Source organism: Pseudomonas sp. USTB-Z (assembly GCF_019691255.1).
In the GTDB taxonomy this organism is placed as follows: Bacteria; Pseudomonadota; Gammaproteobacteria; order Pseudomonadales; family Pseudomonadaceae; genus Aquipseudomonas; species Aquipseudomonas alloputida.
Genome location: NZ_JAECZP010000005.1, coordinates 1 through 57,671 on the forward strand (window position 1 = coordinate 1; position 57,671 = coordinate 57,671).

The 57,671-nt window shown below is 62.0% G+C and carries 45 protein-coding genes (1 of these 45 running past the window's edge); 26 read left to right on the plus strand and 19 right to left on the minus strand.

Going from position 1 to position 57,671, the window contains the following annotated elements; translation table 11 throughout:
- Positions 1 to 112: 112 nt before the first annotated feature.
- From I8746_RS07520 to tssB, 12 genes are all read right to left on the minus strand, one after another.
- Positions 113 to 1,036, minus strand: a complete 924-nt coding sequence (locus tag I8746_RS07520) for a DUF4123 domain-containing protein (protein ID WP_221100406.1) — start codon at positions 1,034 to 1,036, stop codon at positions 113 to 115.
- Complete coding sequence (locus I8746_RS07525; RefSeq protein ID WP_221100407.1) at positions 1,033 to 3,201, minus strand: type VI secretion system Vgr family protein; 2,169 nt, start codon at positions 3,199 to 3,201, stop codon at positions 1,033 to 1,035. Before I8746_RS07525 ends, I8746_RS07520 begins: the two co-directional genes overlap by 4 nt.
- Before the next feature lie 73 nt (positions 3,202 to 3,274).
- The gene (locus I8746_RS07530) at positions 3,275 to 3,790 is read right to left on the minus strand and encodes an Hcp family type VI secretion system effector (RefSeq protein ID WP_012052029.1); all 516 of its coding nucleotides are present in this window, start codon (positions 3,788 to 3,790) and stop codon (positions 3,275 to 3,277) included.
- A 132-nt stretch (positions 3,791 to 3,922) separates the two neighbouring features.
- Positions 3,923 to 4,792: a type IVB secretion system protein IcmH/DotU gene (gene icmH / locus I8746_RS07535; RefSeq protein ID WP_221100408.1), complete on the minus strand. Its 870-nt coding sequence runs from the start codon at positions 4,790 to 4,792 to the stop codon at positions 3,923 to 3,925.
- A gap of 1 nt (position 4,793) precedes the next feature.
- A complete protein-coding gene (gene tssK, locus I8746_RS07540; protein WP_012052031.1) occupies positions 4,794 to 6,131 on the minus strand; it encodes a type VI secretion system baseplate subunit TssK in 1,338 nt (445 codons plus the stop codon).
- Between the two features lie 55 nt (positions 6,132 to 6,186).
- Positions 6,187 to 6,984: a type VI secretion system lipoprotein TssJ gene (gene tssJ, locus I8746_RS07545; protein WP_221100409.1), complete on the minus strand. Its 798-nt coding sequence runs from the start codon at positions 6,982 to 6,984 to the stop codon at positions 6,187 to 6,189.
- Complete coding sequence (locus I8746_RS07550; protein WP_221100410.1) at positions 6,981 to 7,550, minus strand: FHA domain-containing protein; 570 nt, start codon at positions 7,548 to 7,550, stop codon at positions 6,981 to 6,983. Before I8746_RS07550 ends, tssJ begins: the two co-directional genes overlap by 4 nt.
- A complete protein-coding gene (tssG, locus tag I8746_RS07555; protein WP_221100411.1) occupies positions 7,547 to 8,563 on the minus strand; it encodes a type VI secretion system baseplate subunit TssG in 1,017 nt (338 codons plus the stop codon). The genes I8746_RS07550 and tssG overlap by 4 nt, the downstream gene beginning before the upstream one ends.
- Positions 8,527 to 10,293, minus strand: a complete 1,767-nt coding sequence (gene tssF / locus I8746_RS07560) for a type VI secretion system baseplate subunit TssF (RefSeq protein WP_221100412.1) — start codon at positions 10,291 to 10,293, stop codon at positions 8,527 to 8,529. The genes tssG and tssF overlap by 37 nt, the downstream gene beginning before the upstream one ends.
- Positions 10,294 to 10,296: 3 nt before the next feature.
- A complete protein-coding gene (gene tssE, locus I8746_RS07565; RefSeq protein ID WP_014753480.1) occupies positions 10,297 to 10,707 on the minus strand; it encodes a type VI secretion system baseplate subunit TssE in 411 nt (136 codons plus the stop codon).
- Positions 10,704 to 12,194 (minus strand): type VI secretion system contractile sheath large subunit, encoded by a 1,491-nt coding sequence (gene tssC, locus I8746_RS07570; RefSeq protein ID WP_019436866.1) that lies wholly within the window; start codon positions 12,192 to 12,194, stop codon positions 10,704 to 10,706. The genes tssE and tssC overlap by 4 nt, the downstream gene beginning before the upstream one ends.
- Positions 12,195 to 12,211: 17 nt before the next feature.
- Positions 12,212 to 12,715, minus strand: a complete 504-nt coding sequence (gene tssB, locus I8746_RS07575; protein WP_088512738.1) for a type VI secretion system contractile sheath small subunit — start codon at positions 12,713 to 12,715, stop codon at positions 12,212 to 12,214.
- Between the two features lie 327 nt (positions 12,716 to 13,042).
- Here tssB and vasI point away from each other — a divergent pair, with 327 nt between their 5' ends.
- Genes vasI through tssM form a run of 3 tightly spaced genes read left to right on the plus strand, consistent with a single transcriptional unit; the run spans position 13,043 to position 18,761 of the window.
- On the plus strand, positions 13,043 to 13,693 hold the full coding sequence (vasI, locus tag I8746_RS07580) for a type VI secretion system-associated protein VasI (RefSeq protein ID WP_012052039.1): 651 nt from the start codon (positions 13,043 to 13,045) through the stop codon (positions 13,691 to 13,693).
- Positions 13,681 to 15,144 (plus strand): type VI secretion system protein TssA, encoded by a 1,464-nt coding sequence (gene tssA, locus I8746_RS07585; protein ID WP_221100413.1) that lies wholly within the window; start codon positions 13,681 to 13,683, stop codon positions 15,142 to 15,144. Before vasI ends, tssA begins: the two co-directional genes overlap by 13 nt.
- The gene (gene tssM / locus I8746_RS07590; protein WP_221100414.1) at positions 15,141 to 18,761 is read left to right on the plus strand and encodes a type VI secretion system membrane subunit TssM; all 3,621 of its coding nucleotides are present in this window, start codon (positions 15,141 to 15,143) and stop codon (positions 18,759 to 18,761) included. Before tssA ends, tssM begins: the two co-directional genes overlap by 4 nt.
- Positions 18,762 to 18,838: 77 nt before the next feature.
- Here tssM and I8746_RS07595 read toward each other — a convergent pair whose 3' ends face one another.
- On the minus strand, positions 18,839 to 20,692 hold the full coding sequence (locus I8746_RS07595; RefSeq protein WP_004574230.1) for an ABC transporter ATP-binding protein: 1,854 nt from the start codon (positions 20,690 to 20,692) through the stop codon (positions 18,839 to 18,841).
- On the opposite strand from I8746_RS07595, the gene I8746_RS07600 reads away from it, so the two are divergent.
- The 16 genes from I8746_RS07600 to I8746_RS07675 all read left to right on the plus strand — a co-directional run bounded on the left by I8746_RS07600 (position 20,691) and on the right by I8746_RS07675 (position 40,599).
- Positions 20,691 to 20,846, plus strand: a complete 156-nt coding sequence (locus tag I8746_RS07600; protein WP_195743556.1) for a hypothetical protein — start codon at positions 20,691 to 20,693, stop codon at positions 20,844 to 20,846. The genes I8746_RS07595 and I8746_RS07600 overlap by 2 nt on opposite strands.
- 148 nt (positions 20,847 to 20,994) lie before the next feature.
- On the plus strand, positions 20,995 to 22,485 hold the full coding sequence (locus tag I8746_RS07605; RefSeq protein WP_221100460.1) for a BcsE family c-di-GMP-binding protein: 1,491 nt from the start codon (positions 20,995 to 20,997) through the stop codon (positions 22,483 to 22,485).
- Positions 22,482 to 22,667 (plus strand): cellulose biosynthesis protein BcsF, encoded by a 186-nt coding sequence (gene bcsF, locus I8746_RS07610; RefSeq protein ID WP_088512734.1) that lies wholly within the window; start codon positions 22,482 to 22,484, stop codon positions 22,665 to 22,667. Before I8746_RS07605 ends, bcsF begins: the two co-directional genes overlap by 4 nt.
- Positions 22,660 to 24,273, plus strand: coding sequence for a cellulose biosynthesis protein BcsG (gene bcsG, locus I8746_RS07615; RefSeq protein ID WP_221100415.1), 1,614 nt, complete (start codon positions 22,660 to 22,662; stop codon positions 24,271 to 24,273). The genes bcsF and bcsG overlap by 8 nt, the downstream gene beginning before the upstream one ends.
- Complete coding sequence (bcsR, locus tag I8746_RS07620) at positions 24,270 to 24,488, plus strand: cellulose biosynthesis protein BcsR (protein WP_014859246.1); 219 nt, start codon at positions 24,270 to 24,272, stop codon at positions 24,486 to 24,488. The genes bcsG and bcsR overlap by 4 nt, the downstream gene beginning before the upstream one ends.
- The gene (gene bcsQ / locus I8746_RS07625; protein ID WP_012052046.1) at positions 24,485 to 25,192 is read left to right on the plus strand and encodes a cellulose biosynthesis protein BcsQ; all 708 of its coding nucleotides are present in this window, start codon (positions 24,485 to 24,487) and stop codon (positions 25,190 to 25,192) included. Before bcsR ends, bcsQ begins: the two co-directional genes overlap by 4 nt.
- Complete coding sequence (gene bcsA / locus I8746_RS07630) at positions 25,189 to 27,798, plus strand: UDP-forming cellulose synthase catalytic subunit (RefSeq protein WP_221100416.1); 2,610 nt, start codon at positions 25,189 to 25,191, stop codon at positions 27,796 to 27,798. Before bcsQ ends, bcsA begins: the two co-directional genes overlap by 4 nt.
- Positions 27,795 to 30,083 (plus strand): cellulose biosynthesis cyclic di-GMP-binding regulatory protein BcsB, encoded by a 2,289-nt coding sequence (gene bcsB / locus I8746_RS07635; RefSeq protein WP_014859244.1) that lies wholly within the window; start codon positions 27,795 to 27,797, stop codon positions 30,081 to 30,083. The genes bcsA and bcsB overlap by 4 nt, the downstream gene beginning before the upstream one ends.
- On the plus strand, positions 30,083 to 31,198 hold the full coding sequence (gene bcsZ, locus I8746_RS07640) for a cellulose synthase complex periplasmic endoglucanase BcsZ (protein ID WP_014859243.1): 1,116 nt from the start codon (positions 30,083 to 30,085) through the stop codon (positions 31,196 to 31,198). The genes bcsB and bcsZ overlap by 1 nt, the downstream gene beginning before the upstream one ends.
- Positions 31,186 to 34,704 carry a cellulose synthase complex outer membrane protein BcsC gene (bcsC, locus tag I8746_RS07645; protein WP_088512730.1) on the plus strand — a complete coding sequence of 1,173 codons (3,519 nt, stop codon included), beginning with the start codon at positions 31,186 to 31,188 and terminating at the stop codon, positions 34,702 to 34,704. Before bcsZ ends, bcsC begins: the two co-directional genes overlap by 13 nt.
- A 337-nt stretch (positions 34,705 to 35,041) precedes the next feature.
- Positions 35,042 to 35,908: a 4-hydroxy-tetrahydrodipicolinate synthase gene (dapA, locus tag I8746_RS07650; RefSeq protein WP_012052051.1), complete on the plus strand. Its 867-nt coding sequence runs from the start codon at positions 35,042 to 35,044 to the stop codon at positions 35,906 to 35,908.
- Between the two features lie 185 nt (positions 35,909 to 36,093).
- Positions 36,094 to 37,137 carry an aliphatic amidase gene (locus tag I8746_RS07655; RefSeq protein ID WP_012052052.1) on the plus strand — a complete coding sequence of 348 codons (1,044 nt, stop codon included), beginning with the start codon at positions 36,094 to 36,096 and terminating at the stop codon, positions 37,135 to 37,137.
- Positions 37,138 to 37,192: 55 nt separating this feature from the next.
- Positions 37,193 to 38,314, plus strand: a complete 1,122-nt coding sequence (locus I8746_RS07660; RefSeq protein ID WP_221100417.1) for an AAA family ATPase — start codon at positions 37,193 to 37,195, stop codon at positions 38,312 to 38,314.
- Between the two features lie 21 nt (positions 38,315 to 38,335).
- The gene (locus I8746_RS07665) at positions 38,336 to 39,493 is read left to right on the plus strand and encodes a transporter substrate-binding domain-containing protein (RefSeq protein WP_088512727.1); all 1,158 of its coding nucleotides are present in this window, start codon (positions 38,336 to 38,338) and stop codon (positions 39,491 to 39,493) included.
- Entirely contained in the window at positions 39,490 to 40,074 is a 585-nt protein-coding gene (locus I8746_RS07670) for an ANTAR domain-containing response regulator (protein ID WP_012052055.1), read from the plus strand. Before I8746_RS07665 ends, I8746_RS07670 begins: the two co-directional genes overlap by 4 nt.
- Before the next feature lie 12 nt (positions 40,075 to 40,086).
- Positions 40,087 to 40,599 (plus strand): AmiS/UreI family transporter, encoded by a 513-nt coding sequence (locus I8746_RS07675; RefSeq protein WP_012052056.1) that lies wholly within the window; start codon positions 40,087 to 40,089, stop codon positions 40,597 to 40,599.
- A gap of 46 nt (positions 40,600 to 40,645) precedes the next feature.
- Here I8746_RS07675 and I8746_RS07680 read toward each other — a convergent pair whose 3' ends face one another.
- Together I8746_RS07680 and I8746_RS07685 are read right to left on the minus strand one after the other, a co-directional pair.
- Positions 40,646 to 41,092: a GNAT family N-acetyltransferase gene (locus tag I8746_RS07680; protein WP_012052057.1), complete on the minus strand. Its 447-nt coding sequence runs from the start codon at positions 41,090 to 41,092 to the stop codon at positions 40,646 to 40,648.
- A 72-nt stretch (positions 41,093 to 41,164) separates the two neighbouring features.
- Complete coding sequence (locus I8746_RS07685) at positions 41,165 to 42,931, minus strand: NAD(P)H dependent flavin oxidoreductase family protein (RefSeq protein ID WP_221100418.1); 1,767 nt, start codon at positions 42,929 to 42,931, stop codon at positions 41,165 to 41,167.
- On the opposite strand from I8746_RS07685, the gene I8746_RS07690 reads away from it, so the two are divergent.
- The 4 genes from I8746_RS07690 to I8746_RS07705 all read left to right on the plus strand — a co-directional run bounded on the left by I8746_RS07690 (position 42,932) and on the right by I8746_RS07705 (position 50,151).
- The gene (locus I8746_RS07690) at positions 42,932 to 44,422 is read left to right on the plus strand and encodes a PLP-dependent aminotransferase family protein (RefSeq protein ID WP_003254151.1); all 1,491 of its coding nucleotides are present in this window, start codon (positions 42,932 to 42,934) and stop codon (positions 44,420 to 44,422) included. It abuts the gene before it with no gap.
- Positions 44,423 to 44,670: 248 nt separating this feature from the next.
- Positions 44,671 to 46,296, plus strand: a complete 1,626-nt coding sequence (locus I8746_RS07695) for a methyl-accepting chemotaxis protein (RefSeq protein ID WP_221100419.1) — start codon at positions 44,671 to 44,673, stop codon at positions 46,294 to 46,296.
- 741 nt (positions 46,297 to 47,037) lie between these two features.
- Complete coding sequence (gene mgtA / locus I8746_RS07700; RefSeq protein ID WP_088512721.1) at positions 47,038 to 49,752, plus strand: magnesium-translocating P-type ATPase; 2,715 nt, start codon at positions 47,038 to 47,040, stop codon at positions 49,750 to 49,752.
- 21 nt (positions 49,753 to 49,773) lie between these two features.
- A complete protein-coding gene (locus tag I8746_RS07705) occupies positions 49,774 to 50,151 on the plus strand; it encodes a DUF2493 domain-containing protein (RefSeq protein ID WP_221100420.1) in 378 nt (125 codons plus the stop codon).
- 100 nt (positions 50,152 to 50,251) lie between these two features.
- Here I8746_RS07705 and I8746_RS07710 read toward each other — a convergent pair whose 3' ends face one another.
- Together I8746_RS07710 and I8746_RS07715 are read right to left on the minus strand one after the other, a co-directional pair.
- Entirely contained in the window at positions 50,252 to 51,478 is a 1,227-nt protein-coding gene (locus I8746_RS07710; RefSeq protein ID WP_012052062.1) for an MFS transporter, read from the minus strand.
- Positions 51,479 to 51,770: 292 nt separating this feature from the next.
- A complete protein-coding gene (locus I8746_RS07715; RefSeq protein WP_003254143.1) occupies positions 51,771 to 52,325 on the minus strand; it encodes a GNAT family N-acetyltransferase in 555 nt (184 codons plus the stop codon).
- Between the two features lie 150 nt (positions 52,326 to 52,475).
- Between I8746_RS07715 and I8746_RS07720 the strand changes: the two genes are divergently transcribed.
- Positions 52,476 to 53,330: a helix-turn-helix transcriptional regulator gene (locus I8746_RS07720; protein WP_041168408.1), complete on the plus strand. Its 855-nt coding sequence runs from the start codon at positions 52,476 to 52,478 to the stop codon at positions 53,328 to 53,330.
- A 59-nt stretch (positions 53,331 to 53,389) separates the two neighbouring features.
- On the opposite strand, the gene I8746_RS07725 is transcribed toward I8746_RS07720, so the two are convergent.
- Positions 53,390 to 54,265, minus strand: a complete 876-nt coding sequence (locus I8746_RS07725; RefSeq protein ID WP_012052064.1) for a universal stress protein — start codon at positions 54,263 to 54,265, stop codon at positions 53,390 to 53,392.
- A 290-nt stretch (positions 54,266 to 54,555) separates the two neighbouring features.
- Positions 54,556 to 55,497 carry a LysR family transcriptional regulator gene (locus tag I8746_RS07730; protein ID WP_012052065.1) on the minus strand — a complete coding sequence of 314 codons (942 nt, stop codon included), beginning with the start codon at positions 55,495 to 55,497 and terminating at the stop codon, positions 54,556 to 54,558.
- A 142-nt stretch (positions 55,498 to 55,639) separates the two neighbouring features.
- Between I8746_RS07730 and I8746_RS07735 the strand changes: the two genes are divergently transcribed.
- The gene (locus I8746_RS07735; protein ID WP_221100421.1) at positions 55,640 to 56,782 is read left to right on the plus strand and encodes an iron-containing alcohol dehydrogenase; all 1,143 of its coding nucleotides are present in this window, start codon (positions 55,640 to 55,642) and stop codon (positions 56,780 to 56,782) included.
- Positions 56,783 to 56,821: 39 nt separating this feature from the next.
- A protein-coding gene (locus I8746_RS07740; protein ID WP_221100422.1) for an MFS transporter crosses the window boundary here: on the plus strand, positions 56,822 to 57,671 show its 5' portion. Its footprint extends 494 nt past the window's final position; the window shows 850 of its 1,344 coding nt (coding positions 1-850); the start codon lies at positions 56,822 to 56,824; its stop codon lies beyond the right edge, outside the window.

Here is a 57,671-nt window from a genome sequence, read left to right on the forward strand (position 1 = left end):
ATAGCGGCAGGCGGGGGCGTCGCCGGTGCGGGGTACGATGGCGTAGCGCACCGGCAGGATGGGCACGCGTGCGCTGCAGGCAGGGCCGGAGGTGGCGCTGCTGACGGAGGCGTTAGTCATGGGCAGGCTCCTTGCTTTCGACCAGTGCCTGGAGCTCGCGAAGGCGGGCCTGGGGCGACTCTTCGAGGTTGGTGTAGATTTTTCCCGCCTTGTCATTGCTCATCAGCCACATGTGCCCGGCTATCAGCCGAATGAATTGGCCCGCAACTTCCTCGCTCCGGAAATTGAGGGCTGTCAGTTGAGGCAGGAGTGTTTCTATCCATAGGCGTATGTCCGCCAAGGTATGGTTGGCATAGGGCGGCATGGCCAAGACCTCATGCGCCAATGAGAGGACAAAGTGCTCGTGCATGCCTGCTTGCAGCCGATCAAGTTCAAGCGGCTGGAGGGTCAAAGGCAGTTCTGATCTTGAGCGGGCAGCAATCGGCATGTTTTCGTGTGTTTTCCACTCATGAGCCGGCCCCCAGTTGACTCGCCATGCCAACCGAGACACTGGGCCAAGCCATACCTTGCGATGGTTGTCGTCCAGCGCATTCAGCCAGGCTGCAAGATGGTCCGGTGTGAAATGGTGAGTGGCAACGCTCTGATCAGGGAGTACGACCTGCACCAGGCTGGTGAAGTGGTCTGCCAGCGCTGCCAGGCCAACCTCGGCATCCAGCGCGATAGCTCCACCGATAGGCATCCAGGTCGTGATTGCATGGGCAAGCAGCTCGTGAGCGTCTGCAACGTCCACCAGCAAAGGCCCAAACTCATGACGGTCATCCAGGGCGCTGTTCTTCCATAACCATGCCTTTTGAGTATTCCGGCTGACAGCGTTGATAAGCTCGAGTACCGATGGGGCATAAGCAGGAACCAGTTCACCCTCCTGCGGGATGGGCCGATAGGCCCAGTACTCGATTGCCCTGGTCATGAGCAGCAGAAAGCGGCAGTTATGAGCGAAGTCTTCGCTGCGCGGAGCAGCTGATGACGGTGTAGTCATTGGACTGGCCCTCGGATACAGCGGCAATCGGGCAGGGGGCAGGTACCATCAGGGCGGCGCCCACACAAGCGCTCCAGAGGCTTGCCGGTGTTCGGGGCACTGCTGATGGAAAATGGGCTTGTCGTCCCATTTGCCGACTTGAGCATCTGGCCGGTGATGCGAATCGTCGGGCTGTCCAGGGTGATGCCCGTTTCGTCGATTCGAATGGAGCCACCAGGGCCTTGGATGACCACGGCTTCAGAGGCTCGAAGTTCATAACGGCGTGTACGTCTGCGGATATCCCCACGGGCTTCCAGCTCGGCATGCCCTTCGACCCGTTGCTCGAAGTTGCCACCGATACGGGTGTGGTGATTGGCGGCGATCTGGTCGTGACGGTGATTGCCGATGTTTTCGACACGGTCCTTGGCGATCCTGATCGTGTGGTTTCTGCCGATGTCGAGCGCGGCGTCCTGCCCGATGGTGATGTGCTCGTCATTGCCAACCGTTTCCGTACGGTCGTGGCCGATCAGGATCGATTCGTCGTGATCGACCTGCTCTTTGCGGTCATTGCCGACCTGCGTAGTCTCATCGTGCTTGACCACATTGTTCTGGTCCCTCTGGGCATGAATGAACACTTCCTCCTGGCCCAGTTCGTCCTCGAAGCGCAGCTCGTTGAAGCCATCGCCCTTGTGGGTCTGGCTCTTGATGGTCATGCGGGTCTTGTGACGGGGAAGGTCGTAGGGTGGCAGCTGGTTACCGCAGTAAGTACGGCCGGTGATCATCGGCTGATCGGGGTCGCCGTTGACGTAGTGGATGATCACGTCCTGGCCAATCCGTGGGATGGCCATCGAGCCCCAGCTGCCGCCGGCCCAGCCTTGGGAGACGCGTACCCAGCAGGAACTGAACGCGTTGTCCTGGCTTTCTCTGTCCCAGGGGAAGCTGACCTTGACCCGGCCCCATTCGTCGCAGTAGATCTCTTCACCGGGCGGCCCCACCACGGTGGCCATGTGCGGGCCGTCAACGCGTGGTTTGGGCAACGGGGCTGGGCGCCATTCGGTTCTGCCTGGCACCAGTACCGCCTTTTGCTCGTAACGTGTGCCCTGGTCGGCCCCGGCAGCTTCTTCCTGCAGGCTGGTGAGCTGGCTGCCTTCGTGGCGAACCGTGCTGACCCGCCAATGCACATTCAGGTCTTCGCGCGGGTGGCCTGTCAGGGTGAAGCTCAGGCCTGGTTGCAAGCGCACATCGTCGCCTTGCACTTGGGCAATACGCACGTCATGGCGCAAGCCGGTGATGCGGTTTTCGGTGAACGGCTTGCCAACGGCATCGCGTTTGTAATGGCCGGGGTAGTCGAAGCACTCATAGTCCGTAGACTGGTGCTCAAGATACAGGCCCGAGGCCCTGTGTTCCTGACGATAGGCCGGGTGGGTGAAGGTGTAGTCGCGTTGAACCTGCCGTGCAGTACGCACCTGTTCGCTGTAGCGCAAGCGCCGTAGGCACGGTTGAGGCTGGTCGCCGCCGTGGCTGGAATGGTACAGCACGGTGGCTGGGGCTGACGGTTCACGCTCACGGTAGAAGCCTCCGGCGTCGTCCTCGTGTTTGATGGCACCGTGACTTATCAGACCGAGTGACTGCAGTCTGTCGGTGATGATCAGCTTATGGCGTTTCTCACTGTGCTCGAAGCGGTAGACGAAGCCTTCTTCGGCTGTCAGGCGGGCGATGAAGTCGAGGTCGGTTTCGCCGGCTTGTACGCAGAATTCGCGCACTTGGTGGTCCAGGCTGGCGCGTAGTTCGTACTGGTCGATGCCCTGGCGCTTGAGCATCAGTTCAAGAATTTGCGGCACGGTCTTGTGCTGGAAGATGCGCCAGTTCGAGCGCAGCCTGGCGCGGGCCAGTTGCGGTTCGACCAATACGTGGTAGTAAGTGCGGTAGAAGCCACTCTCGCCCTGGCTGAAGCTGCTGACCAGGCCATGTACGTAGCGTACGGGGCGGCCACCGTCCCAGATGGTGAACAGCACGGGTTTGTCGAGCAGGTGGCCGAAGTCGACATCGTGTTCGAAGCTGACGAGGTCCAGGGTCAACGTGAACGGTTGGCTGAGCGCCTCCTTGAGCTTGAACGACACCACTTCGAACTCAGTGTTGCCCACGAGTGGTTCAAAGCTGTAGCGTAAATCAGATTGGCTAGGCATAAATATCCTTTCCGCCTTCTGAGTATTCGAAAAGCCCAGGCAGAGCGAGCCTGCCTGGGGCGTTTCAGTTAGATCAGGCGATCGGATTGCGCCAGTCGTCAGAACCTTCGGTATTGGCTACATCGTGAGCCCACGTGATCTTTCGATACGCCAGGGATACTTCAATCAGTTGTGTGTAGTTTTCATTGTCTTTGTCGAGTGCATGGGGAAGCACGGTATTGATGCTGACGATGGTGGCGTCTTCTAGCGTGGTCGTGAAAAAGTGCTCTTGCTTGCCTTCCTCCGAGGTGCGATACCAGCTGACTTCGACCGTTGGCAGCATTTCGCCGGTGGCAAGTGCCTGATACATCAGGGGGGTAGCTTTGTTCAGTGAACTGGTGAATATGAAAGGCTTATGCACGCGCTGGCCACTCGGTTGACCGCTCTGGGGGTCAGTGGGCGTAGTCACCTCATGCTTGATTTCCTGAACCAGAATTTGATCTTCATGGCCTTGTTGGAACACGTTGCCGACGGAGTCAGCGGTGAAGGCGCCAGCGGTGATGTTGCCTTGGGTCTGGCCTACGATCTTGATGTAAGCGGGTGTTGGCATGGCAGTTACTCCTGCGTCCATGTGGGTAAAGCACGCGCACCACGGTGGCGTGGCCATCGGAAACGATGGGCTTGTCAGCGAGGCAAAAACCTCGCTAATTCGTTGAATTCAGTGGTGCTGTGTCACGGTTGGCTATTGCTGCAAAATGCCGTTCAGCGACTCCAGCACTTCGGTGGTAATCAGGTGCAGGCGATAGCTGTAGATGCTGTAAGCCACCGCCATGGCGATGGCGGAAATCACCAAGGGGCTCCACCAGGGCCATTGCCGGTTCATGCGGAAGTTGCGTGGGGCCACATTGGTGTAGGGGTCGCAGACTTCTTCGGGGGTAGGGCCGCGCAGTTCGCGGATGATCCCGTGCAGTTGGTGAATCAATGCGTTGAGTGTTTCTTTGCCTTTCGGCGCGAGCGCGTACTTGCCCTTCAGCCCAAGGCACAGGGCGTAGTACATGAACTCCAGTACGTCCTGATAACGCTTGGGCTCCTGCATCAGGCGGGTAATCACCGTGAAGATTTTTTCTCCACCCCAGGTCTCGTCGTGGAAGATGCTGAGCAGCGGCTCCTGGCTCCAGCAGCTGCTCTTGCCCCAGGGGCGCTCCATAACGGCCTCGTCTATGAACAGGCACAGACCGTAGGAGTACGCCAGCAACTGAGCCGGCTCGTAACCGTGCTGGCGCATTTCTTCCTGGATGTTGTCGATCTGGCCGCGCACTTGCTGGTGCACGTCCTGGATGTTTGGCAGCTCGTCCAGCGTACGCAGGCGTATAACCAAGCCGAACAACGGTGATGCGGCATCCAGCATCAGGTTGGCGAAGCCGCCCCGCAGCTGAAATTCCGGGTCAGCGGGGTAGCCTTCGGAAACGGGCTCAGGCTCAGGTTTGTCCGTGGATACTTGAGCATTGGTTGCCGCAGCCCGGGGGGCGGGTACTGGCTGTTCAAGGGTTGAATCAAGCGCGTTGACTGCAGCGTTGTTTTCATCGGTGGGCGTATTGTTGTCTTTTCCCATGTCACTCACTCCTGATCGCCCAGAACTGCAGTTCAAGCCCTGGGAAGTCGCCCGCAATGTGGATGCCGAAGCCATTCGCCTTGCTCATGCACGCCCAGGCCGGGTCACGTCGGTCCAGCTCGAAGTAGCTGAAGCCTGCATGGAAGGGCAGGTCGCGGGGCGCCACGGGTAATGGCAACAAAGGGATGCCCGGCAATTGCAGCGGCACCAGGTCATTCAGTGACTCAAGTGAGGTGATCTTGGCTTTCTGGATGAACATCTGGCGCAACGCCTGTGGTGGCATGCTGGCGCGCACGGCGAGGATGAAGTCGGCTTCGTCGATCAGCCGGCGGTCTTCCAGCGTGGTTGTCATCACACCGAATTGTTCGCTCTCCAGCGGTAGTGAAACAGCGCGTGGCCGCAAGACGGTGCTCAGAGACCGACGCAAGGTGTCTTCCAGTGGTTTGAAAGAGGTGCGCAGCGCGGTGTGGTGATAGGCGGGGTACTCCTGCGGGAGCCTGTTCTGGTCGGTGAAGGTGACGAATTCGCCGCAGGCCTGGCTCATGCACAGGTACAGCTGCTCGGGGTGCGTTTGCGCTTGCCTGGCCAGATGCTGGAAGCATGGCCACCAACGGTTCATTGCCTGCAGCAGGTTGAAGTCGCGAATGTCGGCGATCCCGGACTGGCCCGATGCACCAATCCGCGTGGCGAGGCCGCGCGCCCGCTCGCGCAAGGTATGGGTGATTTCTTCAAGAAACCGCTGCAGCGCTGGCACCGCCCGCACCGAAACGCTGGTGGGGTAGAACGCTTCGTCCAGTTGCAGGCTGCCGTCGGGGCGCCGTTCCAGAATACGTGCCAGGGCCAGGCGGGTGTAGGCGCTGCTGTCTTCGGTCTTGCGTTTGAGCTGCAGGTTGGGCACCGCAAGGTCTACCTGCACCAGGTCACCGTCAGCGGTGTGGGTATCCTTGATTTCCTGTGCCTGGGCGGTATAGCGGAAATTGGCTGCATTGTCGGGCCAACTCACTTCGCGGCCGCCATCGGTACGCAGCGGCAGGCACAGATACACCTCACTGTCTTGGCACGCGTCGTCGCCGATTTCCAGCGGCGGCGGTGGCGGCAGGTCGGCGGGAATGTCGAACACCGTGCCGTCCGGCATCACACCGCGCGCCCGGGTGATGGCGACTTTGCCCAGGCTCAGGTATTCGTCGCTCAACTGAAGTTCGCTGAAGCCGTAGAAGGCTGCGTTGAGGCTGGCGAGGCGCTGGTGCAGGGCTGCTTCGCTGGCCCTGGTCGCCTGCTGGAAATGCTGTGGTTTGACGAACAGGCCTTCGGGCCAGAGAACGGGATTGCGTGAACTCATGGGCGCTCCGTGTCAGCGTGAGTAAGCAGGAAGGGCAAAGGGTGTTGAGGCGCCATCAGTCTTCTTCCTTGAGCACGATGTGCGTGTCGTTGACCAGCACCGACAGCATGATCTGGCGGCCACGCGGCGGAATGCGCAGCACTTGCCGCCAACTGGCGTTTTCATGCCCTCGGTAATCGGCAATCACCGCGACGAAGCGGGTTTCGGCGTGGATAGGCTCGAACGGGATGTACTTGAACTGGCCAGGGCGCAGCAGGTAATCGTCACTGCGGATGTAGGTACTGCGCAGCGCTTTGGCCGGGTCCTGCTCCAGTAGCTGGTACACGGTGTTGCGCAGCAGTGAGTCGTCGCGCAGTTGCAGGATCGTGATGGCAATGGGCGTGGCGACCAGCGCTGAGGCAACGCTTGTGGTGCGCGGCAAGGTCAACGCCACCTGAGGGTCGTCGTAGCTGCCGAGGCCGCTTTCTTCCAGGGGCGAGCGCGCCGGGTCGCTTTCGTCTCCTTCGTCCAGCTCGACGGGGGACATGGCCGGGAATTGCGCGTGTAGGTATTCGAACAGAACCCCGATTTTTTCGGTCAACGCATAGGGGTCGCCAGCACTCAGGGTTACAGCGTAGGGGCTGGGCTCCAGGGCGCTATCCTGTTCGGCTGCGACGTCAAGGCTGTTCGGATTGCCGTTGAGGGTAGGGCTGGCATTGATGCTGAATGCGACCTCGGTCGGGTGATCCTGGGGCGGCCCGATGGGCAACGAGTGGTCCATGGCCACCTGGCTCATTCTGCTCAAAGAGGTACAGCCGGTGGGCACGACCAGCGCAAGCAGCAGGCTGGCGAGCAGAAGTGGATGAGGTTTCATGGGTATGCTCCGGCAATCAGGCGCTGCAGCGGGCTTTCTCGGAGTGCCCCTTCACCGTCTGCTGCGTCCAGCGCTGCCAGAGGGTCATTCCCCATGGCTGCTTTGAAGACCGAGGAGATCTCGACGGCTGGTTGGGGGGCAGAAGGCTGTGCCGGCCAAGCGGGTGCAGGCGCTTCCGCTATCAGGCGGTCGAGCACCCTCGGGTCACGGTTGAACAGTTCCTCCAGCGAGCGTGTGCAGGCCTGATCCTGGGAGTACTGAACCTGTAGGCGATAGGCACCAATGAGAAGCTGGTCACCCTCAACCAGGCGCCTGGGTGGAAGCGGCCCCAGGCTGTTGGCACTGCCATTGACGTAGGTGCGGTGGCAGTGGTCGATCACGCAGAAGCTGCCTTCGATCCAGCGGATTTCGCAGTGGATGGACGCAACGGTCTGATCGCGGTCATTGATCTGCCAGTTTGCTCGCCCGCTGCCGATGGTGCCGCCCTTGCAATCGAACAGGTGCCGAGCAGTAACGCCGTGCTGCAGTTGGTCGAGGTTGGTGATGCTCAAGGTGACTGTGTTCATGAGCGCCCCCGGATGCGTACAACCGGGCTGATCTGGCCATGCCGGTCATCGACGAAGCTGGTCCAGCCCAGGTATGCGCCCTGGCTGCGGTGCAAGCAGAAGGGGGACAACGCGCTCTGCTTAAGGCGCAGTTCCAGGTCGTAGGCCAGCCCGTCACGCAGCAGAAAGTCGATCAGTGCACGCAAACGGCCGAAGTTGATGCCGCTGGGCAGCAAGTCCCGCAGCTGTGTCTGGTCGAGTTCGCTGATCACGATGGTGAACTTGCTGCTGCGAGTGCGCGTGCGGCTGCCAATCATGAACGTGCTGCCCAGCTGGCCATTGGTCCGCCCCAGCCTTGCAAGCTGCCTGGACGGCGTGACGACTGATCGCGTCTCGAACTCGCGGATGCGCACCTGATTGAGGTCGAAGCAGTGCGCAATGATGCCGGCCACAGTGCCCGGCGCACGGCTGCGGCTGGCGATCACGCCGGCAAAACTGAGCAGGCGGCTCCAGGGCAGCGCCGTGTCCCCTCGCAACTGCTTGTCGTTAAGCCCAAGCAGGGCAAACACGTACTGCGAGAACCCGTCACTGGCACCTGGCTGGAAGCGGATGTAATAGCGGTACTTGCGCCAGATACGGTGCAACAGGCTGAGCAGGTAGTGGTTGAAGAAGTCGAAGAAGGCCGGGCGTACACCGATGCCATGCGCATGTTCATACGCCACCTGTTCCAGGTAATAGGTGGGCAATGGCGAATCGGTGCCGTGCAACCCCAGGAACGTGGCAATGATGCGGTAGCGCGCTTCCTCAGCGGGCATTCGCTGGGCTTTGTACACGTCCGATACAGGGAAGGTCAGGCGTGGGTCGCAGGCCAGGCGCACGCGCCGCCGGGTGGCCTTGTCCGGCCAACGGGGTTCCAGGTCATCGCCATGCAGCCCGTGCAACCGCTCCAGCAACTGGAAGAAGTTGTACTGGTGCGCTTCGCAAAGCAGCTTGTCGGCTAGATCAGCGGTTGCTTGCCGGTCTGTATTGGCCATGTGTAGTGCTCGTTATTGGTGGTGTTGATCACTTCCAGCTGGTGGAAGGAATTGATGCTGGCGTACAGGGCGAAAAAATGAGCGAGCACACAGCTGAACAGGTACAAGTCGCCTTCGCAGAGGAAGGCGGTCTGGTCCAGTTTCAGCCGGGTGTGCAGGCCGCGAATGGGTTGCCCCTTGATCAGCCAATCCATGGGCTGCGTATGAATGTCGCGCATACCCTCCAGGCGTTTACGGGTGGTGCGGGCCTGCTGGATGTCGTGCAGGGCCATGAAGTCGTAGGCGCGGATCACCGCTTTCAGCGGCTCTACCGAGAGCAAGGACAGGTAGTTGAGCGACATGTTGGAGATCAATGCCCACTGCAACTGGCCGTCCAGCACCGGGCGACAGGGGCGGGTGGGTGTACAGAGATTGGTGTAGGTGGCCAGAGGCGGCGTAAGTTCGGTCAGAATGTTGATGTCATCAATGCCCAGCGCCAGCGGGAGGTCCCGATTGGTGCAGGTGAGGTCGATGGACGCGGTTTCCAGCTCGCCTATGTAGCTGTTGGCGTCGGCGCGGACGAAGGCGATTCGATGCATGACGCCATTGCCGTGCAGGCACTCTTCCAGCTGGCAGCGGTAATACAGCGCCGTGCGCCCCTGGACGTGCTCGATTTCATGGGCGAATGACTCGAAGGGACGGAAGGTCCGAAGGTGCTCACCGGTGTTCCCGTCAGTCGTCGTTCGGGTGCTGATCACCTGGTCGACACTGAAGATTTCGTAGCCGTGCGGCGCTGTGCCCTTGGGCTTCAGTGGAACCATGGCGTCCTTGCCGGACAGGTCGATGGGCTCGGCGCTGTGCTGGAACAGGTTGACCGCAGGTGCGCAGAACAGGTGGAAATCTGCTTTGCCGACACGCAGCGAGTCGGGTAGCTGGCGCGTGAAGTGAAATTCGAGGTTTACCTGCTGGCTGCCATGAGCTGGCCAGATTTTTTCCAGCCCGGTAACGCTGAAAAAGTGAAAACGTTGAGGGAACGCGAAGTATTCCTGCAGGATGCGGTAGCCATCAAAGACGTTCTGTGGATAAGGCAGCAAGGCGTCGTTGGGGCTGAACCCTGGGAATGCGATGCTGTTTGCCGGCAGCCGACGAACCACGTCATTGATGCTCACGCTGACATGCTTGAGGTATTGGGAAACCCACAGGTAAAGCGTGCGAGCGGTTCGGGCATCGCCGCTGAGGTAAAAGTCGAGGCTGGTACAGCCCAGGCTGTTCAACGGCCGCTCGGCCAGTGATTGAAGGCCGATGCAGATCACGGAACTGTCGGATGTCTGGGTGGCTGCCACCGTGTCGATCTCGAACGGATGAATGTTGACCGCTGTACAGGTGCGGAACTCGCAGGCCACGCCGTCTACCGGTTTCGAGAACAGCCGCGACCCCTTTGGGATGCGCTGTGACTGGCTGAGGGATTGCCTCACCGGGCTGAACTTGATGATCGTCGCGCTGGGCAGCGGCCGCAGGTAGTTCGGCCAGAGCAACTGCAGCATGGGATGGGTCAGCTCTGGCAAGTCGTCTTCCAGCTTCAGCCGTAGCTTGGCGGTCAGGAACGCAAAGGCTTCCATCAGGCGTTCGACATCGGGGTCGCTGGCACCTTTGCCAAGCAACCGCGCGAGTTGTGGGTTGTCCTTGGCAAAGTCGTTCCCCAGTTCGTTCAGGTAACGCAGTTCTTCGCTGAAACGGTCTCTCAGTGACATCGGTCACCTCACGCGCGTGTAGCGGTTGTGCCCATCGACCAGCAGCTCGAGTTGCAGCTGCTCTGCGTGGTTGTTGACCTGTACCAGGCAATCCAGCCTGAAATGCAGCTCCAGCGGGGCAAGGGTATCGGGCACTGCGTTGAGCGTGCGTACCTGTATGCGCGGCTCGAAGCGCTGGAGTGTGCGGCGGATATCCGCGCTCACCTGCACAAGCAAGTCGCCGTTGCTCACGTCATGCCCGTTGAAGTCGCGCAGGCCCAGCTCAGGGCTGCTCTGGGAGCACCCCTGGCGGGCATTCAGTAGCGTTTCGAGGTGGCGCTTGATGGCGGCGAACTTGTGGGAAGCGCTCTCGCGTCGGGAGGCCTCTCGGCAGATGCACTGGTCCACCATCAGGCGATCAAAAAGACCACTCATTGCGTATCGAGCCGCCCGACCAGGGAAATCTCGAAGTTCGCGCCCATGTACTTGAAGTGCGGACGTACGGCGAGCGAAACCTGGTACCAGCCCGGGTCACCCGCAACATCCGAGACCTCAATACGGGCGGCACGCAGCGGCCGGCGGCTGCGAACGTCGGCAGACGGGTTCTCCTGGTCGGCGACGTACTGCTTGATCCATTTGTTCAGCTCGGACTCAAGGTCACGGCGCTCTTTCCAACTGCCGATCTGCTCGCGCTGCAGCACCTTGATGTAGTGGGCGAGCCGGTTGACGATGAACAGGTAGGGCAACTGGGTACCCAGCTTGTAGTTGGTCTGTGCCTGAAGCCCCTCAGGGGTTTTCGGGAAGTGCTTGGGCTTTTGTACCGAGTTGGCGGAGAAGAACGCGGCGTTGTCGCTGTCTTTGCGCATGGTCAGGGCGATGAAGCCCTCTTCGGCCAGTTCGAATTCCTTGCGGTCGGATATCAGCACCTCGGTAGGAATCTTGGCCTGCAACTGGCCCAGGGATTCGTACAGGTGGACCGGCAAGTCTTCGACAGCACCGCCGGATTGGGGGCCGATGATGTTCGGGCACCAGCGGTAGCGGGCGAAGCTGTCGTTGATGCAACTGGCTAACAGAAAAGCAGAATTGCCCCACAGGTAGTTGTCGTGCTGCCCGGCGATGTCTTCGTTGTAGTTGAAGCTCTCGATCGGTTGTTCCTGCGGGTGGTAAGCGGAGCGAAGCATGAAGCGCGGCCCGGTCAGGGCGACGTGGCGGGCGTCTTCGCTTTCACGAAAAGCGCGCCACTTGGCATGCCGAGGGCCGGCGAAGAGGTCTTTTATTTCCTTGAGGTTAGGCAGCTCCTCGAAGCTGTTCAAATTGAAGAATTCGGGGGCAGGAGCAGCAAGAAAAGGGGCATGGGACATGGCGCCAACGGAGGCCATGTAACTTAGCAACTTGATGTCAGGGGAAGAGGGGCCGAAGTTGTAGTTGCCTACCATGGCCGCAACCGGCTCTCCCCCGAATTGGCCATAACCCGCGGTGTAAACATGCTTGTAGATACCGCTGCAGGTAATGTCAGCAGCATTTTCGAAGTCGTCGAGCAGGTCCTCTTTCGTGACATGCAAGACTTCAAGCTTGATGTTCTCCCTGAAGTCCGTGCGGTCGACCAGAAGTTTAAGGCTGCGCCATGATGATTCAAGCTGCTGGAACTCAGGCTGATGCAAAATGGCATCCATCTGTTTGCCGAGCATTCGGTCGATCTCGGCAATCATCTGGTCGGCTCGGTGCTTGTTGATCAGTTGATCTGGATCATTGCTCTTGAGGATTTCGGTGATGAAGGCAGATACGCCCTGCCTGGCAATCTGGTAGCCCTCCTGGGCAGGTACCAGTTTGGTTTCTGCCATGATCTGGTCGAGCAGGGTGGCATTGCTCAATGTGTCGGCCGTTGCGTCTGTGGTGATGGCGGTGCTGCTTGGTTTGGGCATGGGGACGCTCCGTTGTCTCAATCTTTTTCTGGCGCCTCGAGCACCAGGTCCAGTTCTTGGGCGAGCTGCTTACGCGCCTGCTCGTTGTTAAGCAGGTGCTGCAATTGCTTGCGGAAGGCCGGGACGTTGCCCAGCGGGCCTTTCAGGGCGACCAGTGCTTCGCGCAGCGCCAGCAGCTTGTTCAGCTCGGGCACCTGGCGCGCGATCCGGTCCGGCCCGAAATCGTTGATGGACCTGAACTGCAGGTGGACGGCCAGCTCGGTATCCGGGGCGGTGCGAAGCCTGGACGGTACCGTTACGTCCAGGCTTACGTTGGCGTCGTTCAACACGCTGTTGAATGTATGTTTATCGATGCGCATGACCTGACGGTCCTCAAGCGCACGGCTGTCATCCAGGCCGAAGTCGCCCAGCACCAGCATCTTGTGCGGCAGCTCCACCTCGGCCTGCTCATCGCTGGTAGCGGGCACATACTTGATATTGACGCGTTCTTTCAGCGCAACGGATCCCGTATTTTTAGACATCGGTACGCAACTCCCTGTTGGGTTGTAGGATGTTCAGGTGCTAGTTGTGTTTATTGTTGTTCCGATCTTGTAGGAAGATTCTCACATATGTTTAATGGGGTGGGTTTGTTTGTTCGTTTCCTATGAAAACCATGCACGGAATTGTGCTCTTTGGTCGAGCTTTAAGATGTAAAGAAATATTTGTTTGTGTGCATTCGGTACTGTGTAATAGGCTTCTGCTGGATTTGTTTTAATTGGTCGTGCGGGTGCATGGGCATTGCTATTTATTTGTAGGAAAGTTCTTTGCGTCATATAGGCCATTTGTACTATTCAGAGAGTAAATTCAGGATGATTAACCGCTGTGCATATGGCGCTGGCCTCTCGTTGCTGTTTTGTCTGCAGCCGGTGCTGGCAGGCTCCACGCGGGACTGTCCCCGGATCGTGTCCAACGTCGAGCGACTGGCCTGTTTCGATCAGGCTGCTGGCACCCCGGCGTACACGCCAAAACGGCAGTGGTCTGCACCGGAGCAGCAGGCCCCCACGGTGTCACGTGTGATGGCAAATGAAGCTGAACGGGCACCGGATGACCTGACGTTTCGCATCGGGAGCCAGCCTCAGGACGGGGCAGGCGCACCAGCGCTTGTGATTTCGGCGCCCGCCATCGCATCGGGTGATGAACGTGCCTACATGGCAATCAGTTGCATACAGGCCATCTCCCGGCTGCAGCTGATTGCCAGGCGTCCGATCGACGCAAGCTGGGTCAAGGTACGCCTGAGCGGGGAGGGCTGGTCTACCCGTGAGACGCCCTGGCAAGTGATGGAGAACGGCCAAGTGCTCGATGCCGGGCGGGGCCTGCCCGCCATCGAGCAGATCAGGAAGCTGATCGGTGCCCAGCGTATCGAGGTTGTGAGTGATCACGGCGAGGTCGACGGGCTGACCTTCGATGCGCAAGGCCTGGACCCCTTGATCAGCCGGGCGCGAAGCACATGTCGGTGGTAGCGCAGGTATCCGGGGAAGAGGTCACTCGGTTGCTCGCGCCGATTGATCCGGCAGTTCCGGCTGGCCTGTTCGATGTCGAGGACGAAACCTATCAGGCCATTGATCAGGAGATGGTCAAGCTAGGTGGGCTGCAGGAAGCCTCGATCGACTGGGTCTACATCGAAGACGCGTCCCGTCAGTACCTGAGCCAGCAATGCAAGCACTTGCGGATCGTTGCGCACCTGAGTACCGCATGGTTGCGTACCGGCTGCTGGGAGCAGTGGGGATGCACCTTGGCGTTGCTGGCCGGCATGCTCGAGTGCTATTGGGAAGCCGCTCATCCCAAGCCGGGACCGAAAGGCTTCCTGGGCAAGCGCAAGCTGGTTGCCCTGGTGATCGATCGCTTGGCCGAGGCGCTCCCTCGTCTTGATCGTTTTACCTACACCCCGACCCACGCAGCGGCAGCGCAGGCTGCCTTGAAACGCCTGCAGCAACAGGAAACAGTGCAGCTGGACACGGCAGCACTGGGCGAACTTGAGCGCCTGCTAGGCAAGTACTCGGAACTTGCCAACGGTGTTGGCGAGGCTGCTGTGCCCAAAGCGCCGGCTGCAACCGAGAAGCCTGCGCCGTTGGCCGATGTCATCGCCACACCCGTGTCACGCATGTCGATGGGCAATGAGCGTGAGACACGGCGGGCCGTGCTGTCCATGGCCGAGCTCATCAACCAGCAGGACCCTTACGACGCTACCGGCTATCAGTTACGGCGTTTCGGTTTGTGGGCGCACATTCAGGTTGCTCCCCAAGTCAGGCAGGGCAACCGTACGGAATTGATGGCGGTGCCGCTGGATATCACGCGGGTCTATGACGAGGCCATTGCCAGTAAGGCGGTTGACCCCGCCTTGCTGCAGCGTATTGAAAAGAGCCTGACGGCTTGCCCCTTCTGGATTCGTGGCAGCTTTCTGGCTGCGACCGTCGCCACACAGCTGGCGATGTGCGAGGTGGCCGAAGCCATCCGCTGTGCCACCGCCCGGTTTGTACAGCGCATGCCGTCGCTGCAGCAGTTGTGCTTCAGCGATGGGCTGGTATTTGTCGACGATCAGTGCCTGGCCTGGCTTAAGGGCACGCAAGGGCCGTCTGGCCAAGGTGCAACCCCCCAGGAGTTCAGCGGCCTGCGCGAGGAGTTGGTCAGCCAGCTGGAAACCGGTGGCGTAGAACCGCTGCTCCTTCGGCTGCAAGGGCTGCAAGCGGGCTTTCGTGCTCCCCGTGAGCGCTGCCACACCACCGTGATTGCAGCTGATCTGCTGGCCGCGCGGGGTGTGTCCTGGCTGGCCCAGGACCTGTGCGCCAACGTTGCCCGAACCATGCAGCAAACCACCGCCAGTGCGTGGGAGCCCGAGGTGTTTCAGCGGCTTCAGCAGTACGCGGCATCCCCAGTGTTGGCAGTTCAAGACAAGGATCAGGAGCCTCGATGAATCAAATATGGACGCAACTCAAACGTTGGGGCTGGCCGTGGGTAACGCGCATTGGCCTGGCGCTGCCGCTGCTGCTCGGGCTTGGCGCTTTGCTGATGCTGGTCGCTATCTGGTGGCTTGGCCCGCAATGGACGTGGCGGGAGCAGCAGCCGCTGGCAAGTGTGGCTCATCGCAGCGTGGCAAGCCTGGTGCTCGTGCTGGTGCCGCTTCTGTGCTGGCTTGGGGTGCTGCGCACGCGCTTTCGCCGCCTGCAAGCGGAGCGCCGGCAGGCACTGGCCGCCGAACAGGATGTCGCGCTACCGTTCGTGCAGGCGCAAGAGCGGGCCTTGAGCCAGGGGCTTGAGCGGTATCTCGACAATGCCGGTGGGCGACGCGCGTTGTACCGGCTGCCTTGGTACCTGGTGTTGGGCGACGAACAGGCCGGTAAAAGCAGCTTCATCGACCGCACCGATCAGCGCTTTACCCTGACGCGTATCGACCAGGCCCAGGCACGGGGCCGACAGGCTGAAGCACTGGCCTATCCGGTAGGCTGGTGGGTCAGCGACGATGCCGTGATCATCGACCCGCCCGGCGTTTTCATCAGTCAAAAACCACCGGTGGGCTCGGCGGCCAACGACACCACCAATGCCTACTCGCCGCCCGGTATCCAGGCCCGGTTATGGGAGCACCTGTTGGGCTGGCTGCAGCGTAAGCGAAGCCAGCGGGCGCTCAATGGTGTGTTGCTGGTGGTCGACCTGCCGGCGCTGCTGCATGGCAAGCCCGAGCAGCGCGTCGCGCTGGCCCATGGGTTGCGCACACGCCTGTACGAAGTGAGCAGTCAGTTGGGTGCGCGCCTGCCGCTGTACGTGGTCCTGACCAAATTCGATCTGCTGGACGGCTTCGACCAGTTCTACAGCCAGCTTCCGGCCGCCAAGCGTGAAAGCCTGTTGGGGTTCACCTTCAAGCTGGATGCGGTTGACGCGTTCGACGCCTGGCTGGATGAGTATGACGAGCACTACAGGCGGCTTCTCACCCAATTGCATGAGCAGGTCATCGATCGGCTGGATGTACTGGGCAAGACAGCACCGTGCGTGCGCCTGTTCTCACTGCATGCACAGCTGATCGGGTTGCGCCCCATACTGCAGGCATTCTTGCGCGAAACCCTGGCGAGTGACCGGTTCACCACGCCACCCTTGGTGCGTGGTGTGTACTGGTCGTCAGTGGTACAGCAAGGCGACATGCGCAATGCCTTTGTCCGTGAAGCGGCTCAGCCCTACACGACGAAGCTACCCCTGCGTGAAGGTAAGGCACAGGGGAAGGCGTTGGTCTATTTCATCCAGCAAGCATTCAGGCGGGTTATTTATCAGGAAGCCGGGCTGGCGGGCGACAATGTTCGGGTTGCGCGCAGCAAGCGCCACTTGCTGTGGGTGGGCTCTGGTGTAGGCATCCTGGCGTTCAGTATCGCCATTGCCAGCTGGCAGCGTTACGCCGAGATCAATGGCGCCAAGGCTGCCAGTGTGCTCGCCAAAAGCCAGGAGTACAGTGGTCACGAAGTCGATATGCGTCTTGATCCGACCGGGCGCAACCTGCTGGCGCCACTGGACCAGATTCGCGATGCGGTGGCGGTGTTTGGCGACTATCGTGCGGCCTGGCCGGTGGTTGCCGATTTTGGCTTGTATCAAGGGCGCAACATTGGTCCCTTGGTTGATGAGGCGTACCTCAGCTTGTTGTCGAAACGTTTCTTGCCGGCCTTGGCCAGTGGTGTGATCGATGCCATGAACGCTGCACCACCTGGCAGTGAGCAACAAATGGCCGCGCTCAGGGTTTACCGGATGATCGAGGACCGCAACAGCCGCCGGCCAGAATGGGTCGAGGGCTGGATGGCCCGTCAGTGGCAACGGGCCTTTCCTGGCCAGGGTCAGTTGCAGCGTGACCTCATGCAGCACCTGAAGTACGCCTTGGCCTATGCCGATACCGATTTGCCGCAATACCGCCAGCGGGTCAGCGAAGTGCAGCAGGTGTTGCGCAAATTGCCGTTGCCACAGCGGGTCTACGCAGGGCTGAAACAACAATCGTACGAGCAGGTGCACGCCGGGCTGGACCTGCGCCACCAGGTAGGGCCTGCGTTCGATGTGGTGTACCAGCCGTCTTCCGGGTCAAGGCAAGGGGGGGAGGATGTAAGGCTGGCCGGCATGCTCACCGCCAAAGGCTTCAGGGATTACTTCGAGCCGCACAGCCAACGCTTCGCTGAAATGGCGATGGTTGATCAATGGGCATTGGGGGAGCGCAGTCAACTCGACTATTCGGACGTCGACCGCGATGCGTTGACCGAGCGGCTGTATAACCTCTACAGCGCCGATTACATTGACAGCTGGCGGCGCGCCCTGAACGCGTTTACGGTGGCTGACTTCCGTGATCTGGACCATGGTGTCGCGATCCTGGAGGAGTTGACCGGCCCCGCAGCACCGTTGCAACGGCTGCTGGATACGGTCAGGGATAACACCTCGCTTGCGTCTCCAGCAGTTGTTGAATCACCGGGTGAGCTGAGTACGCTGCGGGTAGCAACCGGAAAACCCGAGCAACCGCAAGCGTTGGCCATCCAGCGGGCGTTTGCAGGCCTGGGCGCCATGCTGCAGGCGACAGGAGAAAAGCCGAGCTACTACGATGAAACCCTTGGCGCTGTTGCGGCCGTGCTGGACTACGCCAAGGCCGTACAGGACAGCCCGGACCGCGGCAAGGCCGCGTTGCAAGCCGTGCATCAGCGCTTTGCGATGACAGGGCAGGACCCGATCGGTACCCTGCAACGTGTTGCCACAGGTTTACCGGAGCCTATCAGCCACCAGGTCAGAAAGCTCGCCGACCAGACTGCCCAGGTGCTGAACGTTGAAGCACTGCGCGAACTGGAGCGACGTTGGGATGCTGACGTGTACAGTTTTTTCCAGCAACGCCTGGCAGGCCGCTACCCCTTTGTGGTGAAGGCACCCGATGCTTCTTTGGATGACTTCGAGGCGTTCTTCGGGCCGAAAGGGCGCCTGCAGCAGTTTAATGATCGGTATCTCAAGGTTTTCCTGAAGGACAACCTTGAAGCTTTGCAGTCCGCTCAGCACGGGCAATCCCTGATTCGTGCCGACGTGATCGAGCAGCTCGAGCTGGCGGAGCGCATCCGCGAAACCTTCTTCGATCAGCGTGGCAAGCTGAGTGTGCAGTTCAGCATCGAGCCCTTGGGGCTCAGTGCGAACCAGCGTACCAGCCTGCTGGACCTGGATGGCCAGTTGATTGCCTACACCCATGGCCCAAGCCATATCACGGGTATTGTCTGGCCCAATACCCTGGGGCAGCAGGTCCGTAGCAATCTCACCTTGCTAAGGCAAAATGGCAACAGCAGCAGCCTGGAGTACCGTGGCCCGTGGTCGATGTTCCGCTTGCTCAGCCGCGGCGCGCTCAATGGCCGGACGGCGACCAGCGTGGACCTGAGCTTCCGGACCGGAGATGGCGTGATGCGCTATCGGCTTAACGCTGAAAAAGCCTTCAATCCCATTACCCAGCAACCGTTCAAAGGCTTCCGCTTGCCCCGAGGCTTATTGCAACAGCCAGCCAATGGGGTGCAGGCGGCGCTATCGGATGAGCAGCGACTATGAACATCGTCAGGGGCGCAATGCATTGACTGGGCAGGCTTTCGAAGCTTGGGTATGCGCTGGCTGCCCCCGGCCTCTGCTTACTCCACAGCCTCGGCCACGCCCCGATCCTCACCCAGGAACCCGCCACTCTGGTGCTGCCACAACCGTGCATAGGTACCCTGTTTTGCCAACAGTTCGGCATGGGTGCCTTGCTCGATGATGCGCCCTTCATCCATCACGATCAGCCGGTCCATGGCGGCGATCGTCGACAACCGGTGGGCGATGGCGATAACGGTCTTGCCCTGCATCATCTCATCCAGGCTTTCCTGAATGGCCACTTCCACCTCCGAGTCCAGCGCGCTGGTGGCTTCGTCAAGCAGCAGGATCGGTGCGTTCTTCAGCATCACCCGGGCAATTGCAATGCGCTGGCGTTGGCCGCCAGACAGCTTGATACCGCGTTCACCCACCAGGGTGTCATAACCGCTGTTGCCCTGGCGGTCGCTGAGCTGGCTGATGAAACCGTCGGCCTGGGCATTGGCCGCAGCAGCACGGATCTGTGCCTCGGTAGCATCGGGGCGGCCATAGGCAATGTTGTCGCGAATCGAACGGTGCAACAGCGAGGTGTCCTGAGTGACCATGCCGATGGCGCTGCGCAGGCTGTCTTGCGTGACCTTGGCGACGTTCTGCCCGTCGATGCGTATTTCCCCCTTGTCCACGTCGTAGAAGCGCAGCAGCAGGTTGATCAAGGTGGACTTGCCGGCGCCGGAGCGGCCGACCAGGCCGACTTTTTCGCCCGGACGAATGTGTAGCGTCAGCTCATTGAGCACCTGGCGCTCGCCGTTGTAGTTGAAGCTGACCTTGTCGAAACTCACCGCGCCACCCGTGGTGACCAGCTCTGCAGCACCCGGCGCATCCTGTACCTTGGGGCCGCGGGTGAGGGTGGCCATACCGTCCTGCACGGTGCCGATGTTTTCGAACAGCGAGGTAATTTCCCACATGATCCAGTGCGACATGCCGTTGACGCGCAAGGCCATGGCGGTGATTGCCGCCACGGCCCCGGTGCCGACCTGGCCCTGGTGCCACAGCCACAGTGCATAGCCACCGGCACCAAAGATCAAGCCCACCACCAGCGCCTGGTTGACGATTTCGAACTGGCTCACCAGGCGCATCTGGCGAAAACCGGTCTGCTTGAAGTCTTCCATGGCTGCGCGCGCAAAGTGCGCTTCGCGGTTGGAGTGCGAAAACAGTTTCACCGTGGTGATGTTGGTGTAAGCGTCAGAAACCCGCCCGGTCATCGACGACCGGGCATTGGCCTGCTCCTGCCCGACTTTGCCCAGCCGGGGTACGAAATACAGCATGGCCAAGCCGAACAGCACGACCCAGGCAATGAAGGGCAGCATCAGTTTCAGGGCAAAGCCACCGGCCAGGGCAATGATCGCGATGAAATACACGCCAATCCCCGGCAGGATTTCGATAAGGGTGAACAGCACATCGCGCACTGCCAGTGCCGTCTGCATCACCTTGGTTGTGACCCGGCCAGAAAACTCGTCAGAAAAGAACGACAAGCTCTGGCGCAACATCAGGCGGTGAAAATCCCAACGCAGCCGCAGCGGCAGGTTGATCGCCAGCACCTGGTGCTGAACCATGGTGCGCAGCGCCACCAGCCCGATGCTGACCAGCAGGACGATGCCGATACCCCACAGCACACGGCTTTCCTCGGGGCCAACAGTACCGCCTGCCTGCCAGGACGCGAGCAGGTCGACCACCTGGCCGAGGAACGCGAACAGCCAGGCTTCGTATATCGACACCCCGGCACTGAGCAGTGCCAGCGCCAGAATGTAGCCACGGGCGCCGCGGGTACAAGCCCACATGAAGCGCAACAGGCCAACGGGCGGCGGTGGTACCTCATCGGGTGGGAAGGGGTCGAGCCGACGTTCAAAGATACGCAGCATGCTTGTCTCCGGAAAACGGTTTTTGCTTGGCCAATGCCCTGCCGGCTTGCCTTTGCCGACTTTTGTTTTTAACCCGGAAAAGGTCGGCCTTGGGGTGTTTGTTAACAAACCTTTGCAACTCATTACATTTCAGATTGATTTCATTCTGCCTTGATGCTGTATAATTGACGCAACTTTGTGTTCCGCATCATTTTCGTCGTTTTTTTGACGTGAGTCATAAGGCGTCAGCAGAGGATGTGACACATTCCGCCTTCAAACCGTTTCAATTTACCTTTTGTAGAGCCAGTGTTTTGACTAATGGAATGCAGTTGTTGGCGATTTCCGGCCTGAGCGTCGAGAGCAGCCAGCTTCATCAACAAGGACTGTACTGGTTAGCCTGTGACGCCGCCGAAGACGCCTCCTTGCTATGCCGCCAGGTGGTCGAAGGCATGCCCGATAATGCCAGGGCAGCACTGATCGCCGATGCGCAAGCCATGGATGACGTGCTGGGTGCGCTCGGCGCAACGCGCGGCCCGGCCGAGCTCGCGTTGTATGAGGCCAACTCGCAAGCCACCCGTTATCTGGTTGAAGACCTGCCTCGTCTTGATGCCCGTGGGCGTGTGCTGGTGCTGCTGGCACCGGCACACGCCTGGGCGGATACCGAAGTCGAGCACTGGTGCAATGCGCTGCGCCCGGCGTTGTTGGCTGAAGCGGCGTTGCTGCTGGTCGTCAGTGGGGGGCAGAGCACCGCCTTGGTCGAGCGCCTGCGCGTTTTCAACCAGTGCCTCGACGGCCTGGGGCAGGTGTACCGTGGCAAAGGTGGGGTGCGCTACCTGCAGCATTTCTGGAGCAACCCGCTTGGCAAAACCGCCACCCGGGACATGGAGCTGACTCGGCTGAGCGCGGGCTTTGCCGTTGCTGCCACGCATGAGGCACCCAGCGACACCGGTGGTGACGAGTTGCTGTGCCTGGCCCAGCGCCCGGTACTGGAAGGCGCGCCAGCCTTCTCCGAACACTGGCAGGTCTGCGAAAGCTTTGAGGAACTGGGGGGCAAAGCCAGCCGTGCGGTGTCTGCCACGGTGATCTTTGCCATGGACGGTGGGCAGCGTCTGGATAGCCTGGCGCGCCAGTTGCACCACCTGCGGCAGTCGCGTGGCAACGCCTTGAAGCTGGTGGTGCGCGAAATGGCGCCGACCCTGCGTTACCAAGACGAACAGTTGCTGCTGGCTTGTGGTGCCAGCCAGATCGTGCCGTTCGGTGCCAGCTTGTCACGCTTCCTGACCATGGTGGAGAGCATCCAGGGTTACGTCTGGCGTCGACACCTGCCAACCGACTTCGATGCCTTGCTGGCACGCCTGCGGCCGCTGGCCATCTGCGGGTTGGTAGCGCCACGGGCGTTCGCCGAGGCTGTGCAAAGCATGTGGCACGGGGTGCGCAACGGCGAAATCGTCCACCAGTTGCTGGTGTTGCGTCCGGCGCCCGGCCTGACCCCGCTGCAGGCTTGCTCGCGTACGGTATTCCGCCGTGATGGCGACATTGCCTGCGTGGTTGGCGAGGTGCTGTTCCTGTTCCTGTTCGCTTGCCGCTCGGAAGGGGTCGAGCAGGCGCTTGACCACATCTTCCAGCTGTCATGGAAAGAGCTGTTCATCAGCCAGGAGGTGCTTGCCGGTGTCGACAGCCTGGCCACTCCGGCTTTCCTCGACCGCAACCTACCGCAGCCACCCCGCAGCGACATGGCGGCGCAGTTGCCTGCACAGGCATGGTCGGCACTGGCACCGCGCAAGGTTGGCCTGGCCAAGCGGGGTGGCGCATGAACTTCGTGCAACTGCTGCAGGTGGTCGGCATTACCGCACTCGTCACGCTGGGCCTGGCCTTGTTGCTCGTGCACCTGTGTTCGGCATTACGTGACGGGTTGCGCCGTCGCCTTCCCCCCCGTTACCTGAAACCGCTGGGCGTACGCCGCCGCGCTGCACACCAGGAACCCCAGAATGACTAATACCACCATCACCCTCCCGGTACTGGCCCGCTGGCCTGGACTGGGAGGGTGGAACCTCTATTTTTTTGCAAAGTTTCTGCTGGTCGCACTTGGCATGCTCGACTTCCAGGCGCTGCCGAACCTGTTGTTTGCTGCGTTTCTGCTTATCCCTTTGCCGGGCCAGTGGCTGCGTATTGCCCGGCAACTGCTGGCGGTGCCAATCGGTATCGCGCTTTTCTACCAGGACACCTGGCTGCCACCCTTCAGCCGCTTGCTGGCGCAGCCGGGGGTGCTGGACTTCTCGTGGGACTATCTGCTCGAGCTGCTGGGCCGCTTCATCAACTGGAACCTGCTGGGGGCGCTGGCAATGTTGCTGGTGGGTTACCTGTACCTACGCCATTGGCTGCGCCTGAGCACCCTGAGCCTGCTGGGGTTGGCATGGCTGTCGGTCGGCGGCTTGCCGTTGCTGGGTGCAAGCCAGGCGCCCGGCGTGGCGGCGCGCACCGCAGCCGAACCCGCGCCTGCCACTGCAGTAGCCGACAATGCCACGCTCGACAGCTGGCTTGAGCGCTTCTTCGCCAGTGAGCGCGAGCGGGTGACGGCATTCCCTGCCGTTAATGCCGATGAGCAACCGTTCGACCTGCTGGTAATCAACATCTGCTCGCTGGCCTGGGATGATCTGTCTGCCGTGGGGCTGCGGGACAACCCGCTGTTGTCGCGCATGGACGTGATCTTCGACCAGTTCAACTCGGCGACCTCCTACAGCGGCCCGGCCGCCATCCGTGTGCTGCGTGCCAGCTGCGGACAGTCGTCGCACGCTGGCCTGTACCAACCGGCTCCGGAGCAGTGCCTGTTGTTCCAGAACCTGGCCCGGCTGGGTTTCCAGAGCAACACCTTGCTCAACCACAGCGGCCGGTTCGACAACTTCATCGGCGACATTACCCAGCAGCACATGCCGCAACCCGGCATGCGCAATACCGACTTTCCACGGGCGCTGGTGGGCTTCGACGGTTCGCCGATTGCCAGTGACCTGGATGTCCTGCGCCGTTGGTGGGGGCAACGCAAAGGCACCCCGGACGAGCATGTGTCACTGTTCTACAACAGCATCAGCCTGCATGACGGCAACCGTATCGTCACTGCCGACGGCGGTACCCGCGTGGCCGACTATGCCACCCGCGCCAATCGCCTGTTTGGCGAGCTTGGCACCTTCCTTGACGAACTGGAGCGCAGTGGCCGCCGGGTAGTGGTGGCCATTGTCCCTGAGCATGGGGCCGCGTTGCATGGTGACCGTATGCAGTTGTCTGGCATGCGCGAAATTCCCACGCCGTCGATTACCCATGTGCCGGTCGGCCTGAAGTTCATCGGCATGGGCCAGCCTGCCCGCAACGAGCCGCTGCGGGTCACTGCTGCCACCAGCTACCTGGCGCTGTCCGAGCTGATCTCGCGTGTGTATGCGGGCCTCGGCCAGCAGCAGGTGCTGGATGTGCCCGGCCTGCTGACCGACCTGCCAACCACCGAGCAGGTTGCCGAAACCTCTGGTGCACAGGTGCTGAATTACCAGGGGCGTGCCTACATGCGCCTGCAAGGCCAGCCTGACTGGCAGCCCATCCCCAAGGAGCGCCCATGATCACTGGCAAGTCAGACCCGTCCGACCGTAGCGACGATATTGCCCAGTTGCGTCAGCACCTGGACATGCCAGAGCTGAACTACCAGGACATCTCGATGCTGGTGGGCGTTCAGCAGGCCCTGCAGCGCTGGCCATTGCTGGGTGAAAGCTGCAAGGCCAGCAGCGACGAAGCGCTGTACGCAGCTGTCACCCTGCGCGAGAGGGTCGCGCCATGACCAGCCTGGCATTGCATGGGGTACGCGGAGGCCTGGGGCGCAGCGCCTTGCTGGCTGCATTGGGCTACGCGCTGCAGGGCGTGGGCGAGCGGGTGCTGCTGATTGACCTGTGCCCAAGCAACTTGCTCGGGCTGCACTTCAACCTGCCGCTGGATACGTCCGAGGGCTGGGCGCTGGCCGAGCGGGAAGGGCGGCCGTTCAGTGATGCCGTGTACGAGGTGCTCGATGGCCTGTGCCTGCTGCCGTACGGCAACCTGCCTGGCGGTGCGCAGCACCGTGTGCCCGATGCGCAGTCATGGCGCGCTCGCCAGGTCGAGCTGGCCGAGCATTTCGACTGGCTGTTGTACGACCTGCCGCAACTGCCGGGCGATACCACCGGCAATGGCATCGAGACTGATGTACGGGTACTGGTGGCAGAAGCCGAAATGGCCAGCCACCTGCTGCTCGGGCGACGCCCGCTCGAGCACTTCGACATGCTGCTGGTCAACCGCTACGACCCGGCCAGCCGCTTGCAGAGCGACCTGTTGATGGTGTGGCGTGACCTGTTTCGTGATCGATTGCCGATCCAGGTGGTCCATCGCGACGAAGCCTTCCTCGAAGCGCTGGCGTACAAGGCTCCCCTGGGTCTTTACGCACCGCAGAGCCTGGCCTGCCGGGATGTGCAAAGCCTGGCGGTGCGCTGTCTGACGAGGCGCCAGCCGTGACCCTGACCCCTCTGTCGGCCTATACCTGGTTCACTGTCCGTGGCGCGCGTCTGCCGGTCGCGTGGCTGTTCACCCTCGGCGTGTGGTTGGCCTTCCTGTTTCTGCGCCTGGAGTCACCCGCCTGGCAGGCGCTGCTGGCCGAGCGCCAACGCCTGTACCCGCAGCTGGCGGGCAAGCGCCCAACCCTGGGTGACCCGCTGCGTCTGTTGATCCAGAGCCTGTGGTTGTTGCTGCGGCGCCAACCGCAGGCACGTACAGCAGGGCCTGGCCGCCGCGCGTTGGGCGCGGTGCGCATGCACCTGCGGGCGGCAGGCGGGGTGGCGCGCCACTACCGCGGCCTGCTGATCGATGCATTGCAACAGGTACCCGCGCGCTACCGCGCCAGTGCTTTCAAGCACCAGGCCTCGGCACGCCTGCGCGGCCTGAGCGTGTTTGCCCGGCGGGCGTTCTATAGCGTGCTGACGGTATTCGCCCTCAGCCTCGCCCTGCTGTGCGTGACGGAACCGTTCGGCTATCTGGCGCAACTGATGTTCATCTGCCTGCTGCTGGTCATCGCCCTGCTGGTGCGACACATGCCGGGGCGTTTCCCGACCCTGATGCTGATCGTGCTGTCGACCATCATCTCGTGCCGCTATCTGTGGTGGCGCTACACCTCGACCCTGAACTGGAACGACACCACCGACTTGGTATTCGGGGTGATCCTGTTGGCGGCAGAAACCTATTCGTGGTTCGTGCTGATCCTGGGTTACATCCAGACCAGCTGGCCATTGCAGCGCAAGCCGGCAAACCTCCCGGCCAACGTCAGGCACTGGCCAACCGTCGATTTGCTGATCCCTACCTACAACGAAGACCTGTCAGTGGTGCGCACCACGGTAATGGCCGCGCTGGGCCTGGACTGGCCACGCGAGTGCCTGCGCATCTATATCCTCGATGATGGCCGCCGCGACGCGTTTCGTGCCTTTGCCGACGAAGTCGGGGTAGGGTATATCGTGCGGCCCGACAGCAAGCATGCCAAGGCCGGCAACCTCAACCATGCGCTGGGCGTCACCGACAGCGAGTTGATCGCCATCTTCGATTGCGACCATGTGCCGGTGCGCTCCTTCCTGCAACTGACCGTGGGCTGGTTCCTCAAGGACGCTAAACTGGCGCTGGTGCAGACACCGCACCATTTCTTCTCGCCTGACCCGTTCGAGCGCAATCTCGGCTCGTTCCGCCGCCGCCCCAACGAAGGGGAGCTGTTCTACGGCCTGATCCAGGACGGCAACGATATGTGGAACGCGGCGTTTTTCTGCGGCTCGTGTGCTGTGCTGCGCCGCACTGCGCTGGAAAGCATCGGTGGTTTTGCCGTCGAGACCGTGACCGAAGATGCCCACACCGCCCTGCGCCTGCATCGCCAAGGGTGGACGTCAGCCTACCTGAGCATTCCGCAGGCTGCGGGCCTGGCCACTGAAAGCCTGTCGGCGCACATCGGCCAGCGCATTCGCTGGGCCCGTGGGATGGTGCAGATCTTCCGCACCGACAACCCGCTGTTCGGGCGTGGCCTTAGCCTGTTCCAGCGGGTGTGCTACGCCAACGCGATGCTGCACTTCCTGGCCGGCCTGCCGCGGCTGGTGTTCCTGACGGCGCCACTGGCGTTCCTGTTGCTGCATGCCTACATCATCTACGCACCGGCATTGATGATTCTGCTGTACGTGCTGCCACACATGATCCACGCCAGCCTGACCAACTCGCGCATGCAGGGCAAGTACCGACAAACCTTCTGGGGCGAGGTCTACGAGACCGTACTGGCCTGGTACATCGCCCGCCCGACCACGGTGGCGCTGTTCGCGCCGAAAAAAGGCACGTTCAACGTCACCGCCAAGGGCGGCCTGATGGAGCAGGAACAGTTCGACTGGCGTATCGCCCAGCCTTACCTGTGGCTGGCGGCGCTCAACGTGGTGGGTCTGGGCTTTGCGGTGTGGCGCCTGGTCACTGGCCCAACGGCAGAAATCGGCACGGTGATCGTCAGCTCGCTGTGGGTGATCTACAACCTGCTGATCATCGGTGCCGCAGTTGCGGTGGCCGCCGAAGTGCGCCAGGTGCGCCGCGCCCATCGGGTGCAGATGCGCTTGCCGGCGGGGCTGATGCTGGCCAGCGGTCATGCCTACCCCTGCACCCTGGTCGACTACTCCGACGGCGGTATCGGCCTGCAGGTACAGCCCGGTCTGGAGTTGAAACCGGGGGAGCAGGTACGCCTGCTGCTCAACCGCGGCCAGCGCGAGTTCGCCTTCCAGGCGTGCGTCACCCGTACCGTCGGGCAACACGTGGGCCTGGTGTTCCGCGACCTCGCCCTGCAGCAGCGTATCGACCTGGTCCACTGCACCTTTGCCCGCGCCGATGCCTGGCTTGGCTGGAACGAGCAGCACGAGGTCGAGCGCCCGCTGCGCAGCCTGATCGATGTGTTGAAGCTGGGTGGCGTCGGTTACGTGCGCCTGGTCGAGCACATGCCGCCATGGCTGCGGGCGTGGTTGCGCCCGTTGCGTTCGCTGGCGCTGTGGCTGGCCAGCTACTGGCCCCGCACACCGCGGGCAATCCCTTCCATGAACCCTGTTGATCGAGACGCATGATGACTGGTTATCCCGCGCGTACCTGGGGCCTGGCGATGGCGCTGTTTACCGCCTTGTCGCAGAGCGCCGCTGCTGCTTCTGTAGCTCCGCTTGCCGAGCCTGCGGTACCCACACCCACGGTACCAAACTGGCAGGTTGCGAAAACCTTCGAGCAGCTTGGACATGCGTCCGACAGCCTGCTGCTGGGGGTACGCAACAGCGAGCATATTGAGTTCGGCCTGCGTCGCGATCGCCTGGCCACCGATGCCAGCTTGCAACTGGACTACACGCCTTCGCCAGCCTTGCTGCCGAACCTGTCGCACTTGCGCGTCTACCTCAACGACGAGCTGATGGGCGTAGTTCCGGTGGAAAAAGAGCAGTTGGGCCAGCGTGTGCGTCGCCAGCTGCCGTTGGACCCGAAACTGCTCGGCGACTTCAACCGGGTACGTCTGGAGTTTGTCGGGCACTATACCGATGTCTGCGAAGACCCGGCGCACAGCGGCCTGTGGCTTAACCTTAACCGCAAGAGCCAGGTACAGTTGCACGAGCAGGCGCTGGTGCTGGAAAACGACCTGGCGTACTTCCCGTTGCCGTTCTTCGATACCCGCGACACCGGCAAGGTAGTGCTGCCGGTGGTGTTCAGCGGCGTGCCGAGCCTGGGCGAGCAGCGTGCGGCGGCAATCCTGGCATCCTACTTCGGCAGCCAGGCCGGTTGGCGCAAGGCCAGCTTCCCTGTGCTGTACAACCACCTGCCGGCCCGTGGCGAAAAACCTGCACCGAGCATCGTGTTTGCCAGCAACGACCGTCGCCCGGCGTTCCTCGCCGATCTGCAGCAGTTCCCGCCAGTCGACGGCCCCGTGCTGCAGGTGATCGATCACCCGGACGACCGCTTCAGCAAAGTGCTGCTGGTGCTGGGCCGTAACGACGACGACCTGATCAAGGCCGCCTCGGCGCTGGCGGTCGGCAACAATCTGTTCCGCGGCGCGCGCGTCAAAGTGGAGCAGATGACCGCGCTGCAACCGCGTCAGCCCTACGATGCGCCGAACTGGACGCGCACCGACCGCCCGGTTCGATTTGCCGAGCTGCTGGATTACCCCGAGCAACTGCAAGTCAGCGGCCTGCAACCGCGGCCGGTGACACTGGAACTGAACCTGCCGCCCGACTTGTTCGTCTGGCGCAACCAGGGTATTCCGCTGCGCACCCTGTACCGCTATACGGCGCCAGCGGTGACCGACGAATCGCGCCTGAGCATCAGCGTCAACGATCAGTACATCACCAGCATGCCGCTGGTGGGCAATGACCGGCGCGGCGGTACCCTTGAAGAAATGCGCCTGGCAGTGCTGTCCGGTGACAACACTGCATTGACCGAGAACTCGCTGGTGCCGGCGCTGAAGATTGGCGACCGTAACCGCCTGCGCTTCGACTTCAGCTTTGCCAGTACCCTGGGCAGCGCCCAGCGCGATCGCTGCCAGACCTCGCTGCCGGTGGACGTGCGTGCAGCAATCGACGACAACTCCACCATCGACCTTTCCGGTTACCACCATTACATCGCCATGCCCGACCTGCGTGCATTCGCCCGCAGTGGCTTCCCGTTCAGCCGCATGGCCGACCTGTCCGAGACGCTGGTCATCATGCCGGCCAAACCTACGGCGATGCAGGTCGGCACTTTGCTCGACACGGTTGGCGGGTTGGCCGGACAGATCGGTTACCCGGCGCTTGGCCTGCAATTGATCGACGACTGGCAACAGGTCGCAGCGGCAGACGCCGACTTGCTGCTGATCGGCAGCCTGCCCGAGGCCCTGCGCGACGCGCCCGACCTTGGCCTGTTGCTCAGCGCCCAGCGTGACTGGTTGCTGCAGGGCCGCAGCGCATCGTTGCCCGGTGGCCAGCGTTTCGATACTGAGCCGGTGGCTGCAAGCAGCCGCGTGGCGGTCAGCGCCCAGGCGCCGATTGCGGCCATCACCGGGCTGAAGTCGCCGTTCCACGAGCAGCGCAGTGTTGTGGCCTTGCTGGCCAACAGCGACAGCGATTACGCATTGCTGCGCGACGTGCTTGGCGATGTAGGCAAGCTCGATGCGGTGGCGGGTTCGGTAACGCTGGTACGCAGCAGTGGCGTGAGCAGCCAGTTCGTCGGCGAGCACTACTTCGTGGGCGCGCTGCCGTGGTGGCTGCTGCTGTGGTTCCACTTGTCCGAGCACCCTGTGTTGCTGGCGGTGATCGCGGCTGTTTGCGTGGTGCTGTTCGCCTTCTTGTTGTGGCGGGCACTGCGCTGGGCAGGCAAGCGCCGCTTGGGTGAGGCGGGGTGATGATGCGTCAGATGCTGGTAGGGCTGGTCGCCTTAGGCCTGCCCGTCTTCGCCAATGCCGGGTCGGTTTGCCCATGGCCTGCCTGGGAGCGGTTCAAGGCCGAGCTGGTGAGTGTGGATGGGCGGGTCATCGACCCGAGTGACGAGCGCCTGATCACCACCTCGGAAGGGCAGAGTTACGCGCTGTTCTTCGCCCTGGTAGGTAACGACCGGCAAACCTTCGCGCAGTTGCTGCGTTGGACCAGCAACAACCTCGCCGAGGGTGACCTGGCCCGGCATCTGCCTGCCTGGCTGTGGGGCCGTGACGGGCAGCAGCAGTGGCAGGTGCTGGACGCCAACAACGCCAGCGATGCCGATCTGTGGATCGCCTACAGCCTGCTGGAAGCAGGGCGGTTGTGGGACCAGCCGGCCTACACGCAGCTGGGCCAGCACCTGCTGTGGCGTATCGCCGCGCAGACCGTGCGCAAGCTTCCAGGCCTTGGCGTGATGTTGCTGCCAGGTGACTACGGCTTCGAAGACGCCCAGGGTACCCGCCTGAACCCCAGCTACCTGCCGCTGCAGCTGCTCGACCGCTTCAGCGAGGTGGACCCCTTGTGGGGGGAGCTGGCGGCCAACACGCGGCGTTTGTGGTTGGCATCGTCGCCAAAGGGCTTTGCACCGGACTGGTTGCTGTGGACGCCGGCCGGAAAGCCAGCGGCAGACACGAAACATGGCAATGCCGGTGATTATGACGCCATTCGTGTGTACCTGTGGGTCGGCATGTTGGCCGAGGGGGCGGCGCAACGCCGCGAACTGGTCGCCCATTATGCGCCGATGGCGGCATTGACCCAGCGCCAGGGGCTACCTCCTGAGCACCTGGATGCACGTAGCGGTGAAGCCCGCGGCCATGGCCCGGCGGGTTTCTCTGCGGCCTTGCTGCCATTGCTTGCTGCCTCGCCAGAGCACGTGGCCGGCCTGGCGGCCCAGCGCCAGCGCTTGCGCGAACAACCGGTCGAGGCCAAGGCGTATTACAGCCAGGTGCTGGCGCTGTTCGGCCAGGGCTTCGACGAGGCCCGTTACCGTTTTGACCCGCACGGCCGCCTGTTGCCGGCCTGGAGTGCGCCATGCAGCGAATGATCGGCGTGTTGATGCTGGCGGCAATAACCTGCCAGGCAGATGCACAACCCAAGGATATCGATGAACAGCGCCAATGGCTGCTGGACCAGGTACGCCGCGGCGAAGCGCTGCACCGTGACGACCTGGTGCGCGATGCGCTGGGCCGTTTGCAGTTGCTTGAGCCGCGCAACCCGGAGGTATTGCTGGCGGCCTTGAGCCTGGCATTGCGCGAGAAGAACAGCAGTGAAGCCGAGCAGTTGAGTGCGCGGATCAGTGCCGTGGCGCCTGGCAGCCTGCAAGCACGTCAGGCCGCACGCCTGCTTGAACTTCAACAACCGGCGCCTGCGCGGCGCTTGCAGCAGGCGCGTCTGCTGGCGGTTACCGGCCGTAATGAAGAGGCGCTGGCGATGTACGAACAGTTGTTTGCCGGCGAACCACCCAGCCTTGAATTGGCCCTGGACTACTGGCGCGTGCGCGGCAACCTGCCAGGCCAACGCCCTGAGGCGATCCGCCAGTTGCAGCGGTTGGATCAGCAGTACCCGGGCAGTGCCGGGCTGCGCCAGACACTGGCCGGTTGGTTGTTCGCCGAAAAGCGTGACCGCGAGGCCTTGGCCCTGCTCGATCAGCTGGCGCGAGACCCCGGTGCACGGGATGCCGCTGCCCAGCGCGAGTTCGACTACCTGTCCGGGCAAGCCGTGAGTGCAACCAGCGCGGCAGCCTGGCAGGCCTTTCTTCAGCGTTACCCAGCTTCACCGTTGTTGGCACAGGCCAGCGAGACCTTGCAACAGCAGCGCAAGCTGCTGGCCGACCCGGCATGGCAGGCCGGTCAACGGGGTAAGGCATTGCTCGACAAGGGCCGTAATGCCGAAGCTGAAACGCAGCTGCGCCGCGCCCTGCGCCAGTACCCGGGCGATGCCAGCCTGCATGGGGCCCTGGGTTATGCGTTGATGCGCCAGGGCCGCCATGAAGACGCCCATGCGGCGTTCCGCGCGGCGAGCGCCAAGGAGCAGGACACCTACTGGATCAGCCAATGGAAGGACCTGGAGTCGTCCAGCCAGTATTGGGCCCTGCTGAAGAAAGCCGAGCAGGCCCTGGAGGCGAAAGACGTGCGCGGTGCGCGCGCACTTTACCGGCAGGCTCGCCAGCAACGGCCAAAGGATGAATACGCGTTGTTGGGCCTGGCAGATGTCTCGCTGGCCGAGGGCGATGTGGCGGCTGCCGAGCGGCAGTACCTGCAGGTACGGCGTATGGCGCCGGATAACGAAAGTGCCGTGCGCGGCTTGATGCGCGTTTACCAGGCGCAGTCGCCAGGCAAGGCGCAGGCGTACCTGGACAGCCTGCCACCACGGCAGCAGGCGCAGTTCGCCAGCCTGCGACGCAGCCTGGAACTTGCGCGCCTGCGCCAGCAAGGGGACGAAGCCCTGCAGCGCGAGGACTGGTCGACGGCCAGCCATGTGCTGGGCCAGGCTTCAGCCCTGGCTCCCGATGAGCCTTGGCTGGTGTATCAGCTGGCCAACAGTCTGCGTCACCAAGGGCGCACTGGCGAGGCCGACGCGGCATTTGCCAGGCTGGTGCAGCACCAGCCACGTGATCCGGCAACGCGCTATGCCCACGGCCTGTTCCTGGAGTCCAGCGACCGTGATGCCTTGGCTCTGGACAGTCTGAGAGCGGTACCTCAGGCGACCTGGAGCGCGGACATGCACGCGCTGGAGCAACGTGTTCAACGGCGTATGACCCTGGCCTCTGCGCAGCAGTTGCAGGCACAAGGCCGCGGTGCCGAGGCGACAGCCTTGCTTGAAGCCGGCCTGGCGCGTGGTGAAGGCAGCTCGGACGACTTGATGCTGTTGGCTGACTGGGCAGCCGCGCGTGGTGAACATGGCAAGGCGCGCAGCTATTACCAGCGTGTGCTGGTCGCGCAGCCTGGGCGTCCTGATGCACGCCTTGGGGTGATGGAAAGCGCCGTGGCCGAAGGCAACCTGCAGCAGGCCCGGCACATGCTGGGCGTGAAGGTGCCACAATTTGCCGCTGATGACGGCAACGCCCAGCGGCGCCTGGCGGCGCTGTGGACCGCGTTGGGCGAACACGATCAGGCGGCCAGGCTGCTTGACCGGATTGCCGCGCAGCAGACGCGACCCGATCCGTTGTTGCGACGCGACGCAGCCCGCCTGGTAGCGCAGGATGATCCTCAACGAGCATTGGACCTTTACGCGGCAGCGATGGCTGATGCGCAGTTGCTGGACCGTGCTGCCGTAGCGCCACGGGATGACCGTGCATTGACCCTGGCCAGCCGCGAGCGGGATGGCGACGACTGGCTGGCCCGCAGCCTGCGCAGTGATGTGGACGCCCTGTATCGCCAGCGCAATACCCATGTGACGCTGATGCATGACTACGGCTGGCGCGAGGATGACGGTACGCCCGGCACGTCGGAGCTGAGTACCCAGTCGACCTTGTTGCATGTCGACACCCCTTGGCAGGAGGGCACCGCGTTTGCGCGAGTAGAGCGCATTGGCATGGATGCGGGGTCGTTCGAGCCGAACGATCAGGGAAGCTACACCCCCGACTTCGGCAGCTGCCAGTTTGTTGGCCAGACCGCTGACGGCAAAACACTGCCCGCGTGCACGGGGGGATCGCAGACTGCAAACGGCAGCCTGTTGGCGTTGGGTTGGCAGGGCAGCCGCTGGGCGTTCGACCTGGGCACCACCCAGGGCTATGCAATCAACAACTGGCTGGGCGGCGCAACGGTCAACGGTGACCTCGGGCAGGTTGGGTGGTCGCTGACCGCCTCGCGCCGGCCGATGAGCAATTCATTGCTGTCGTTCGCCGGCGCACGCGACCGCCCGACGGGCGTGCGCTGGGGCGGGGTCACTGCCAATGGCGCCACGCTCGGCCTGAGCTGGGACCAAGGTGGCGACAACGGGGTGTGGGCCAGCCTGGGGCACCATTGGCTGTACGGCGAAAACGTGGCCGACAACCAGCGGACCCGGGCCATGGCCGGCTTTTACCACCGCGTGGTGGAAAAGGCCGACGAGCGTGTCCGTGTTGGCGTGACGCTGATGCACTGGCGCCATGACAAGGACCTGGGCGGCTACAGCCTGGGGCAGGGCGGTTACTACAGCCCGCAGCGCTACAGTTCGGTGGGCGTGCCGGTCAGTTATGCCTGGCGCAACTACGACTGGTCGCTGCTGCTGGAAGGTTCCGTCAGTTGGTCTCAGGCTCATAGTGGCAGTAGCCGCTTGTACCCGGACGCACACATCAACCGCAAGGTACTGGCAAATTATGGCGTCGATTCCAACATCGATGCGATGACCGAAGCCAGCGACAGCAGCGGGTTGGGCTACCGCCTGCGCGGTCTGTTCGAACGGCGCCTGAGTGACCAGTGGGTACTGGGCGGCGGCTTCGACTGGCAGCACAGCGATGACTATGCGCCTAGCCATGGCATGCTCTACCTGCGCTACCTGTTCGAACCGTGGCGAGGCAACCTGGCCCTGCCGGTGACACCGCTGGAGCCTTACAGCGAGTGGCGGTGACGGCAATCGCTGCATTGCAAGGGGCGCGCCTGCACGGGGCGATGCGGGCCAAGGGTTGACACCAGGCACGCCGCCCCACCATTATCCAGCCATACCTACGCAACGGGCTTGCCAGCATGTCCACATCCAACCACGCCATTTCCGCTTCGGGCTTCATCGCTCAGGCAGACGCGTGCGTTGCCGTTGCCAAGAAATCCAAGAAACAGCCGCTCATCTGACCGAGGCGCGCTGTCTCGTCAGGTGGGCTGACGAGACAGAAGGCGCCAGGTATCCCTGCCACCACTTCCACTCTTCGCCCTGCTGACGCTGACTTTCGGTCAACATCAGGAGTTTTTGCATGTCGAATTTCCGTGGTATCTGGATCGCCCTCGTCACGCCAATGCGCGCCAATGAAATCGACTTCCCAGGCCTGGAAAAGCTGGTGAAGAAGCTGCTCGAAGACGGTGTGGCCGGTTTTGTGGTGTGCGGTACCACGGGTGAGGCGGCGGCGTTGTCCAAGGCCGAGCAACTGGCAGTGCTGGATGCCGTGCTGGCCTGGGTGGAGCCTGGCAGGGTGGTGATGGGCCTGTCAGGTTACAACCTGGGTGAGTTGCTGGCCTTCCAGGCTGAAATCCAGCAGCGTGACATTGGCGGACTGCTGGTTCCCGCACCTTGCTACATCCGCCCTTCGCAGGCTGGCATCGAAGCCTTCTTCGCCACCGTGGCCGATGCCGCCAGCGTGCCAGTGATCGTGTACGACATTCCCTACCGCACTGGCGTACGCATGGAACGTGAAACCCTGCGCCGTATCGTGCGCCATCCACGCATTGCAGCGGTGAAAGACTGTGGCGGTGACAGCGAGACGACCATGGCCCTGATCGAGGACGGCCACGCCCAGGTGCTGGCCGGTGAAGACCTGCAGATCTTCAATAACCTGTGCCTGGGTGGGGCAGGGGCCATTTCAGCCTCCGCACATGTGCGCGCCGACCTTTACGTACGCATGGTGCAGCAGGTTGACAGCGGTGATTGGGCCGCCGCGCGGGGTACGTTCTACCAGTTGCTGCCCTGGATCAAAGTGGCCTTTGCCGAGCCCAACCCGGCCGTGGTCAAGGCGGCATTGCAGCTGCAAAGCCTGATTGCAGACGAGCTGCGCGAGCCCATGCAGGCGTGCACGAATACCACCCGAGACAAGTTGCAAAGCGTGCTGTGTTCACTCGGCGCCTGAAGCGGCAACGGTTGATGGCGGGTTGACAAGCCGCCACACCCGGCATATACCGTTGGTTGTCAGGAGCCGCGCATCAATGGCGATGTCGCAGCCTCCACCCCGAACCCAAAGAGCAAATGAGCTCTCTCCGCATGCGGAGAGGGCTTTTTTTCGTCCCTGAAAAATAACAACAAGAGGTGGTCAACATGCGTCATGGTGATATTTCCAGCAGCAATGACACCGTCGGCGTCGCCGTGGTCAACTATAAGATGCCGCGCCTGCATACCCGCGATGAAGTGCTCGAAAACGCCAGGAAAATCGCCGACATCATTGTCGGCATGAAGCAGGGGCTGCCGGGCATGGATCTGGTGATTTTTCCGGAGTACAGCCTGCAGGGCATCATGTATGACCCGGCCGAAATGATGGAAACCGCCGTGGCCATACCCGGCGTGGAAACCGAAGTGTTCGCCCAGGCCTGCCGCAAGGCCAATGTCTGGGGCGTGTTTTCGCTGACCGGCGAGCGCCATGAAGAGCACCCGCGCAAATCCCCCTATAACACGCTGGTGCTGATCGACAACAATGGCGAGATCGTGCAGAAGTACCGCAAGATCATCCCCTGGTGCCCGATCGAGGGTTGGTACCCGGGCGACCAGACCTACGTTGCCGATGGCCCCAAGGGCCTGAAAATCAGCATGATCATCTGCGATGACGGCAACTACCCGGAAATCTGGCGCGACTGTGCCATGAAAGGCGCCGAGCTGATCGTGCGCTGCCAGGGTTACATGTACCCGGCCAAGGACCAGCAGGTGCTGATGGCCAAGGCCATGGCGTGGGCTAACAACTGCTACGTTGCAGTGGCCAACGCCGCGGGCTTCGATGGTGTGTATTCCTACTTCGGTCACTCGGCAATCATCGGTTTCGATGGTCGTACACTCGGCGAGTGCGGTGAAGAGGAGATGGGTATCCAGTACGCCCAGCTGTCGATCTCGCAAATTCGCGATGCGCGGCAGAACGACCAGTCGCAAAACCACCTGTACAAGATCCTGCACCGTGGCTACAGCGGTATGCATTTGTCTGGCGACGGCGACCGCGGCATTGCCGAATGCCCATTCGAGTTCTACCGCACCTGGGTGCTGGATGCCGAGAAGGCCCGCGAGAACGTCGAGGCCCTGACCCGGCGCACCTCGGGGGTGGCGCAGTGCCCGGTCGGCAGCCTTCCCTACGATGCCAAGGAAAAGGAAGCCCGCTGACGGGGTTGCCCAGCGTGCCTGCGGGCACGCTGTTTCACAAAGCGAGGGGAAGACCATGCCGTTCTTGAACGACCTGCTGGAGCAGACGCGTCGCGATGCGTCCTCCAGTGCTGCACTGAGTGCCGAAAACTGCCACACCCGGGCAATCGTCGAGACCCACCTGCGCAGTGAAGACACCCTGGAGTCGCGTTTCCGCTTCGATGTCGCTGCCGTCATGCAGGTAGTACGCAACGAAGTGCTGGGCCAGGACGAAGCCTTGCAGGCCATCGAAGATGTGCTCACGGTGGTGCGTGCGGATATTCTCGACCCGCGCCGCCCGCTGTTCACGGCATTGTTCCTCGGCCCGACCGGGGTCGGCAAGACCGAGGTCGTGCGTGCCCTGGCCCGAGCCCTGCACGGTGATGCCGATGCCTTCTGCCGGGTCGACATGAACACGCTGGCCCAGGAACACTACGCCGCTGCTCTGACCGGCGCGCCACCGGGCTATGCTGGCGCCAAGGAAGGCCGCACGCTGTTTGACCAGGCGCTGCTGGACGGGAGCCAAGGGCGCCCTGGGATCGTGCTGTTCGATGAGCTGGAAAAGGCCAGCAAGGAGGTGTCCCAGGCGCTGCTCAATGTGTTCGACAATGGCCTGCTGCGCTTGGCCTCCGGTGAAAAGAGCTTCAATTTCCGTAACACACTGGTGTTCATGACCAGCAACCTGGCGGCAGACGAAATACGCCAGCACCGGCTGGGCCCGCTGACGCCGCTGCGGCGTCTGCTTGGCCTGCAGGCAGGGCGTCGCGAGCGTTTGCTGGGGCTGGTGCGGCGGCGCCTGGTGAAGCGTTTTTCTGCCGAGTTCGTCAACCGCATCGACAGCACTGTGGTGTTCAATGCCATCGAACAGGAGGTGAGCGAGCGCATCGTTGAACTGGAGGTGTCGCGCCTGAACCGGCGCCTTGCCAAGCATCACTGCCGCCTGCAGCTGGATGCGTCGGTGGTTGGCAAGCTGGCCAGCGAAGGCCATGACCTGGAGTTTGGCGCGCGTGCGCTCAAGCGCTTTATCCGCCATGAGCTGGAAGTGCCACTGGCCGAGTACCTGCTTGGTAACCGCATCCCATGCCAGGCAGAAGTGACGTGCATGACGGTGGCCGGCCACCTTGAGCGCGGGCGCATCCGTTTTTCGTTGCCGACATGACGGTTGTCACAGGATGGTGTGATGAGTAGACAAGACAGGCAATTGAAGGTGGGCTTGCTGTTCGCCGAAACCGGCGTTACCGCAGCCATTGAACGCTCGCAGCGCTTTGGCGCGCTGCTGGCGGTCGAACAGGTTAACCGCGAGGGGGGCGTACTTGGCGAACCGGTTCTGACCCTGGTCGGCGACCCCGGGGGCGACCCGGACCGTTATCGCAATCTGTGTGACGACTATGTGCGCAACCACGGTGTGCGCCTGATGCTCGGCTGCTACATGTCGCACACCCGCAAAGCCGTGATGCCCGTCATCGAGCGCGCCGATGGCTTGCTGTTCTATCCCACGCCCTATGAGGGCTTCGAGTACTCGCCCAATATCATCTACGGCGGGCCGGCACCTAACCAGAATAGCGCGCCACTGGCGGCATACCTGACACGTCATTACGGTGCCAGGGTCGCCTTCGTCGGTTCCGACTACATCTACCCGCGGGAAAGCAACCATGTCATGCGCCACCTGTACAAGCAGCATGGTGGCGAAGTGGTGGAAGAAGCCTACATGCCCCTGTACCCCTCGGCCGATGACCTGGCCCTGGTGGTCGAGCGGGTGGTGCGTTCTGCCCCTGACGTGGTGTTCTCGACCGTGGTCGGTACGGGGACGGCAAGCTTCTACCAAGCAATGGCGCAGCGCTATGGCAATGGCCCTCGGCCGCCGATCGCCAGCTTGACTACCAGCGAGGCAGAAATTGCCGAAATGGGGGCCGAGGCGGCCCGTGGCAACATCGTCGTGGCACCCTACTTCACCAGCGTCGAGTCACCGCAAAGCAACGCATTCGTCAGTCAGTGCCGTGCGTTCTTTCCGGCCGATGTGCGCATCACTGCCTGGGCCGAGGCGGCGTACTGCCAGATGCGCATGCTGTGCCAGGCGGTAAATGCCACCGGCAGCCTGGAGGTGGAGGTAATCCGCAATCACCTGTACCACGCGAGCATGGATAGCCCCCAGGGCAGGGTGCAGGTGGAGCAGCAGAACAACCACTCGCACCTGTTTTCACGTATCGGCGAGATCGATGCGCGCGGGCAGATCTGCATCAAATGGCAATCGCCTACGACCATCCGCCCTGACCCCTATGTGGTGGTTCACAACCTGGACGACTGGACCGTGAGCATGATGGGGGGCGGCCCCTCATGAGCACGTCGAACATCCTGAACACGCTGCGTGAACTGCACGTGGGCATCGTTTGTCCGCCCAGTGAAATCACTGATGCCCTGGTGTTGCAACTGATGCGTATCGGCTGCTCGGTGAAGCAGTGCTGGCCACCGCCCAAGGCGTTCGACACCCACACCGACCTGGTGTTTTGCGGGGTGTTCGAAGGCCGCCACCATGCCGAGCTGGGCAAGCTGCTGGCCCAGGGCGGCGTACGCCTGACCGCCATCGCCTTGGTGGAGTACGAGAGCCCGACCATTCTTTCGCAAATCCTGGAGCTGGGGTGTCACGGCGTGATGGTGCTGCCTCTGGACAACCACAAGGTACTTCCGGCGTTGGTGTGCGCCAGAAGCAACAGCGAAGCCCAGGCCCGCTTGATGCAGAAGAATGCCCAGTTGCAGGAGCGTCTGGAGCACCAGGCCGACATCAACAAGGCCAAGGTCCTGCTGATGGCGGCCCAGGGCTGGCAGGAGCCTGAAGCTCATGCCTACTTGTCGAAAGAAGCGATGAAACAGCGGCTGTCGATGCTGGAAATGGCAAGAAAAACCCTAAAACAATTCGAATGAGAAGAGGTTGCCATGTTGTACGGACTGGTTCTGCTGTATGTGGGTGCGGTGTTGTTCATCAACAGCATCTGGCTGATGGGGCGTATCACTGACCGCGAAGTGGCGGTGATCAACCTGTTTGTCGGTTTGCTCAGCCTGTTGGTGGCGGTCTACCTGATCTTCGTGGTGGGCTCGGCCGAAGGCATCAAGGCCGGTGCCTTGACCCTCCTGTTCGCCTTTACCTACCTGTGGGTGGCTGCCAACCAGGTGCTGCAGGTTGATGGGCGCGGGCTAGGCTGGTTCTGCCTGTTCGTCAGCGTGACGGCGCTGGTGGTGACAGTCAGTTCCATCCCTGGCGCCGAAGGGCTGTTGAAGGTATGGGATGTGCTGAACTGGGCGGCGTGGACGGTGTTGTGGTTCAGCTTTTTCCTGTTGCTGGCGCTGGCCAGGAAGATCCAGCGTCTGGTGGCGGCAATGACATTGCTGTGCGCGATCTTCACCGCCTGGGTGCCCGGGCTGTTGATCCTGTGGCAGCAGATGGGCTGACGGCCATGCGGCCGCTGTGGAGCAGCCTTGCGCTGTGACGCTGCCCTTACGGCAGGCGCTTTTCCATCGGCTGATACACCAGCCCGGCAAACTCACCCACGTCGCCTGCCAGGGTGAAGCCGTAGCGTTGGTAGGCGGGTACAGAGGACAATGATGCCTTTACCGTCACCACCTCAGCGCTGGCATGCGCCAGTGCTGCGTTCATCAGGCGCTTGCCTATACCCTGGCGTTGCAGGCCTGGTGCAATGAACAGCATCGCAATGTGACGGCCTTCCTTGAGCTCGATCAGCCCCGCGATAGCGCCTTCGACAAAACAGGCCAGCATAAGGTTGTCACCTTGCATGCGCTCGGCAAACGCCTGGGGTGCTGACACCTGGGTAAAGGTCTCGATACCTTGCGCCGACAGCGTGGGCGCGACAGCCTGCATGAAGGCATCCATGCACAAGGCGCAGGCTTGGGGGAGGTCGTCAGGGGTGAGCGTGCGTACTTGCATGGTAATCGTCCTTGTCGGGTGTCCTTCTGTTGCCCACTTAAACCTGTTACGGGTTCAGAGGCCGATGCGGCATCAAGCTGCCTTGGCAGCGCCCGGCTTGCGTTCGCCAATCAGGATGTCTTCGAAGAATGCCCCGACAGGTTCGGTAGGGTGGCACAGTTGTATCTCCAGCACCCACACCACCTCGCTCGGGACAATCTCCACCTCGGCCAGCTTGTCCTGGCTATACAACACATGCGGGAAGTCGGCGATGCGATGCCCGGCCAGGTTGCGCTCCAGCTGCCAACCTTTGGCCTGGGCACTGCGCTCGGCGAAGTCATACAGTTCACGTCCGGTCAACCCGCGGCCCCAGGCCTGACGGGTCTCGTCGAACACTTCATGCAGTGCCTTCACGCAGGCGTGGTGCAAAGCGTGCTGGCCAAACACGAAGGTATCGCCATAGTCACCTTCATAGCCATCCCATACCGGCCCAACGTCGACCACGACGATGTCCGTGGTACGTAGCACACGTTGAAGGTCAATGCCTTGCCGTGGCGTACGCACGGTATCGTCACCAAAACGGATGTAGGTGGGGTGCCAGGTGTGTGAGGCGCCCATCGCCTGGAGGGTATGCGCGGCCATCTCCAGTGCCTGGGCGGTGGTCATGCCGACCTGCAGTTGGCTGGCAATGGCGGCCACGGCCCGTACCGACTGTTCGCGGGCTGCGAGCATGCCGTCCAGCGAATAACGTGGGCCGACCTTTTCCAGCTGAGGGTGCAGCGTGCTGGCTGATGAAGCCTGCGTTGTCCGTGCGCCGCTGGCGACAAAGGCCTCGGCGACAAAGCGATGGGGCTGTACCCCTGCTGCAAGGCATTGCTCGCGGACCTGGGTGATCATCGTGGCATTGCCACAGGCATAGACCTGGGTTTCGACCCAGCGATGCGTCTGGCTGAGCGCCACCTGCTGTATACGTGCCTGGGCCGAGAGCACCGGTTGCCAGCGAAAGTGCGGGTGCACACGGCTGGACACGTCGAGAAATTCGCGGTCATAGAAATCCGCCGGCGAAGAGCCGCCCCAATACAGCGTGACGTCGGCATTGCCGGCCAAGGCCGTCAGCAATAGCGGCTTGATGCCGGCGTAACCTGTGCCAGTGGCGAAAAGGATCAGCGGGCGTTGATCATCGTGCTGCCAGGTACAGGCGCCCAGCGGGCCCTCGAGCTTTACCGTTGCACCTGCTTGCAGGGTGGGCAGCAAACCTTCAGTGAACAGGCCGCCGCTGACCTTGCGGATGTGAAACACCAGTTGCCCTTGTTCCTGGGCAGGCAGGTTGGCAATGGAGAAACAGCGGCTGTCGCCGTTGTCCAACTGAAACCGCATGTACTGGCCCGCCCGCACCTCCAGCGGCTGAGCAGGTTGCAACACCAGCTCGACGATATCTGCGCTCAGCGCGCGCTTGCCAACCACCTGTGCCTGGGTTTCCAGTGCGGGTGCGTCCAGTGACCAGCCGGGTATTTCCAGGCGCATGTCGCTGCAGGCGTGGCTCTGGCACAGCAACATCTCGTCGGCGGCCAAGGGGTAGGAAGGCGGCGGCGTGTCCGCATCCCGCTGCTTGTCCTGATGCTGCCCCGACACCACCTTGACCTTGCACGAGCCGCAGGCGCCGCGGCGGCAGGAGAAGGGTACCGGCAGGCCGCTGGCGAGCATGGCGTCGAGCAGCAGCTCCTGGCTGGCTTCGAAGGCTTTGCCCGTGGGCGAAATTTCAATGACGTGGCGGCTTTGCATGAGCACCTCGGGGCAAATGGAGGTTCGATTGTTGCTATAGTCCAGGACCAGCAGAACCTCCAGTTTTGGATATTTCATATGGTCCAGCTTCGTAAATGGCAGCCACTGCTCAAACTCGATGGGGCGCAAGCTTCGTACCGGCAGATCGTCGAAGGGTTGGTGGCCGCAATCAGCGAGGGTCGCCTGCGCCCTGGCACGCCGTTGCCGGGCACGCGGGAGATGGCGCAACTGCTGAACGTCAATCGCAAGACCGTGATCCTTGCTTATGAGGAAGCCGAAACCAAAGGCTGGCTGCAAAGCGTGCAACGCCGGGGCACCTTTGTCAGCCAGCAGCTGGCGCCCGGCACAGCGGCCGTTTGCGGTGCCGTGCGGCCTTTTGCCCTGGCGCTGCCAGAGGAACCTGCCGTTGCCTACTTCAAGGCGAACGAACAGGCTGTAGCCCAACAAGGGCGGCCGGGGGCCTTGTTCTTCGACAACGGCGCCTGTGACCACCGCCTGCTACCGCAGGCTGTACTGCACCGCTATTACCGCAATGCCTTGCGCAGCAGCTTCAGCAGCAATAGTGTGCGCCACGGCAGCGAGTGCAGCAGCCGCAATCTGCGCAGCGCCCTGGCCGACATGTTGCGGCACAATCGCAGCCTGAACGTTGGCGCCGAGCATATCTGCCTGACCCAGGGGGTGCAGATGTCACTGTCCCTGGTGGCCAGTGTGTTGCTCAAGCCGGGTGACGTTGTGCTGGTCGAGCGCCTGAGTTACCCCCCTGCGTGGGAGATCTTCCGTCAGCTGGGTGCCCGCCTGGTGACCGTGGAGCTGGACCATGAGGGCTGCCGGGTCGATCAGCTCGAGGCCCTGTGCCGGCAGCACAAGGTGCGGATGATGTACATAACACCCCATCACCAGTTCCCGACCACGGTCAGCCTGCCAGCCGGGCGCAGGCAACAGCTGCTGGAGCTGGCGCGCCAGCATGCCTTTTGCGTGATCGAAGAAGATTACGACTACGAATACCACTTTGCCGGGCGGCCTTATCTGCCGTTGGCCAGCGACCGCCAGCAGCGGCACGTGATTTACATTGGCTCACTGTCCAAGCCTTTGGGCAGTACGTTCCGTTGCAGCTATATCGTGGCACCGGTGGAAGTGACAACCGTGTTGGAACGCAGGGCGATGTTGACCCTGGGGCAGGGCGATGCAGTCATGCAGCAGATGTTGGCGGACCTGATCAATGATGGCGAACTGAAGAAGCACTTGCGCCGTGTCAACCGCGAGTACCGGCGCCGGCGCGAAACCTTGTTGGGGTGCTTGCGCGATGCGTTTGGCGAACAGATCAGCGTGCAGGCGCCAGAAGGTGGCCTGGCGCTGTGGGTGAGGTTTGCCGATGAGATCAACGTGGATCAGTTGGTCGACAAAGCGCTGGAACGGGACCTGGTGGTGCGCAGTGGGCGACAGTTTTCACCGTTTGGCCATGCCGAGAATGCCTTGCGCCTGGGGTTTGCTTCGCTGGATGCGGATGAGATTCGGCAGGCGACCCAACGCCTGGCAGACGCCGCGAAAGCGATTGGCAAGGCGCGGTAGCGGATGGCACGGGCTTCGCCCGTGTTCGCGGGCAAGCCCGCTCCCACAGTGATCGCGCTGGCCTCAGGATTTATGCAAAAGGGTTATGCCCTCAAGGGTTTCGAGGCCTCTGGGTCTCAACGCATTCCGTTCGGTTACCGCACATAACCGCATCGCGGCGCCTCAAGCCTGCGCCAGTACCTCCGATAGCAGCACACCCACCCTCGAATCATCGATCAGAAGTGGTGCCAACAAGGAGTACTGCCCGCATGCTTGCAAACCTGAAAATTCGCACCGGAATGTTCTGGGTGTTGTCGCTGTTCAGCCTGACCCTGCTGTTTTCGACCGCCAGTGCCTGGTGGGCTGCCTTGGGTAGCGACCAGCAGATCACTGAACTGGACCAGACTGCGCACCAGTCGGACCGGTTGAACAATGCGTTGCTGATGGCGATTCGTTCCAGCGCCAACGTGTCTTCGGGCTTTATCGAGCAGTTGGGTGGCCATGACGAGAGTGCAGGCAAGCGCATGGCGCTGTCGGTGGAGCTGAACAACAAGAGCCAGACGCTGGTCGACGAATTTGTCGAAAACGCCCGTGAACCCGCCCTTCGCGTGCTGGCAACCGAGCTGCAGGCTACCTTTGCCGAATACGCCAAGGCGGTGGCGGGGCAGCGTGAAGCGACCCGCCAGCGTTCGCTGGAGCAGTACTTCAAGGTCAACAGCGATGCCGGTAATGCCATGGGGCGGTTGCAAACCCTGCGCCAGCAGCTGGTGACCACACTGAGCGAACGTGGCCAGCAAATCATGCTCGAGTCCGACCGGCGTCTGGCCCGGGCACAATTGCTGAGCCTGTGCCTGCTGGGCGTGACCGTGGTGCTGGCGGTGCTGTGCTGGGCGTTCATTGCCCAGCGTGTGTTGCACCCCCTGCGTGAAGCCGGTGGGCATTTCCAGCGCATTGCCAGTGGCGACCTGAGTGTGCCGGTGCAAGGGCAGGGCAACAACGAGATCGGCCAACTGTTCCATGAACTGCAGCGCATGCAGCAGAGCCAGCGCGACACCCTTGGGCAGATCAACAACTGTGCCCGGCAGCTGGACGCCGCCGCCATGGCGTTGAACGCGGTCACCGAGGAAAGCGCCAACAACCTGCGTCAGCAGGGGCAGGAGCTGGAGCAGGCCGCGACTGCCGTGACCGAAATGACCACGGCAGTGGAGGAGGTTGCGCGCAACGCGATCACCACCTCGCAAACCACCAGTGAATCCAACCAGCTGGCCGCGCAAAGCCGCCGGCAAGTCAGCGAAAACATCGACGGCACCGAAGCCATGACCCGCGAAATCCAGACCAGCAGTGCGCACCTGCAGCAGTTGGTGGGGCAGGTGCGGGACATCGGCAAGGTGCTGGAAGTGATCCGCTCGGTGTCCGAGCAGACCAACCTGCTGGCGCTCAATGCTGCCATCGAGGCGGCCCGTGCCGGTGAGGCCGGGCGCGGCTTTGCGGTAGTGGCGGATGAGGTGCGCACACTGGCCTATCGCACGCAACAATCGACCCAGGAAATCGAGCAGATGATCGGCAGCGTGCAGGCGGGGACCGAAGCTGCGGTAGCATCCATGCAGGCCAGCACCAACCGCGCCCAGTCGACACTGGACGTGACCCTGGCCTCGGGGCAAGTGCTGGAGGGCATCTACAGTGCGATCGGCGAAATCAACGAGCGCAATCTGGTCATTGCCAGTGCGGCCGAAGAGCAGGCTCAGGTGGCGCGGGAAGTAGACCGCAACTTGCTGAACATCCGCGAACTGTCCAACCATTCCGCGGCGGGTGCGCAGCAGACCAGCGAGGCGAGCAAGGCGTTGTCGGGGCTGGTGGGGGAGATGACGGCGTTGGTGGGGCGGTTCAAGGTTTGAGGCGCTGCGCCTGCGTGGAACATTAAGATAAGGTTAAACTTATTTAAAGTTCCCCTTGCGGGTTGACTTCGATACTACGCTTGAATAAAGTTCGACCGCCCCGAGCGCGGGGCCTTTTTTCCCTTCACTGAAGAATTCAATGGACACAGTATCTCGTCGCTGCCTGACCTCTGCCGAATGGCCGGGTCAGGCACTTGAACCGGAACACCGGTCCCGACACCCTGGTCGGGCAAGCCGCGCCAGAGCCTGATGCTCCGCCGTGACTTGCCGCCGCCGGTGTTGGCCGGTTGGAGGCAAGCTCATGAACCTCACTTCATTCGTTTCACATCGCCAGCCTGCGTGCCTTGCGCCGCGGCAGGCCCGCGCCTGGCCGCGGCGTCTGCACGGCTACCTTGACCACCACCAGCACCCCCCAAGTAGTTGCGGGGTGCTGGCGCGTCTTCATGCACGCTTGAGCCCCCGCACTTCTCACTGAATAAAAGATATTGAACGGTATCTTTGTGCTCGAACTTTTCACGTTAAAAGTTCGCGGGATAACTATTGCCCTGTGTTTATGAAAAGGAATCAAACCATGGATTGCGCGAGTAGAAAGTTCGCTGCCGACACAACTTCCGACTCTCGGCAGCGGACAGACAACTGTCGGAAAGAACCAGCATTATTCAGCGACCCGACATGCCTTCGTTCACCGCCTGAGTGAAACGTCTGTGTGTCGTGCCGCCGCAGCGGCAGGAGCACAGCAACATGACTGTCAAACACCGTAACACCTCATCGGCCAAGGCCGAACGCGAAACCCGCCTGTCCACCCGCGCCGCCCGTGAAGCGCGCAATGGCCTGGCGGTCACCCTCGCCAACCTCGATGCCAGCGAACAGGGCCTGACCGAGCACGAAGCCGCCAAGCGCCTGGCGCGCGATGGGGCCAACCAGGTTGCCCACGACCCGCAACCCCACGCCCTGGTGCAGCTGCTCAAGGCCCTGAACAACCCGTTCATCTATGTTCTGCTGACCCTGGCCGGGATCAGCTTTGTCACCGACTACTGGCTGCCGGTCAGTGCAGGCGAAGCAGACGACGCCGACCTGACCAAGGTCATCATCATCATGACCATGGTCAGCCTCAGCAGCCTGCTGCGCTTCTGGCAGGAGTACCGCTCGAACAAGGCTGCCGACGCGCTCAAGGCAATGGTGCGCAGTACTGCCACGGTGTTGCGCCGCGAGCAGATCGGGCAAGCCCCGCGCCTGCGCGAAGTGCCCATGGACGAACTGGTGGCCGGCGACATCGTGCAGCTTTCTGCAGGTGACATGATTCCCGCCGATATCCGCCTGCTTGAAGCGCGCGACCTGTTTATCAGCCAGGCCGTGCTCACCGGCGAAGCGTTGCCGGTCGAAAAGTACGACACCTTGGGTAATGTCGCGCAGAAGTCGGCCGCCGAGCATGGCGCACATCAGGACAACCTGCTCGAGTTGCCGAACATCTGCTTCATGGGGACCAATGTGGTCAGTGGCCGCGCCCGCGCCGTGGTGGTGGCGACCGGCCGACGCACCTATTTTGGCTCGCTGGCCAAGGCCATTGCCGGTTCGCGCAGCCAGACCGCTTTTGACCGCGGCGTGAACAGCGTCAGCAGCCTGCTGATCCGCTTCATGCTGGTGATGGTGCCGGTGGTGTTCATGATCAACGGTTTGGTGAAAGGCGACTGGGGTGATGCCTTCCTTTTCGCACTTGCCGTGGCAGTGGGCCTGACCCCGGAAATGCTGCCGATGATCGTCAGCGCCAACCTGGCCAAGGGCGCCGTGGCCATGGCCCGGCGCAAGGTGGTGGTCAAACGCCTGAACGCCATCCAGAACCTGGGCTCCATGGACGTGCTGTGCACCGACAAGACCGGTACGCTCACCCAGGATCGGATCATCCTCGAGCACTCTGTGCGCTTCGACGGCCAAACCGACAAGCACATCCTTGAGCTGGCCTGGCTCAACAGCCATCACCAAAGCGGCATCCGCAACCTGATGGACCAGGCCGTGCTTCATTTCGCCGGCCAGGACCGCCAGTTTCAGGCGCCTTATGCCTACGCAAAGGTCGACGAACTGCCGTTCGACTTCATCCGCCGCCGCCTGTCAGTGGTGGTGAAGAATGCCTTGGGCGATCACCTGCTGGTAAGCAAAGGGGCGGTCGAGGAAATGCTCGCCATCGCCACCCATGTGCAGGAAGGCGACAAGGTCTTTGCCCTCGATCCGTGCCGCCGTCAGCAGTTGATGGCCAGTGTCGATGCCTTCAACCAGGACGGCTTCCGCGTGCTGATGGTTGCCACCCGGGAGATCCCGGCGGCCGAAGGCAAGGCGCAGTATCACACCGAAGATGAGCGCGATCTGGTCATCCAGGGCTTGCTGACCTTCCTCGACCCACCCAAGGAAACGGCCGGCCCGGCCATCGCCGCCTTGCGCGACATGGGCGTGCAGGTAAAGGTACTGACCGGCGACAACCCGGTGGTCACGTCCAAGGTCTGCCGTGAAGTGGGCCTGGCGCCAGGCCAGCCGTTGCTCGGCCAGGACATCGAGGGCATGGACGACGCCACCCTGAAGCTTCAGGTGGAGGAGCGCACCGTCTTCGCCAAGCTCACCCCGCTGCAGAAATCACGGGTGCTCAAGGCCCTGCAGGCCAATGGTCACACCGTGGGCTTCCTTGGCGACGGCATCAACGACGCCGCCGCCCTGCGCGATGCTGACGTCGGTATCTCGGTGGACAGCGGCACCGACATCGCCAAGGAATCGGCCGACATCATTTTGCTGGAAAAGAGCCTGATGGTGCTCGAGGAGGGCGTGCTCAAAGGCCGCGAAACCTTCGGCAACATCATGAAGTACCTGTGCATGACTGCCAGTTCCAATTTCGGCAACGTGTTCTCGGTCCTGGTGGCCAGTGCGTTCATTCCGTTCCTGCCGATGCTGGCGATCCACTTGCTGCTGCAGAACCTGATGTATGACTTTTCCCAGCTGTCGCTGCCCTGGGACCGCATGGACAAGGCGTTCCTCAGCAAGCCACGCAAATGGGATGCCCGCAACATCGGCCGCTTCATGTTGTGGATAGGTCCTACGTCGTCGATCTTCGACATCACCACGTTCGCCCTGATGTGGTACGTGTTCGCCGCCAACAGCGTCGAAATGCAGGCGCTGTTCCAGTCGGGCTGGTTCATCGAGGGCTTGCTGTCACAGACGCTGGTAGTGCACATGCTGCGCACTCGCAAGGTACCGTTCTTCCAGAGCACCGCTGCATTGCCGGTGGTATTGGCAACGGGGCTGGTCATGGCATTGGGTATCTATATCCCGTTCTCCCCGGTGGGCGCGATGGTTGGCCTGGTGCCGCTGCCGTGGGAGTACTTCCCTTGGCTGGCCGCCACCCTGCTGGGCTACTGCGTGGTTGCCCAAGCCATGAAGACCCTCTATATCCGCCGTTTCGGCCAGTGGTTCTGAGCGATGCAAGGAGAGCAGACCATGCGAGTACTGATTTGTGCAGGACGCAACTACGCCGACACCCGACGCTGCCGCCAGGCCTTGGACGACGTCCAGCGCCAGCGGCCGATCCGGGTGTTGATCCACGGCGGCAGCCAGTTTCTTGGAGGGGAAATCGAAAGCTGGGCGCGCGAGCATGGCGCCGATCTGGTGCGTTACCCGCCAAACTGGCAGCTGCACGGCAAGCAGGCCGAACGCTTGCGCAACCTGTTCATGCTCAACGACAGCCCCCCTGACCTGTTGCTTGCCTTGCCCGGTGGCGATGACACCGAGGAGCTGCTGGCCAGGGCCCGTGGCGCCGAGGTTCAGGTGATGTGCGCCAGGCAACCGCGCCAGCCCGAGCGGGGCGATTGCAGCTAATGCAAGCGCCTGGGGCCGTACGGCACCTGCGGGCTTGCCCGCGAAGCAGGCGCCTCGGTTTCACGGCCTCAAGCTTTGCGCAGCCGCCCTGGGCGGCTGCTTAGCCTGGCTGCGCCGCCAGATCGTTACTGACGTTGCGCCCCAGCACCAGCACGGTGACAAAGCCACAGCCCACCAGCGCCGTGGCCAGGCTCAGCAGTACCGCAGTGCCCAGATGGTCCACGACTTGCCCGCCGAAGAACGAGCCCACGGCAATGATCACCTGGAACAGGGCCACGAACAGCGGCATGCCACGTTCGACATCCTTGGGCGCCACGACAAACATCCAGATATTGGCACAGGCCGGGAACGCACCGAAGGCAAAGCCCCACAGTGCGATCAGCATCGCGGCACCTGTCATGCCGGTGGCGAAGTGCGGGAACAGGGCGGTGCTGACTGCGATCATGAGCGCGACCAGCATCAGGGTATGCCGCACGCTGCGGTTGGCCGCAAAGCCGGCGAAGATGTTGCCCATGAAGCCGGCCACGCCATACAGCAGCAACAATGAACCGATCGTAGGCCCGTCAAAGCCGGCATTCTGTTTGAAGAACGGTGCGACGTAGGTGTACGCCGCAAAGTGCGCCAGGCCGATCAGCAACACGGCGATCAAACCGACCCGTGCTTGCGGGTTGATGAACAACGCCGGCAGGTCGCGGATGCGAATGGCCTTTTCCGGCATCAGCCGCGGCAGCAGGAAGACCTGAGCCAGCAGCACCGGTACGCCTACCAGTGCAGTGACCAGGAACGTCATGCGCCAGCCCATCAGGCCACTCAGCCAGGTGCCGACAGGCACGCCCACTACCGTCGCCAGGGTTACGCCCGCCATGATGATGGAGTTGGCTTTGGCTACGCCCATCCCGTCAGGTGCCAGGCGGCCGCTGAGGGCGATGGCTGTCGCCCAGAAGCCGCCGATACTGATACCCAGTAGCACACGGCCGACCAACAGCAGGTTGAAGTCGCCGGCGTAGGCCACGATGGCGTTGGCGATGATCATGATCAGCGTCAGGCCGATCAGCAGGTAGCGCCGGTCCAGCGCGCCGACGCCTACGGAAATCAACGGGGCGGCTAACGCAGCCATGATGCCGGGCAGGGTCACCATCAGGCCGGCAAGGCCTGCACTGATGCCCAGGTCGCTGGCCACATCGTTCAGCACCCCCACCGGGAGGAACTCACTGGTGACCAGGGCGAAAGCACCCACGGCTACCGAGAGGATTGCCAGCCATTGCTGGGTCACGCTTTGTTGGCTGTGTTCGGGAAGGCCGCGAGGGGCCTGGCTGTTGCTTGGCATGGGTTAGGTTCCATGAGGGATCTCGCCTGTAGCAGGCGCAGGAGCGGGGGGATTTGCAGGGGATTGTAGAGGCGGCCTTGCCTGGCCGACAGGCAGGCCGCTCGATAGTAATCATCAGGGCAATCGATGAAACGTCTTGTGGAGAGCGCGCTGTCAGCGACTACGCCCTACCGGTACCGCACCGGTGCAGGCCATGGCAATTTGCAGCCTGCAGCGTCAGCTTCTCTTTCCTGCGTCGTATACCGGGGTGCCCAGCGAGTGATCGAACGCACCGTACGGGCGTCTCCGTCGGCTACTTTTGCTGTTGCTCACCCTCCACCCACTGCTGGTAGGTGATGCGGCTGATGTGCTCAGTACGATAGTCGTCGAGAAAGCGGTTGTGCTTGTTTTCTTCGGTGTGATGATGACGGAAGCCACACTTCGCCTGGGCAGCCTGTGACTGGCTGTTGTCAGTGTAGTAGCCACACCACAGCGCCTGCAGTTTCAGGGTTTCGAAGGCGTGGCGCATGACTTCCCGCACAGCCTCCGGAACCAGGCCTTTGCCCCAGTAGGGAACCCCGATCCAGTAGGAAATTTCACCTTCTTGTTCACTGATCTCGAAGTTGCTGTTACTGCCAGTCAGCAGGCCGACACAGCCTACGGCACGTTGATTCTGCTTGAGTTCAAGGGCGTACACTTCGGGGTGGTTGAACACTTCGCGAATGACCTCGCGGCTGTGCTCCACACTGGTGTGCACAGGCCAGCCCGCAACGGGACCGACGCGCTCGTCCTTGGCATATTCGTACAAATCAGCAGCGTCGCTCTCCAGCCAAGGGCGAAGCAGCAAACGTTCGGTTTCCAATTTCATGTCCTGTACTCGTGTCTGGTCCGTGGGCCAGCGTATGGCCGACTGGCCACGCGGTAAACGTCACTAACTTGGCATTATCGGTACTTTTCGAAACTGCGCGGGTGCTTGATGTTAGGCTGTTGGCTCTATCTGGTGGTGGTACCGAGTACGATGCATCACATTCCGAAACTTTACGCGGCTGGTGATCCGATCCAGACAGGTGAAAGCACGCTTGCCGATGGGCAGGGGGCGCCACTGTCATTCGGTCATGCCTATCTGACACTGCTTGTGTGCCTGTCCGGGGCTGCCCGTTTCACGCTGAACTTCAAAGAACATGCTGTCAGGCGCGCAGATGTGCTGGTGCTGGCCGAAGACACCATAGCCTTGCTCAAATGTCGCTCACGATGCTTCAAGGTGTTTTTCTGCCTGATACCACAAGCACTTGCTGCCGAGGTCGCCTACCCACTGCCCAATTCATTGTTCGTCTTTCTGCACGACCATCCGCACTGTGTACTTGCCGAAAGCGAGAGGCCGCTGCTGGAAGGGTGGCTGAGGCAGATGCGCGATATTGTGCGGTGCTGTGCCACTTATCAGCACATCATGCTGCGCAACCAGCTGCAGAACCTTTTCCTGAAGATTGCCGAGCAGCTTCCCGTGTTACCGACAGCAGGCAGGGCGTTCAGCCGCAAGGAAGCGCTGAGTTGGCGATTCTGGGAGCTGGTAGGCAAACACAGCACCCGGCAGCGCGAGGTTAAGTTCTATGCCGACGCGCTTAACATCACCCCGTTCTATCTGTCGCAACTGACAAAGGTGTATTTCAATGCAAGCCCGAAAGGTTTGATCGATCGGCAGGTGACCCTGGAAATCAAGGCACTGCTTTCCTACAGTAATGACGCTGTCGGGCAAATTGCCGATGCGCTCAATTTTGCCGACGCGTCTTACCTGTGCCGCTATTTCAAACGTCAGACCGGTTTTTCGCTTTCCAGCTACCGCAGGCAAGCGCAGAACGTGCAAGGGCATGGCTGACGCTTGCACAGCGGCGCCTGCCGAGGGCGCTTAGCAGCGTGCTCGGCAGGCACGGTATGCTATGGCGAGACCAGCACATCACACTGCGATTCGTTCAGTACATGCTTGGTGACGCTGCCCACCAGCAGTTCCTCCAGCGCGCTTGCCCCCTGCTTGCCGACCACGATCAGGTCGCACTCCAGCTCCTGTTCCTGCTCGGCTATGCGCCAGCCAGGGTCACCGTGCACCAGGATCTGCCGTGCATCGGCCAGGCCGGCAGCCTCACTCAGCGCCGCGAGCTGTACTTGTGCATCCTTGCGGATGACATTGCGGTAGTGGGTGAGGGTGTCGTGGTCGAGGTGGGCGAAGCGCACGCTGGCTTCGAACGGGGCTTCGTACACATGCAGCAGAATGATCTCTGCTTGCGGGGCAATGGCCTTGGCCAATTCGAGGGTGCGCAGTGAAACGGACGAAAAATCGACTGGCACCAGCACGGTACGGTAGGCATCACGAGGGGCCGGCTTGACCACCAGCAAAGGGCAGGGCATGCGGTTGAGCAGTTTCTGCACAGTTGAACCCAACAGCAGGCGCCGCGCCACGCTCTGGCCCCTGGCCCCACACACCAGCAGGTCGCTGTGCTTGTCCTGCACCACCCGGTTGATCTCCGTGATCACCGAGCCGCTGGCGACCTGTACGCCAGCGGAGATACCGTAACGCTGGAACAGCAGCGCTGCCAGTGCGTGGGTTTTCTCGCCTGCGCAATCCAGTACGCGTTTCAACAGATCGTCATCAGGCGTCACCAACTGTTTGAGGCGCTCGAAGGGTGCCGGGTTGGCAACGTAGAGCAGGTCCAGCGAGGCCTGTTGCGCATCGCTCAGGTAGGCCGCGCGCTCAGCGGCGTTGCGGGCATGTGGGGAAAGGTCGGTGGCAACCAGTATGTGTTTCATCGGGTTCATGTGGGGCTCCTTGGCCAAGGCCGCGCACAGCGATCAAGCGGTAAACCTTGAGCACTGTGCGCCTGGCGGTGCTTGAGTCATTCCTTGCGTGCAGCCATCGTCGCGCGAACCCGGCGCGAGGGCTTGATCTGGGTCAATGGCGTGTAGGTGTAGCGGCAGGTCATGCCGGCAACAGCACTGCCGGTGTAGCTGAAAGGCTGATTACCCAGGGCTGGCGGGCCGCCTCATTACTGTCTTGACCCTCAGCCTCTCAGCCCAGATTTCCCAGTGGCTTCTGCCATGAAACCGCATTAACTGTCGCAGCGCTGTCGGCCCTGCAACAGCAGCAGTTCGGTGAGCGTGTCCATGGCCGGTGTTGCCTGGCTGCCTTTACGGGTTACCAACTCGTAGGGGTCGCTGACCGAGGCCATGCTCAAGGGCAGTATGCTGACCTGTTGATTCATTGCACATTGCTGGGCCACGTCGATCGACACCAGCGCAACGAAGTCAGGACGGTTTTGCAACAGCGACAAGGTCGCCAGGATCGAAGTGGTTTCAACCAGGTGCAGCGGGAAGCGCAGCCCGGCATCGTGAAATTCGCGCTCCAGTTGCACGCGCATGGGCATGTTGGCCCGGTAGACGATCCAGCGGCTCTCGGCCAGGTCGGCAAGGCTCAGGCTTGGCGCATGCTTGAGCGGGTGGTCGATGTTGGCGATGACCGCCAGTGTCTCATCCTGGACAAAGGTGCTGGCGAACAGCTGCGGCGTATTGCTGACACTGGTGCGGCACAGGGCGATGTCCAGGCGGCCGCTCTCGATCTGCGTCAGCAGCGACTGGCTGGTGTCTTCGATGATTTCGAACGACATCTGTGGCTGGATGCTGGCCAGCTGTGACACCGCCTTCATCAGCAACGGCACCGCGCCCATGATCGCCCCCACAGCCAGCCGGCCGCCGACCCCACGCAGGATTGCATCTAGATCGTGCCGCAGGTTGGCGATATCGGTCTGTAACAGGCGTGCGTAGCGGATGGCGCAGTGTCCGGCGGCCGTGGGCTCCAGGCCTCGGTTGGTGCGGTTGAACAGCACAGTGCCGAAGGTGGTTTCGATTTCCTGCAAGGCCTTGCTGGCACCAGGCTGGGTAAGCCCGACGCTGCTTGCTGCACCGAGCAGCGAGCGGTGCTCGTCCAACTCGATCAACAAGCGCAGGTGGCGGGCGTGCAGGCGGGACATGATCGAATTGAGCGATGGGGTCATCTGGTATTCGTCTTGGTTATACCGATATGGATTGTTCTCAATACCATGGCCAGCCGCGCATTCCTATACTGGCGCTGCACAGTGTCGCATCCAGTGCCGCTGAAACGCCCAGAACAATAAAGCCAGGAGCCTGCCAAGCCTTATGTCCCTGATCAACTACATCACCCAGATCCAATTCGATATCGGTGCCATTGCCTGCCTGCCCGCCGAATGTGAGCGCATTGGTATAACCAGGCCTTTGATCGTGACCGACCGTGGCGTGCGTGCCGCCGGTATCGTCGATGCAGCGTTGAACACCTTCGCCAGCGACACGGCACAACTGCCGATCTACGACGGTACGCCACCCAATCCCAACGAGCATGCCGTGCGTGAGGCCGTGGCCATGTTCAAGGCATATGGCTGTGATGGCATCATCGCCATTGGCGGTGGCTCGGCAATCGACCTGGCCAAGGGGGTGGCTGTGTGTGCCCGGCACGACGGCCCGTTGAAGGGCTTTGCGGTGATCGAGGGCGGCCTGGCCCGGATCACCCCGGCAACTGCGCCGGTGATTGCCGTGCCGACTACAGCCGGCACGGGGAGCGAGGTCGGGCGCGGTGCCATCCTGATACTCGATGACGGGCGCAAGGTGGGGGTGATCTCGCCCCATGTGGTGCCCAAGGCCGCCATCTGTGACCCGGCACTGACCCTCGGGTTGCCGGCACACCTCACGGCTGCCACCGGCATGGACGCGATTGCCCACTGCCTGGAAACTTTCATGGCACCTGCGTTCAATCCGCCTGCCGACGGCATTGCCCTGGACGGCCTGTGGCGGGCCTGGCGCTTCATCGAACGAGCCACCCGCGCGCCGGGCAACCTGGACGGGCGCATCAACATGATGAGCGCATCGCTGCAAGGTGCGCTGGCCTTCCAGAAAGGCCTGGGCTGCGTGCACAGCCTTAGCCACGCGCTGGGCGGGATCAACCCGCGCCTGCACCACGGCACCCTCAATGCGATCTTCCTGCCTGCCGTCATCCGCTTCAACCGCACGGCCGAAACGGTGGTGAGCGAACACAAGATGCAACGCATCGCCCAGGCGATGGGGCTGGCCGATGACAGCCAGATCGAAGATGCCATTCGCGACATGACCCGTACGCTGGGCCTGCCGACCGGCCTTGGCGAACTGGATGTCAACCCGGACCTGTTCCCGCGCATCGTCCAGGGTGCGTTGGCCGATCACAGCCACCGCACCAACCCACGTGAGGCATCTGCCGAGGACTACCAGTGGCTGCTTGAAGCGTCGATGTAAGCCGTGCTGTTCAACCAATAACAACAAAAGTGAACGCCCATGAATACCAAATATGCGCAACCCGGGCTCGCCCGCGAACCTGAAGCGGTCGCCAGCTCGAACCCGTTCAGAAAGTACCAGCTCATCACCGTCAGCCTGTTGCTGGTGATCGGCATCATCAACTACATCGACCGCAGTGCGCTGTCGATTGCCAATACGTCCATCCAGCGCGACATGGGCATCACGCCGTCACAGATGGGCATTCTGCTGTCGGCGTTTTCCCTGGCGTATGCCTTTTCGCAACTGCCCTTGGGCATGATCATCGACCGCCTGGGCAGCAAGATTTCGCTGGGGGCGGCCCTGCTGGGCTGGTCGGTGGCACAGACGGCTTCTGGCCTGATCAACAGTTTTTCTGCATTCATCGGGCTCAGGGTGGTGTTGGGGATTGGCGAGGCGCCGATGTTCCCGTCGGCGGCCAAGGCGCTGGCAGAGTGGTTCGAGGCCGAGAAGCGGGGGACGCCGACCGGCATCGTGCTGTCATCGACCTGCATCGGGCCGTGTCTGGCGCCGCCGTTGCTGACGCTGCTGATGGTCACCTGGGGCTGGCGCGGCATGTTCATCGTCACCGGAGTGTTCGGCATTCTGGTTGCCGCCTGCTGGTTCGCCTTCTACAAAAGCAAGGCGCGGTACCTGGCTGAACTGCCTGCCGAGGCGCGTGAGCAACTGCTGGCGGCCCAGGCGCATAAACAGGCGGTGCCAAGCGCCAGGCCCAGTGTGCAGGCACAACTGGCGGCGTGGGCCGAACTGTTCCGCCACAAGAGCACCTGGGGCGCAGTACTGGGCTTCATGGGGGTGATCTACATGCTGTGGCTGCACCTGACCTGGCTGCCGGGCTACTTCGAGCGCGAGC

Bases quoted from the DNA above. Each gene is read 5' to 3' on its own strand.
- I8746_RS07660 (WP_221100417.1), top strand. From the start codon at position 37,193: ATGCCGTTCTTGAACGACCTGCTGGAGCAGACGCGTCGCGATGCGTCC.
- tssG (WP_221100411.1), bottom strand. From the start codon at position 8,563: ATGGCCAATACAGACCGGCAAGCAACCGCTGATCTAGCCGACAAGCTG.
- I8746_RS07695 (WP_221100419.1), top strand. From the start codon at position 44,671: ATGCTTGCAAACCTGAAAATTCGCACCGGAATGTTCTGGGTGTTGTCG.
- tssK (WP_012052031.1), bottom strand. From the start codon at position 6,131: ATGAGTTCACGCAATCCCGTTCTCTGGCCCGAAGGCCTGTTCGTCAAA.
- I8746_RS07520 (WP_221100406.1), bottom strand. From the start codon at position 1,036: ATGACTACACCGTCATCAGCTGCTCCGCGCAGCGAAGACTTCGCTCAT.
- tssF (WP_221100412.1), bottom strand. From the start codon at position 10,293: ATGTCACTGAGAGACCGTTTCAGCGAAGAACTGCGTTACCTGAACGAA.
- tssJ (WP_221100409.1), bottom strand. From the start codon at position 6,984: ATGAAACCTCATCCACTTCTGCTCGCCAGCCTGCTGCTTGCGCTGGTC.
- I8746_RS07710 (WP_012052062.1), bottom strand. From the start codon at position 51,478: ATGCCAAGCAACAGCCAGGCCCCTCGCGGCCTTCCCGAACACAGCCAA.
- I8746_RS07665 (WP_088512727.1), top strand. From the start codon at position 38,336: ATGAGTAGACAAGACAGGCAATTGAAGGTGGGCTTGCTGTTCGCCGAA.
- I8746_RS07595 (WP_004574230.1), bottom strand. From the start codon at position 20,692: ATGCTGCGTATCTTTGAACGTCGGCTCGACCCCTTCCCACCCGATGAG.
- bcsC (WP_088512730.1), top strand. From the start codon at position 31,186: ATGCAGCGAATGATCGGCGTGTTGATGCTGGCGGCAATAACCTGCCAG.
- tssB (WP_088512738.1), bottom strand. From the start codon at position 12,715: ATGTCTAAAAATACGGGATCCGTTGCGCTGAAAGAACGCGTCAATATC.
- I8746_RS07655 (WP_012052052.1), top strand. From the start codon at position 36,094: ATGCGTCATGGTGATATTTCCAGCAGCAATGACACCGTCGGCGTCGCC.
- bcsB (WP_014859244.1), top strand. From the start codon at position 27,795: ATGATGACTGGTTATCCCGCGCGTACCTGGGGCCTGGCGATGGCGCTG.
- tssC (WP_019436866.1), bottom strand. From the start codon at position 12,194: ATGCCCAAACCAAGCAGCACCGCCATCACCACAGACGCAACGGCCGAC.
- icmH (WP_221100408.1), bottom strand. From the start codon at position 4,792: ATGGGAAAAGACAACAATACGCCCACCGATGAAAACAACGCTGCAGTC.
- mgtA (WP_088512721.1), top strand. From the start codon at position 47,038: ATGACTGTCAAACACCGTAACACCTCATCGGCCAAGGCCGAACGCGAA.
- I8746_RS07530 (WP_012052029.1), bottom strand. From the start codon at position 3,790: ATGCCAACACCCGCTTACATCAAGATCGTAGGCCAGACCCAAGGCAAC.
- I8746_RS07670 (WP_012052055.1), top strand. From the start codon at position 39,490: ATGAGCACGTCGAACATCCTGAACACGCTGCGTGAACTGCACGTGGGC.
- I8746_RS07735 (WP_221100421.1), top strand. From the start codon at position 55,640: ATGTCCCTGATCAACTACATCACCCAGATCCAATTCGATATCGGTGCC.
- I8746_RS07725 (WP_012052064.1), bottom strand. From the start codon at position 54,265: ATGAACCCGATGAAACACATACTGGTTGCCACCGACCTTTCCCCACAT.
- I8746_RS07690 (WP_003254151.1), top strand. From the start codon at position 42,932: ATGGTCCAGCTTCGTAAATGGCAGCCACTGCTCAAACTCGATGGGGCG.
- I8746_RS07720 (WP_041168408.1), top strand. From the start codon at position 52,476: ATGCATCACATTCCGAAACTTTACGCGGCTGGTGATCCGATCCAGACA.
- I8746_RS07685 (WP_221100418.1), bottom strand. From the start codon at position 42,931: ATGAAATATCCAAAACTGGAGGTTCTGCTGGTCCTGGACTATAGCAAC.
- I8746_RS07550 (WP_221100410.1), bottom strand. From the start codon at position 7,550: ATGAACACAGTCACCTTGAGCATCACCAACCTCGACCAACTGCAGCAC.
- I8746_RS07600 (WP_195743556.1), top strand. From the start codon at position 20,691: ATGCTTGTCTCCGGAAAACGGTTTTTGCTTGGCCAATGCCCTGCCGGC.
- tssM (WP_221100414.1), top strand. From the start codon at position 15,141: ATGAATCAAATATGGACGCAACTCAAACGTTGGGGCTGGCCGTGGGTA.
- I8746_RS07705 (WP_221100420.1), top strand. From the start codon at position 49,774: ATGCGAGTACTGATTTGTGCAGGACGCAACTACGCCGACACCCGACGC.
- tssE (WP_014753480.1), bottom strand. From the start codon at position 10,707: ATGAGTGGTCTTTTTGATCGCCTGATGGTGGACCAGTGCATCTGCCGA.
- I8746_RS07525 (WP_221100407.1), bottom strand. From the start codon at position 3,201: ATGCCTAGCCAATCTGATTTACGCTACAGCTTTGAACCACTCGTGGGC.
- dapA (WP_012052051.1), top strand. From the start codon at position 35,042: ATGTCGAATTTCCGTGGTATCTGGATCGCCCTCGTCACGCCAATGCGC.
- bcsG (WP_221100415.1), top strand. From the start codon at position 22,660: ATGACTAATACCACCATCACCCTCCCGGTACTGGCCCGCTGGCCTGGA.
- I8746_RS07715 (WP_003254143.1), bottom strand. From the start codon at position 52,325: ATGAAATTGGAAACCGAACGTTTGCTGCTTCGCCCTTGGCTGGAGAGC.
- I8746_RS07675 (WP_012052056.1), top strand. From the start codon at position 40,087: ATGTTGTACGGACTGGTTCTGCTGTATGTGGGTGCGGTGTTGTTCATC.
- bcsR (WP_014859246.1), top strand. From the start codon at position 24,270: ATGATCACTGGCAAGTCAGACCCGTCCGACCGTAGCGACGATATTGCC.
- I8746_RS07680 (WP_012052057.1), bottom strand. From the start codon at position 41,092: ATGCAAGTACGCACGCTCACCCCTGACGACCTCCCCCAAGCCTGCGCC.
- bcsZ (WP_014859243.1), top strand. From the start codon at position 30,083: ATGATGCGTCAGATGCTGGTAGGGCTGGTCGCCTTAGGCCTGCCCGTC.
- I8746_RS07730 (WP_012052065.1), bottom strand. From the start codon at position 55,497: ATGACCCCATCGCTCAATTCGATCATGTCCCGCCTGCACGCCCGCCAC.
- bcsQ (WP_012052046.1), top strand. From the start codon at position 24,485: ATGACCAGCCTGGCATTGCATGGGGTACGCGGAGGCCTGGGGCGCAGC.
- I8746_RS07605 (WP_221100460.1), top strand. From the start codon at position 20,995: ATGCAGTTGTTGGCGATTTCCGGCCTGAGCGTCGAGAGCAGCCAGCTT.
- vasI (WP_012052039.1), top strand. From the start codon at position 13,043: ATGATTAACCGCTGTGCATATGGCGCTGGCCTCTCGTTGCTGTTTTGT.
- tssA (WP_221100413.1), top strand. From the start codon at position 13,681: ATGTCGGTGGTAGCGCAGGTATCCGGGGAAGAGGTCACTCGGTTGCTC.
- bcsF (WP_088512734.1), top strand. From the start codon at position 22,482: ATGAACTTCGTGCAACTGCTGCAGGTGGTCGGCATTACCGCACTCGTC.